Raw genomic sequence first — 56,448 nt, forward strand, 5'->3', positions numbered from 1 at the left:
GGCATCGGGGCCGCCGACCAGCGCCGTGGCTCCTTCTTCGACGCCCTTGCGGATGTAGCCCATTACGCGCTCGCGCTGCTTGTCCGAGATCACCGGACCGCACAACGTTCCGGGGTCCTGCGGGTCACCGCACGTGACGTTATCGTAGATGCTCTTGAGAATCGCCACGCCCTCGTCGTAGCGCGACCGCGGAAGCAACATCCGCGTCGGGTTGGCGCAGCCCTGGCCGGCGTGCATACACGGCGCGATACCGATCGCGCACGCCATCCCGAAATCGGCGTCCTCCAACACAATCGTGGCCGACTTGCCGCCCAGCTCGAGGAACAGCCGCTTCATGGTCGCCGCGCCCTTTTCCATGATCCGCTTGCCGACGACCGTCGAACCGGTAAACGAGATCAGGTCGACCTTCGGCGACAGCGTGAGCTCCTCGCCCACAAAGTGATCCGACGCCGTGACCACGTTGACCACACCCGCGGGAATGTCGGTCTTCTCGGCGATCAGCCGGCCCAGCCGCGTCGCATTGAACGGCGTGTTCGGCGCCGGCTTGAGCACCACGGTGTTGCCGGTGCCCAGTGCCTGGCCGAGTTTGTTGAGTGTCACCTCGAACGGAAAGTTCCAGGGCACAATCGCGCCGACCACACCCACCGGCTCCCGCCACACCTTGATGGACGTGTTCGTGCCGGTCAGGCTGATCACCCGATCCCCCAAATCGGTTTCCCACGCGTACTCGTCGATCAACCTGGCCGGGTACTTCAACCCGTCGGCCAACGGGGCATCCAGCTGAGGACCGAACGTGATCGCCCGCGGCGAGCCGACCTCGAGGATCAGCTCCTCACGCAGCTCCTCCTTCTCCTCCTCGATCGCGTCGTGCAACTGCAGCAGGCAGCGCTTGCGCAACTCGCGGTTGGTCGACCAGTCGGTCTCGTCGAAAGCTCGCCGGGCCGCATCGATGGCGCGATGCATGTCCTCCTTGGACGCGTCCGCCACCTCCCCGAGCGGCTCCTCGGTCGCCGGGTTGATGTTGGTGAAGGTGCCGGCCTGGCCGTCGACGAGCTTGCCGTCGATCAACATCTTCGGCTCGAAACGGACCTTTACAGCCTCGGTCATATCTGTCACTCTCTTCTGAGTTATTTGAGGGGCTACGGAGAGCCTTACTGGAAACTAGCCGATTGGCAAGTTGCAACTTGGTAGCCCCCTACTGGGGATCGAATAACACCGGCACCGACGTCGGCGACCGGAAGACCTGTCCACGGACGTGTGGGTCGTCCCCGTCGGGATCGAGGCGCAGGTTCGGCAGCCGGTCCAGCAGCAGGTTGATGGCAGTGCGCATCTCCAGACGGGCCAGGTGCATGCCCAGGCAGACGTGCACGCCATGCCCCCAACCCAGGTGCGCCCTGGCCTGCCGGTGAATGTCGAACTTGTCCGGATCGGGATAGCGGTCTTCCTGGCGGTTCGCCGAGCCCAGCATCGGCATCACGGTGGCGCCTGCCGGTATCGCCACCCCGCCGAGTTCGGTGTCGCGGGTCGCCACCCGGGTGATGGTGAGCAGCGGTGATTCCCAACGCACGCCCTCTTCGATCGCCTGCGGCAGCAGCGACCGATCCGCCCGAATCGCAGCCAACTGTGCGGGATCCGAGAGCAACGCCAACAGCAGGCTGCCCAGCGACCGGTACGTCGTCTCCACTCCGGCCGGCAGCAGCAGACGTAGGAACGAGAAGATCTCCTCGTCCGCGAGCTTCTCACCGTCAATCTCTGCCGCAGCCAGGGCGCTGATCAGATCGTCTTTCGGCTCGGCGCGTCGAGCATCGAGGATGGGCGCGAAGTACTCACACAACGCCGCCGCGGCCGCGAGCCCTCGTTCCGGGTTCATCAGCCAACTCAACAGCGAAATCGACCACCGCTGGAACTGTGGATAGTCCTCCTCCGGCAGGCCCAACAAGCCCGCGATGACCTGGCTCGGATAGTCGAACGTGAACTCCTTCACCAGATCTGCCTTGCCATTGGGTGCGAACTTGTCGATCAGGCTGTTTGCCACCCGGCCTACCAACTCGTCTTGCCACCGTGCCAAGGACTTCTGCGAGAACGCCTTGGACACCAGCGACCGCAGTCGGCCGTGAATCGGCTCGTCCATCCCGAGCATGACGTGTTCACCCAACACCGGACCGAACGCAGCGATGACCGCCGCCGAGGAGAAGGTTTCGTTGTCCCGCAGCATCTGCTGGATGTCCTCGTGGCGGTACACGATGAACATCGGCAACGATTCCTCGTGCGGAAGCGCGCCCGACGTTTCCAGGCGTTGCACCGGTTCCTCGCGGCGCAACCGCGCCAACTCGGTATACGGATCACGCACGTCGCCGGAGATCGCGTCGTCGAAGGCGCCGAAATCTTCCAGGTCGTCGAAAAGCTGATCCATTAGTGCTCCTTCCCCCGTTTGGCCAAACGCTGCAGCAGTGGCTGCGGAATGACTCGCGCGGCAAACACCATCACCTTCTGGCTGGCCGTCAACGGCCAAGCACCGCCCCGCATCGAGCCCTGTCTCGGTATGCCCAGCACGACCCGCGACATGTGGTGCATGCCCGGCGCCGGCAGAATCCGGTTGGACGCCAAGAGCATTGAAGCATCCGGACCTACCCCGCGCCGGCGAAACGGCGCCTGGTCATCCAGCGCCTTTACCAGGCCGTCGGTGAACCGCTGCGGCGGCCGGGCGAAGCGGATCGCGAACCGGCCGCGGGTGTTCATGGTGTTGTGCAGCCGCGCGTACGGGCCGTCGAAGTTGCGGTCGTCGGTGGTTCCCGCGTCGGTGATGATGTCGGTGTCGTAGGTGCCCGCTACCAAAATGGTGACACCCAGACCGAAGGGGGCGATTTCGCACGCCATCGACTCACCCCACCGCTCCAACGCGCCCTTGGCCGCCGAATACGGCGCGGTACCAGGCTGACCGCGCACGCCGGCAGCACTGGATACCAGCACGATGCGCCCCTTTCCCGCCGCCCGCATCGCCGGCAGCAGCGCCTGGGTGAGGGCGACGGGGCCCAACACGTGAGTGGCGAACATCCGCTGCCACAACGCCATATCGGTTTCCTCCACCATCCCGGCGGCGGAGATCCCGGCGTTGTGCACCAGCGCGTAAGGTGCGCCCACGGCTTCTTCAATTGCCTTGGCCGCCAAGGCGATCGATGCGGCATCCAGCAGGTCGAGCTGCACTGAAATCAACCGGTCGTCATGTTCTCCGGCGCCGGTCGCCTCCCTCAGAAATGGGGCCGCCCGGTCGGGTGTGCGCATGGCGGCGACCACACGCCACCCCTCGCGATACAAGCGCACGGCCGAGGCGAAGCCCAGTCCGCGCGACGCACCCGTGATGACGACGCTGCGCGGCTCAGCCATGCGCGCTCGGTGAAGTCGCGCAGGCTCCTTGGCCCGGCGGCGGCGGATCGACGTGGGGACGTCCGTTCGGCTGGCCGCTCATCCAGGTAGACCAGATGCCGACCGAGTACGGGCCCTCGGCGCCAGCCTTCTCGTAAAACCCTTGCGGGTCATAGACTTTGGCTTCCGGATACGGCCACGGGCAGGCAACGGCAGTCGCCGCTCCACTGGCCTTGATGACGGCGAACCATGCGCCGTAGGCGAAGTAAGAGACGTTGATGATGACAAACATCACCAGGAAGGTGCCCAGCACCGGCCGACTCGGGAGGAGTTTGGCCTTGGCGGCCAGCTTCTCCGCCACCGACTTACCCGTGTCGTCGCGGTAGCACAGGATCGCCGCGGGCACCATCACGAAGGTTACCGAGAAGGACTCCCAGATCAGCGGGAACTGGAATGTCGTACCGGTGAACACCGAACCCCACGGAATGACCTGCGAGTAGATGTACATGCCCATGTGAACCAGCGGCATCTCCAGGCACGCATCGAAGACGAAGCCGATCGCGCACGTCAGCAATCCCAGGCTGACCAGTGGGTGACGCGAGACAAATGCCTGCGGCCCACGCTTGGCCTGCAGTTTGCGCAGAATCCAGACCGCGGGGAAGTACGGGCCGAAATAGAAAAGCACGTAACCGAATACGACGAACGGCTCGACCGTCGGCGACAGCGACACCAACGGCCACGACTCCGGCCAGTGGATGAGGTCGGGGTTGTAGACCGCGAACGGCGACCAGTTCATGATCGGGTCTTGCCAGACGATCAGGGTGGTGCACAGGAACATCAGCATCACCGGACTGCCCGGATTACGGCGCCATCCCCGGATGAATATCACCAGCAGCACAAGCAGCAAGACGATCGTGGCAATGTGCAGGAACGCGATGTAATCCAGGCCGAAGATGAACTTGACCGGGCGGGGCCGGCCTTGCACATTCGGGTTGGCGACGCGCGGGTCGAGGGCGGTGCGGCAGTTGGCGATGAAAAAAAGCGTGAACGCCGCCAGGGCGGCGCCGGCCATCCAACCGCCCCAGCCGCGTTTGTGGCTTCGTTGCGGGGCGGCCGGCTTCTCTTCGGCGGCAAGCGGTATGGATTGCTCAGTACTCATTTCGTCAGCCTCACTCTCCGAAACGATCTACCAAGTGCGAGTTGATGCCGTCGGCATCGAGGGTCCGGGCCACCAGATAGCCGGCACCCATCCAGGCCCGACGGGTCCACTTGCCGAACGACACTCGGGTGCCGGGCGCGCCCGACGCGGCGGGCATCATCTTCACCCGCTCCAGCGCCTCCTTGACCCCGCGCGGGCTGAGCGGGTGCGCATCGGTGAACGCCCGCACAAGTGTGGCGGCGACGTCACGGTTGACAACCGGTACGCAATATTCCGGTCGCCTGCCCCCGTACTTTTGGGCGTAACAATCGAGGAAGTCCTGGCCGATCTGATTCGCCTCGTCGTACTGGTCGACCCCGATCCACCCCATGAACGCGTTCCACATAATCGGGTTGACCCAGGCATTCTGGAAAGCCGTAGTGGTGAATCTCGGTGGGTCCCAGTCGACTGCCTGCAACGCCGGGTTGATGAACACGATCCCGAATCCGAAGCCCAGGTGGACAATTGCTTCGGCCTTCGCTTCGTGCAGAGTGCGTACGGCTTCGTTGATGTCCTGCGCGGTCTGTGCGATGGCCGCTTCGGCGACGATGCGAATGCCCTTGCGGCGACAGGCACTTCGCAGATTCTTGAGATAACTCTCACCGATCAGGTTCTGCTCGACGAGCACTCCGATCTGGTTCAGCCGACGTTTGGCCACCAGGTCAGCGATGAAGATCGGCTCGTCGGTCATCGACCCTTGCGGAAACGAGAACGTCCATTCGCCTAACCAGTCGTCGGTGCCGGTGACGCTGATGGCCGGTACTTTGAACCGCTCTTCGATCGCTTCTCGCGTCGGCACGCAGTTGTCGGTGATGTGCGGCCCGAACACCACCAGGCAACCTTCGTCGACGAGCTCGCCGAACGTGTCGATCACCGCCTTGACCGATCCCTTCGGCAACCCCTCCACTTCGCGGTAAACCATTTGCACGGGCCGGTCCAGCGCCCCGCTTGCAACGGCCTCCTCGAAGACCAGGTCAAAGCACTGGGTGAAATCCGCCTTCATCTCCTCGGGAAACATCGGTGGCAGCGTGAAGTCCATCAGGTAGCCGACCTTGATCGGCTCGGCGCTGCTTTCGTAGGACATCTGACCTCCTGAAAAACCCGCGTGGCGATTCACCGGCATGGATCTACGAACAACCTAATATTTGTTCAGCCGGATGTAATGGCCTGCACTGGCAATCGTCAGTTCCATCCGTCCCCGCCCAAATAGACATCGATCATCTCGTTGAGGGCCCGGCCCACGGCCACGTCGTCGGTGAGCGGTCCGGCGATCGCAGCCCGCGCCGCCTCTCGCGTAGTCAAGCCCTCGGCAATGAGCTGGCCGGCCGCAATGAGCACGCGCGTCGACGCGACCTCACGCAGTCCGCCGGTTTCCAGCCGCCGAATTGCCTGGCCGAAGCGCACCAGCTCGGCCGCGGCCGCACCGTCCACCCCCGCTTCGTGTGCGACGATCTCCTCTTCGATATCGGCTGTGGGAAAACCGAATTCGATAGCGACCATGCGCTGGCGGGTGGAATCCTTGAGATCCTTGAGCACACTTTGATAGCCGGGGTTGTATGACACCACCAAGCCGAACCCGGGTGCGGCGTCCAGGGTGATGCCAAGCCGTTCGATGGGCAGCTGGCGGCGGTGGTCGGCGAGTGGGTGCAGGACCACCGTCGTGTCTTGTCGAGCTTCCACCACTTCGTCCAGGTAGCAGATCGCGCCCTCGCGGACCGCTCGGGTCAGCGGACCGTCCACCCACACCGTCTCGTCACCCTGCAACAAATACCGGCCGACGAGGTCCGCTGTGGTGAGGTCGTCGTGGCAGGCGACGGTGATCAGCTGCCGCCCGAGGTCGTGGGCCATGGCCTCGACGAAGCGGGTCTTGCCGCAACCCGTCGGCCCCTTGAGGACGAGTGCCAAGCCTTGGCGGTAGGCCGCCTTGAATATCGCCTCTTCGCTGCCGACCGCTTTGTAGTAGGGCCGCAAGTCCTCCGCCTCGGGGGTCGCGCCGTTCCGGTGCACCAGCCCGGACTCCTTGGCCATAACTTTCCTTCTGCTAGTTGATCGGAGCCTAACCGGAACAGATGTTTGTTTCAAGGTTGGTTGCTGTCACGACACCCTCCGGCGGACTTCGGCAGAGCGCAGCGCCGACCGGAACAGGGGTCCGATGACACCGGCGAGCTGATCTGGCCGCGCGATGGTCGCATGCGCGGTACTGCCGAACACCCTGCGCAGCGATGGCACGTCGGTTCCCGCGCCGATCGTCAGGCATACACAGCCGGTGCCCCGCCGGCGGGCTTCGGTCAACGCGCGGCGTGCGTCCGCGGCGCCGTAGGCCCGCTCGTAGCCGTGGTCGTATGCGAGGCCGTCGGACAACACCACCAACAACCGCCGCGTCGTGCCGCCGCGAGCCTCGAGAACCGCCGAACCATGGCGAATGGCCGCGCCCAGGCGGGAGTAAGCGCCAGGTTCCAGGCTGTTCAGCCGCCGTATCACCCGGGCGTCGAGAGGATCGTCAAATCTCTTGACCGGCAACATGTTCACCGCTCCCCGGCCCTGGGAGAAATAGGCGTAGAGCGCAACCCGGTCGCCGAGGTCGTGCAGGGCGACGGTGAGGTTGGCGACGGCAGCACACTGTTGTTCGTGCACCGTGCGCCCAACGGTTCCGGGCTCGGCCGCCGAGCCGGACACGTCGAGTAGCAGCAACACCGAGAGGTCGCGGCGGCGGCGCAGGCTGTCGAGATACACCGCTTCGTCGGGCACCGACCTGGCAAGCACCTCGACGCGGGCTTCGACGGCGGCGTCGATGTCGATGTCGTCGCCCTGCGACTGTCGATGCCGTCGATGCAGACCCATTCCCAATCGGGAAAGCGGGCGCCGCAGACCAATGGCCGATTCGATCGCTTGAGTCGCAGTCGGCTTGATCGGCGGCTCGACCTCGCGCACCGTGCACCACGCGGGGCGATACCGCTTGCGCGTTACGTCCCACTCGGGGTACTGCATGCCTCCCGCTTGCACGTCGCTATCTGCGGCGTCTCCGGCGTCTTCGCTCGAGGTCGAAGCCAACGACGTCACGGCGTGCATGCCGCGAATTCCCGACATGGTGCGATGCGTCGGATTGTCCGCACCCGGCGGCCCGCCGCCGCGACCCGCCTTTCGCGCGGACGACAGCATCTTCTTCAACAACTTACCTATGAAGCCGCCGCCGCCGACCGGGCTGGTGAACAAATCGGGATCGTCCGAGGCGTCGACTTCGCCGTCGTCAAGCTCCTCCAGTTGTCGGGTATGGTCCTGCTTTTGGCGGCCGCGCGGGACATGTTGCGGCGTCGCCTGATCCTTAGGTGCGGCCGCGTGAGACGACGCGGCCAGCGCCTTGGCTGCACGGATCATGCCAAACGCCGGCGGCGGATCCTCGATCGCTTCCCGTCCGTCGGCGATCCGCAGCGAAGCAATGGGCGAGTCGCTGCGCCTGGCGATGTCGGGGTTGCCCATCGTCGACACGATGCTGGGTAGCAGGCCCTCATTGGCGACCAGGGCGCGATGAGCCTCGATCGCCAGATAGCGCCTTGCCAGCCGAGGGTGGCGGACCAGTCGACGCACGACCTCTGGATCCAGGCTGCCGGCCGCGATCATCGACGCCTGCACGGCTATGGACTTGAGGGTCTCGAGTTTTCCGTGCGGTCGCACCGATGCATCGACGTAGATGGTGTGGCCGTCCGTCCACGAGGACTCGCCGGGTGGCAGTTCGGCAACGGCCACCGGCCGGCCGGCAAGCGCAGAAGCGAGCATGCCGAGGGCCTGCAATTGCTCGCCACGAGCGTCGTTTCCCGCGCTCAACCTCCCAATGCACCCCGCTTGATCAATTGACCAAATATCTGTTCCAACGTAGAGTCCGGCTTGGTCGCAGTCAATCGCGTGAGGTCGAATAGGAAACGTGGACTTCTCATACCCGGTGGAAGTGGAACATTTCCGGGGTGAGCTGCGTGCGTGGCTGTCGGCGAACCTGACCGACGACTTGATAGCGGCTCGCCGGCCCACCGGTCGCGACGACGCGGCGTTCGAGGCGCTGCGCACCTGGAACCGCGCCATGGCCGATGCCGGATGGGCGGCAGTCTCCTGGCCAACAGAGTACGGCGGCCGGGGCGCGACCGTGCTGGAGCAACTCGTCTACACCGAGGAGACCACTCGTGCGCGGGCTCCCTTGCCGCTCAACGTCATTGGTATGAACAACATCGCCCCGGCCATCATGCAGTACGGCACCGAAGCGCAGAAGAAGACGCTGCTCCCCCGCATGATGCGGGCCGACGACATCTGGTGTCAGGGCATGTCCGAGCCCGAAGCCGGCTCCGATCTGGCCGCGCTGCGTACCCGTGCGGTGCGCAGCGGTGACTCAGGCGACGAGTTCGTGGTCAACGGGCAGAAGATCTGGACTTCGCTCGGGCACCGGGCCGACTGGTGTCAGCTCTATGTGCGCACCGATCCCGACGTGCCGAAACACCAGGGGATCTCCTGCCTGATCGTCGACATGAAGCTGCCGGGCATCGAGGTCCGGCCACTCGTCACGCTCAACGGTGACACCGATTTCGCCGAGGTGTTCTTCCACGACGTGCGGGTGCCGGCGGACGCGTTACTCGGTCCGCTCAACGGCGGCTGGCACGTTGCCACCACCACGCTCAGCCACGAACGTGCCGGGGCGGCAAGGCTGTACGCCGAGCTGCAGGTGCGGCTGGAGGAACTGGTGGCCGACTTCGCCGCGGCGGGCGCCGGAGAAGATCCGGTCACGCTGCGGCGCCTCGGCGAGATCGCGGTGCGCATCAAGTACCTGGAAGTGCTTTGCCAGCGGTCGATTTCGGCCACCCTGCACGGTGGCCCCGACATCACCGCGTTCGGATCCGCGAGCCTGGCCAAGACGGTATGGGGCGAGATCGGGCAAGACCTGGCCGCGCTGGCGTTCGACGTGTTGGGCATGAATGGGCGGTGGGCCGACTATCGGCTGACGTCCCGCTCGCTGACCATCGCCGGGGGCACCACGCAGATCAACAAGAACATCACCGCCCAGCGCGTATTGGGGCTGCCGCGCAAATGAACCTCGAGCTGACCGACGAGCAACTGGCGCTGCGCGACACCGTGCGGCATTTCCTGGCCGAGAAAGCACCGATTTCCGGGCACGTCCGCCCGCTGCTCGACGATCCGTCCGGCACCGACGACGCGGTCTGGCAAGGCCTCGCCGACCTCGGGACCACCGGGGTGCTGGTGCCGGAGGACTACGGCGGCGCCGGCATGACGATGGTCGAGGCCGGCATCGTGGCCGAAGAACTCGGCGCGACCCTGCACCCGGGGCCGTGGCTGTCGAGCGCGGTGGCCGCGACGCGCATGCTGACCCGAGCCGGTGGAAACGCGGCCGCTGAGATTCTGGCAGGCATTGCCGACGGCACCAAGATCGCGACGCTGGCTCCACTGGGCAAGCCGGGGGCACTGTCGACCACGCTAACCGGCGTGCCTGACGCCGCGGCGGCCGATGTATTGCTGGTACTGGCTGAATACCACGACGGCACCGGGCTCTTCGCCGTCGATAAATGCGCAGCAGGTGTTTCGGTGATGCCCGAGCGCGGAATCGACCAGACTCGCAAACAGTTTCGGGTCAGGCTCGATAACGCCGATGCGCATCTGCTCGCCACGGTGTCACCGCAGGACATCACCGCAGTCGTCGACGACGTACTCATCGCCATGGCCGCCGACGCGCTCGGCGCGGCAAGCGCGGTCATGCAGCTCGCAGTCGAATACGCCAAGACGAGAAGGCAATTCGGTCAGGCGATCGGATCATTTCAGGCGGTGCAGCACCTGTGCGTCGACATGTACGAGACGGTCGAGCTGGCCCGCAGCGGAGTCATCCATGCGCTGTGGGCTGCCGACGCAGCTCCAGAGCATCGGCACCTGTCCGCGGTGCGCGCCAAGGCGTTCGCCGGGCGACTGGCCACCGTCGGTGACACCGCGATCCAGGTGTTCGGGGGGATCGGTTACACCTGGGAGCACGATGCTCACCTCTATCTCAAGCGGCTGCTGAGCTGGAGCCAATTCCTCGGCGGCCCCGACCGCTATCTCACCGAACTCGGTGCGCGCCTTACCAATTCCGAGCCGTCGAAGGGTTTTCCATGATCGACTTCACCAGCCGGATCGCGCTCGTCACCGGTGCGGGCCGAGGCCTTGGCCGGCTGTATGCGCTGGAACTGGCTCGGCGCGGTGCCGCCGTGGTCGTCAACGACCTGGGCGGAACGATGCACGGCGAGGGCTCCGATGAGAGCGTCGCCGACCAGGTAGTCGCCGAGATCGAAGCTGCCGGCGGGGTCGCGGTGGCTTCGCACGACTCGGTAGCCAGCCCCGAGGGCGGCGAGGCTATCGTCTCGCTCGCCGTCGAACGGTTCGGCCGCCTCGACGCGGTGGTGAGCAACGCCGGCATCTTCAACAGCGTTCCGTTCGACGAGCTGTCCCCCGAGCAGTGGCGGCGCATGCTCGGCGTGCACCTGGACGGCGGGTTCTATCTGAGCCGGCCCGCATACAAGGTGATGAAGAAGCAACGCTACGGCCGGTTCGTCTTCATCTCCTCGTCGGGCGGCATGTTCGGCCAACCGCTGGAAGCCCACTACGCCGCGGCCAAGGCCGGGCTGGTCGGATTGTCGAACGTGATCGCGATCGAAGGCGCCGAACACGGCATCCTTTCCAACACGGTGCTACCGTTCGGCTTTTCCCGCATGGTGACCGAAACCGTCGGTGATCCGAAAGCCCTTGAGGAGATTGGCTTTCTGAATGTGATCAAGCCCGAGCTGGTGGTTCCCGTCGTCGTCTTCCTGGCGAGTCGGGCCTGCGAATTGACCCACCAGAATTACTCGGCCTGTGCCGGCCGCTTCGCACGGGTCTTCGTCGGTCTCGGTGAGGGCTGGTTGGCGGCGCCCGAGAGCAATCCGACGGCCGACGACATCGCAGCCCATCTTTCCGAGGTGTCGGCAACCGAACCGTTCACCGTGCCCGGCTCGATCTTCGAGGAAGTCTTCGCGGTGGCCGCCCAGCTCGGTGTGACGTCGTGACCACGGACATCCCGTACCTGCTCAGCTCCACCCGTTCGGCACGCAAGTCACTGGATCTCGATGCGCCCGTCGACCTCGCCGAGATTCGCGAGTGCCTGCGGATCGGTTTGCAGGCGGCCAATGGCTCGAATCAGCAGAACTGGCGGTGGCTGGTTGTGGTCGACCCCCGCTTGCGGGTAAAGATCGCCGAGCTGTACCGCGAGGCGTATTTGCTCCGAGTCGGCGGTCAGTTGCTCGCCGACCTGATGCCGGCCGGCACGCCGGAGACCCGGCTGATGTCGTCCACTGAGTGGTTAGTAGAAAACATGGCGAAGGTGCCGGTGCTGGTAATTCCCTGCTATGAGCCGTACCTCCCGCGCATGGACGGCGACGAGTCATTCCACCAGGCGACGCTGTACGGCTCGATCTTCCCGCCGGTGTGGAACTTTCAGCTAGCCTTGCACACCCGCGGCTATGGCACCTGCATCACCACTTTGCACCTGCACCGCGAACGGGAGGTGGGGCAACTGCTCGGGATACCAGAGAGCTACGTGCAGGGCTGCCTGCTGCCGGTGGGCCGCCTACGTGCCGGCCACCGCTTCCGGCCGGCCCGTCGACGCGCCGTCGACGAGGTAACCGCGCTCGACCGTTGGGACGGCGCGCCGCCTTAAGATTGGCCTCTTAGCGCTGTCAGCAGCACATTCATAGAGATGAGTCTGGTAACCTATACCAAAGATTTGGTTCACCGGGAGGACAGGTGCATATGGCCAGAGCCGATGCACTGGAACAAGCCGGCAGCGCCACCGACTCCGGAACCCGCCGGACCGAGATCCTGCAGACCGCCGCGTCACTGATCGCCTCGTCGGGGTTACGGACCTCGCTTCAGGAAATCGCCGATGCGGCAGGCATTCTCCCGGGCAGCCTGTACCACCACTTCGAGTCCAAAGAAGCGATCCTGGTCGAGCTGACGCAGCGTTACCACGAAGACTTGAACCGCATCGGGCAGCAGGCGCAGGCGAGGCTGGATCAACCCGATGCGCGGCCCGCCGACAAGAAAATCACCGAGTTGGGAGTGGCGATCGCCAACTGTGCGGTGGAACATCAGGCCGCCCTGCAGATGTCGTTCTACGAGGGCCCGAACGCGGATGCCGAGCTGCTGCAGCGTGCGCAACAGCCCAGCGCAATCCATGACGCGATGCTGCAGACACTGCGTGCCGGCAGGTGGAGCGGCTACATCAAACCCGACATCGACCTTCCGACCTTGGCCGACCGTATCTGCCAGACCATGCTGCAGGTGGGTCTGGACGTTATCCGTGACAAAGCCTCTGCCGATCAAGTGGCCGGACTCATGTGCCGAATCATCCTGCATGGGTTGGCAGCCCGGCCTCCCACCGATGCCGCGCTGGATCGGTCCAAGGCCTTTGCCGCCGCCAGCGAGGTCACCGAGACCTGGGCCGACGACAGCGTCGCGGACCCTGGCGACAAAGCGGCACATCTGCGCGCGGTGGCAAAGACCGAGTTCGGCCGAAAAGGTTACGAAGTCACCACCATCCGGGACATCGCATCCGCGGCGGGTCTCGGCACCGGCACCGTGTACCGGGTGATCGGATCGAAGGACGAACTGCTCGCCTCGATAATGCGCTCGTTCGGCAAAAAAGTGGAAGCCGGATGGGTCAGCGTGCTGCGCTCGGATGCGTCGACGATCGAGAAGCTCGACGCGCTGAGTTGGGTCAACGTCAACGCGCTGGACCAGTTCTCCGACGAGTTCCGGATTCAGCTGGCGTGGATGCGACAGTCGCCACCGACCACCAACCCGGGCTGGTCGTACACCACGCGGTTGCGGCAGATGAAATCACTCCTCTCCGAGGGGATCCGGTCGGGAGAGATACGCATCGACACGCCGTCAACCGCGATGCTGGCGCGCTGTGTCATCGGCATGCAGTGGATACCGGAGAACATTCTGCGTGCCGTGGGAACTCGCGCGGCGTTGCTGCACGCCCGCGATACCGTCCTGCGCGGGGTCGCGGTTCCCGGAACGTAACCGTCGGAGCCGGACACCAGGTACCCGGTGTTGAACCAAATAACTGTTACCCATACAGTTGGGCAATTAGAACCGGGTTGGCAGTTGCCGAGAAGGGGATTTCCATGACTGTTATCGATCGATTGCGTTATGACGGCAAGCGGGCGCTCGTCGTCGGCGGCGCGACGGGCATGGGCGCGGCGGCGGCCAAGTCAGCGGGCGAGCTCGGCGCCGAAGTAATCGTGCTGGACTACGCGCCGGTGAACTATGACGTCGCCAAGGCGATACAGGTGGACCTGCGCGACCCGGCCTCCATCGACGCGGCGCTGGAGCAGGTCGAGGGGCCGGTGCATGCCGTGTTCTCCGCCGCCGGAGTCGCCGACGGGCCGGATCTGATGAAGATCAACTTCATCGGGCACCGCTATCTCATCGAGAGGCTGCTCGGCAACAATCAACTTCCGTCGGGCTCGGCGATCTGCTTCATCTCCTCAGTCGCCGGGATGGGGTGGGAAAACGACCTGGAACTGCTGAACGAGTTCCTGGCCACGCCGGACTTCGCGGCGGCCGACGCCTGGGTCAAGGCGCACGAGCCAGAAGGCATCATCCACTACGGCTTCAGCAAGAAGGCGGTCAACGCCTACGTCGCAACCCAGGGCTATCCCCTGCTGAAGCGCGGCATCCGCATCAACGCCATCTGCCCGGGTCCCACCGACACCCCGCTGGCCCAGGCCAACGCGGACCTGTGGCTGACCTTCGCGCAGGACTACCGGGACGAAACCGGCTCGAAAGTCCACACCCCGGAGCAAATGGGCGACGTCATGGCGTTCCTCAACAGCGCCGCCGCATTCGGCATCAGCGGGATCACCCTGCTGGTGGACTACGGGCACACGATGGCCTCGCTCACCGGGGCATATCCGCCGGGCAAGCCGATCATCGATCTGATCATGGGCCGGGTGAAGCTGTAAGGAGGCCGGCCGCGTGGCGCGCATCGTCGTGATTGGCGGCCACGGCAAGGTCGCTCTGCACTTGGCCCGCATCCTGACCGAGCGCGGCGACGAGGTGACGTCGGTGTTCCGCAACCCGGACCACGCCGACGACGTCGCCGGAACGGGCGCCAAACCGGTCACCGCCGACATCGAGCGGCTCGACACCGCCGCGCTGGCCCAGCTGGTCGCGGGCCACGACGCCGTGGTGTTCTCCGCCGGGGCCGGTGGGGGCAACCCGGCCCGCACCTACGCCGTCGACCGCGATGCGGCGATCCGGGTGATAGATGCCGCCGCGCAGGCAGGCGTCAAACGGTTCGTGATGGTGTCGTATTTCGGTGCGGGCGCCGATCATGGTGTGTCGCCGGAGAATTCGTTCTTTCCGTACGCCGAGGCCAAGGCCGCCGCTGATGCACATCTGCGAGGCACCAACCTGGACTGGACGATCCTGGGCCCGGGCCACCTCACCCTGGAACCCGCGACGGGACGGATCGCGATTGGTGAGGGAAAGGGTTCGGTCTCGCGGGCGGACGTCGCGCTCGTCGTCGCGGCGGCACTGGCCGACGACTCGACGGTCGGCCGAACCATCGAGTTCAACAACGGTGACGTTGCCATCGCCGAAGCACTGGCACGCTGACCGCCCAGACAGCGCGGAGTACCCTTGGCGACGCAGTTGGTCTGCTGACGCCCGCGTGGCATCGGCATCGAGCGAAGCACGTTGACCGTGCGTCGCGAGAGGGAACCCGGTGAGAATCCGGGACTGTCCCGCAGCGGTATGCAGGAACGACCGCCGTCTCACAAGCACTGGTCTCGCAGATGGGACTGGGAAGCGACGGCCACTAGGAGCACCTCCGGGTGCGCGCCTGTGAGTCCGAAGACCTGCCGGCTGTGCCGGGCGCGCCGCGTCCGGCGGTTCATCGCCTCGCGGAATGGGCGTTTGGCCGTATCCGTTGCGGTGTACGTACCTAAGGTGCGCACCGCCAACCGGATCGGTTGTGCGTCCGCCGGCGGTGACCAGCCCGTCGATTGAAGGACGATTTCGTGACTCAGTTCGTAAGCAGCCAACCGTTTACCGCCACCGTTACCGGCTCCCCACGCATCGGTCCCAACCGTGAACTCAAACGCGCCACCGAGGGCTACTGGGCGGGACGCACCAGCCGAGCCGACCTGGAATCCGTCGCCGCGACATTGCGCCACGACACGTGGTCGGGCCTGGCGGCCGCCGGCCTCGACTCGGTACCGGTGAACACCTTCTCCTACTACGACCAGATGCTCGACACCGCGGTCATGCTCGGCGCCCTGCCGCCCCGGGTCGCGGAGATCCCTGACGAGCTGGACCGTTACTTCGCCGCGGCGCGGGGGAATGATGACGTCGCACCGCTCGAGATGACGAAGTGGTTCGACACCAACTACCACTACCTGGTTCCGGAGATCGAACCGGCCATCCGCTTCGCGCTCAACCCGGACAAGGTGCTCTCCGAGCTGAAAGAGGCTCTTGCGCAAGGAATTCCGGCACGCCCCGTGGTCATCGGACCGATTACCTTCCTGGTCCTGAGCAAGGGCGTCAACAACGCGGGCGCACCCATTGAGCGACTTGAGGAACTGGTCCCGGTCTACTCCGAGCTGCTCTCGCTGCTCGCCGAGAACGGCGCCCGATGGGTGCAGTTTGACGAGCCGGCACTGGTCACCGACATTTCTCCCGACGCGCCCGCACTGGCCGAGGCGGTGTACAACGCGCTGGGCTCGGTGAGCAACCGGCCCGCCATCTACGTCACCACCTACTTCGGCGACCCCGCGGCCTCCCTGGCCGGACTGGCCCGCACCCCGGTCGAGGCGATCGGCGTCGACCTGGTTGCCGGTGCCGACACCGCGGTAGCGGTGGTTCCGGAACTGGCAGGCAAGACGCTGGTGGCCGGCATCGTTGACGGACGCAACATTTGGCGCACCGATCTGGAGGCGGCGCTGGGCAGACTGGCGACTCTGCTGGAGGCAGCGGAGGCGGTAGCAGTCTCCACATCGTGCTCCACCATGCACGTCCCCTACTCGCTGGAACCCGAGACCGGGCTGGACGACGCCCTGCGCAGCTGGCTGGCGTTCGGTGCCGAAAAGGTGCGCGAGGTCGTCGTGCTGGCACGCGCACTGCACGACGGCCGCGACACGGTCGCCGACGAGATCGCGGCCTCCAACGCCGCCGTCGCTTCCCGCAAACGTGACCCTCGCCTGCAGAACGGCCAGGTCCGGGCCCGGATCGACGCGATCGTCGCGTCCGGCGCACACCGCGGCGACGCCGCGCAACGCCGGGCCAGCCAGGAGGCGCGCCTGCACCTGCCGCCGTTGCCGACCACGACCATCGGCTCCTATCCGCAGACATCTGCAATTCGCAAGGCACGCGCGGCTTTTCGTGCTGGTGAGATCGACGAGGCCGAATACGTGAGCAGGATGAAGAAGGAGATCGCCGACGTCATCAAATTGCAGGAAGAACTCGGCCTGGATGTGCTGGTGCATGGTGAGCCGGAGCGCAACGACATGGTCCAGTACTTCGCCGAACAGCTGGAGGGCTTCTTCGCCACGCAGAACGGCTGGGTGCAGTCGTACGGCAGCCGCTGCGTGCGACCGCCGATCCTCTATGGCGACGTGGTTCGCACCCACCCGATGACGGTCGAGTGGATCACCTATGCGCAGTCGCTGACCGACAAGCCGGTGAAGGGCATGCTGACCGGGCCGGTCACCATCTTGGCGTGGTCGTTCGTCCGTGACGACCAGCCGCTGGCCGACACCGCGAACCAGGTAGCGCTCGCCATTCGCGACGAGACCGTAGATCTGCAGTCCGCCGGCATCGCCGTCATCCAGGTCGACGAGCCTGCGCTGCGCGAACTGCTGCCGTTGCGGCGTGTCGATCAGGAAGAATATTTGCGTTGGGCCGTAACAGCTTTCAGGCTGGCCACTTCCGGGGTCGCAGACTCGACGCAGATCCACACTCACCTCTGTTACTCGGAATTCGGTGAGGTCATCGGAGCGATCGCCGACTTGGACGCCGACGTGACGTCCATCGAGGCGGCGCGCTCGCACATGGAGGTGCTGGACGACCTGAACGCGGCCGGGTTCGCCAACAGCGTGGGCCCGGGTGTCTACGACATCCACTCACCACGAGTGCCGAGAACCGGCGAGATGGCCGAGTCGCTGCGCGCGGCATTGCGCGCGGTGCCCGCCGAGCGGCTGTGGGTCAATCCCGACTGCGGGCTCAAGACCCGCAACGTCGACGAGGTCACCGCATCGCTGCGGAACATGGTGGCCGCGGCGCACGAAGTGCGGTCCGGGTAGCTCAAACCGGCCGCGAGCGTGCGCAGTTGGACGGGGACACGCCGTCACACGCGTACATTTGTGCACGCTCGTCCGCGCCTAGTCGGACAGCACCTCGACGGGAACGTCGTCAGCCCAGGGCTGCCGGGTCACCATGTCGGCGACCCGCACTGTCCCACGTTCGAACTCACCGGTGGCCGCGTCGACCAGCCGGTAAGCCTGCGTTCGTTTGTGAATCGGCTGGGCGTCGAGCAGGACCACCCGTACCTCGCCGGGCGCAAACTTACAGCGCTGCTGCATCGCGGCGATCAGTTGCTCGTTGTGCATGTGGCCGTCGCCGAAGTTCCATCCGATGGCGGTGCTGCATATCCGCTCACCGTCGGTGATGACGTAGTCGTCCTCGTTCTGTCCCGCCATGGCGCGGTGCGCCAGGGTGAAAAGCGCCCGCCCGTGCGTGTTCATCGCGCGAAACGCGTATCCAAGGTACATCGGGATCTCGGCGCGGTCCTTGCCGTAGAAGCGCTCCAGCTGAGCCTGCGGCATGCTGGCGATCGCCACGATGCCGCGGCCGATCTTCTCACTCGCCGAGGGCTTGATGCACCAGAGCGTGGTGTCCCAGTTGCCCGCGTAGTACCGCATCCCGGGCAGGAACGAGATCTTGCGCGGAAACATGTTGCCCGCGATGACGATTGCCGCGGTCAAGCCGATCAGGATCGCCACCGGCACCGGGTTTTTCACGTCGGCGAGCCCGACGCGGGCATGGCCGACGAACAACGCCAGCACGCCGAAGATCATGAAGACGTTCCACTCCAGCGGGACCCCCATCGGGATGGCGGTCAGGATGCCGAGGTGGAAGCACACCATCACGATCGCGGCCACCGTCGTCGGCCAGCCGCCGTGCGAGAAGAACAATGCCAGCGGCACGCACATCTCGATGAAGGTGCTGGCGTGGGCGAACAGCCGCGACAACAGCCCCGGCCGCAGGTCGTCGGGGAACTTCTCGAAGAACATCCGCTTGACGAACCGTGGCCGGAACAACGGGTTGTTCGACATCATCGTGGAAATCACGAACGGGAAGTGCTTGTTCAGCTTCGACGTCGCCGCGCCCATCCAGATCACCAGGAACACCAGCTTGGACGCGACGATCATGTCGGTAGCGCCGAACAGGAAGGTGACCGCCAGCGTCGCATAGACCTCGCCGCGGGCGGCCAGAAAGATCACCTTGTCGCGCAGCCCGAGCACGGCCAGCGTCACCAGGATCAGCGCGACCTCCCACACCGGCAACAGCCCGACCTTGGTGCCCAGCTCTGGAATCGGACCGGTGCCGTCGGAAAACAGAGCGCCCAACAGGAACACCAGCAGGAGCCCGTACAGCGCGACGTCGACCGGCTTGCGGGCCGTGCCCTTCGTCAGGGGGACGCGATCCGGCCACGGGGGCAGCCGGATCGTGCCGAACCGCATCCAATACAGAATCGAGCCCATCGGCGGGAAGAACCGGTTGTTCAGCGGCCCGAAACCGCAGCCCAGACCGACCACCTCGAAGAGCATCGTGTACAGCACCACCTTCTGGAACACGATGGGCTCGGCGTACCACGACTTGACGTCGGTGAATCCGTTGATGCCGTTGGTGGTCAACACGATCAGCCACGCGACCAGGATGTAGAGCAGGATCTTCACCACGTAGAACAGGTGCAGCGCGACGGGCGTCCCGAAGCCCACCTCGGCCCAGTGCCGCGCCATCGGGCGGATCTTTTCGCTGCGGGTGCCCTTTCTCCATTCGGCGATGTCGACCTGCGGCAGGTCGGGCTTCAGAAACCCCATGGCGGACAGATTAGAACGCGTTCTAACCAGACGCACGCTAGACCTGAGAGGCCGCGTGGTAGATGCTTACAAGATGTCCATGACAAGCAAACTTCGCGTCGCCGCGCTGGCGACATTCGCCGCCGTCTCATCGGTCGCGTTGGTGACCGGGGCTGCTGCGACGGGTCCCGTGGCGCGGGCCGACGTCCCCGGACCGGGCGATGCGTGCACGACCCTGCACGCAACCGCTCGCGACGTCAACGGCCGGACGATGTGGTGCAATCCGACCATGACCGGCGCCCATAACCTGGTATGGCAGTACGGCGGTCCGGCGTAAGTCACCAAGTGTCCGTTGCGGACACCCTGGGTTGGCACTGAGCGGCCGGATCAACGCGTTGGGCGCACTGTTCCGCGATGTGAGCACTCCAGCCGGTGATTCTGCTCATCACGAAAATCCCTGGGAAACACGGAATGTCGAATCCCATCAGGTGATACGCGCCGCAGCGACCCCGGCCAACGCCTTCACCGGAAGATTCCCGACGAGATCACCGGCGCCTTGTCCAGGACCTGCGGATCGACCAACACGTTCAGTGCACTCACCGCCCCGGCCGGTAGCTCGGCCACCCCTTCGACCGTGGACAGGAACCTTTGTTGCTCAGCCGGTTTCACTACGCCGTCGGCAAGCTCGGCGAACTTCGCGACATATTGCTCGCGCCCGAATGGCCGTGCGCCCAGCGGGTGGGCATCGGCCACTGCCAGTTCGTCGAAGATCACCTCACCACTTTTCAAAGTCACCTCCGCACGCGCGCCGAATGCCTTCTCGGCCGGATCGTTTGAGTGATAGCGACGGGTCCACTCCGGGTCCTCGACGGTGGAGATCTTGCGCCACAGCTCGACCGTGTCGGGTCGATGTGCCCGCTCGGGAGCGTAAGAGCGCTCGTGGTGCCAGGTGCCGTCCTGCAGCGCAACGGCGAAGATGTACGGCAGTGAATGGTCGAGGGTTTCGCGCGACGCATCCGGATCGAACTTCTGCGGGTCACCGGAGCCGGTGCCGATCACCACGTGGGTGTGATGGCTGGTGTGCAAGACGATGCGGGCAATCTGGTCCAGGTCGCCGATACGCTGACGCAACCGGCGGGCCAGGTCGATTGGCGCCTGACTCTGGTACTCCGCGGAATGCTGCTTGGTGTAGCTGTCCAGGATGGCCCGTTTGGGTTCGCCGGGCGCGGGCAACGGCACCTGGTATTCGCACTCGGGTCCACCGAGCAGCGAGGCGATCACGCCGTCTTCGCCTTCCCAGATAGGCGCGGGTGATGCTTCGCCGCGCATTGCGCGGTCGATGGCCTCGATGGCGATCTTTCCGGCATGCGCCGGAGCAAACGCCTTCCAGCTGGAGATGGCGCCTTTGCGCGATTGGCGGGTGCTGGTGGTCAGGTGCAGCGCCTGTCCGATCGCCTGATAAATGGTCTCGGTGTCCAGCCGCAACATGGTCCCGATTCCGGCTGCGACAGATGGTCCCAGATGAGCGACGTGGTCAATCTTGTGCTCGTGCAAGCAGATTCCGCGGACCAAATCGATCTGGACCTCGTAAGCGGTTGCCAGCCCGCGGATCAGGTCGGCGCCGCGCACACCGAGTTGCTGGGCGACGGCGACGAGCGGCGGAATGTTGTCTGCCGGGTGCGAGTAGTCGGCAGCCAAAAACGTGTCGTGGAAGTCGAGTTCGCGGACCGCGACGCCATTGGCCCAGGCTGCCCACTCGGCCGAGTAAGTCCCGTCGACGCCGAAAACTCTGGCCCCTTGCCGGGCCCGGTGCGCCAACGCCTGCTGCCGGGCCACCGTCACCGGTCGGCGCAGCACCGCCGCGGCGCTGACGGCGGCGTTGTCGATAATCCGGTTCAGCACCATTTCTGCGGTCTCCGGCTCGACCACGACGGGATCGGCGGCGACCTCGGCGATCTTGGTGGCCAGGTGTTCGCTTCGGGGGAAGTCGTCGGCACTGCGCCGGACCCGGACCGAATGTGTCCGCATATCCGCACCCTGTGCAGCCCGTGGGCGAGTAGCGCGAGCAGACGGCAAACTAGCGGTCAGACGAATTGTTCTCGCTTCTGAAGAACTTGGTGATTCGGCGGACAACTCGGCCGACGGGGCTTGAGGCTCGTTGGGAATCCTTGATCCTGTCGAACGTTTGCTTGCCTTCTGCGGCGTAGTCGTCGACCGTTTCGTCGCCTTCTTCAGCGCGCATGTCGAATCTCTCCTTCTGCTGGCGTTTGACGCTGGGGCGGTTCCGCGGGCGTCAATCGCTCTGGCGGTTCTGCCGGCGTCAACCGTTCGGGCGGTTCTGCCGGCGTCAAGCGTTCGGGCGTTTCGGCCGGCGTTCCACGTTCCGGTGACTGTGGATCGGACGCCTCAGGCCTGGTCGCCTCAGGTCTGGTCGCCGTAGACAGTTCTACGGCCCTGTCAATCATGGCTTCTCCTTTGATTGGCTCAGGGTTGGCTACCCGTCGAGGCGGTGCATCAAAACGGCGGATGCGTGACCAGACGCAAAGTCGTCCTTTTGGGCTCGAATTGGGCGATTTTGCGTCTGCTCGCGGAGGTTTTAATCGCTTGTGCGAGTACGCGAAAGAACGCCGACTGGCCTGACACGTCGATCTTCGGCACCGCGCGCACCAAGCCGGGCAGAGCCGGACAAGCGTGCAGACGTTTCCAGCGTCGGCCACAAAAGGTACGTGCGTGCCAAAAATTTGCACAACCGGTATTGAATCGCTTAACTTATGCAACCGAGGGATCCAGGTCACACGGGCGGGCACGATGTGACGTGGATCGCAGCATCAGGGGAGCGGCCGCAAACCCGCGGCCGGGACGAAGGGATAGCTCGTTGCCAGGAATGGGAACGGCCTCGCGGCCGCTCAGTCTTGTGCCCGCTAACAGCACTCCGCGCGCAGTGGCAGCGGACAATCGCGCGTGGGTCTCCAAGGCACTGTGCAAGGAATCAGATCCGGATGCGCTGTTTGTGCGGGGTGCCGCGCAACGTAAGGCTGCGATTATCTGCCGGCACTGCCCCGTCATGCAGGAATGCGGCGCGGAGGCGCTCGACAACAGAGTCGAGTTCGGAATCTGGGGTGGCATGACCGAGCGCCAGCGCAGGGCTCTGCTCAGACAACACCCTGAGATCGTGTCGTGGACGGATTTCTTCGACAAACGCAACAGCCGCTCCGTCGGGTAGCCGCCCACGGCCGTCGCGACAGGCGAGGAGGCTACCCCGCCTGCTTGACCGGCGGCCGGTAGAAGATCACCAGCTGACCAACGGCTCCGGCCAGACCGAGTCCTACCGCGAGCAGCAAACCCTTCCAGCCGGTGAGCCAGAGATTGTCGCCGAAGATGAGATGGTCCAGGCTCAGCCTTCCCGGCCCCAGGGTGGCGACGACGACCGCGCTGGCGGCCAGCACCAGGTTGTACTCCCAGCCCTCCTTGACGATGAAGAAGCCGTTGGGCCGATGCACGGTCCAGGCCGCGACCAGCATGAGCGAGACGAAACCCGCGGCCGGAATCGGCGTGAGTAGCCCCGCCGCCAGGCCCAATCCGGCAGCCGTTTCCGTGCTGGCGGCAACGACGGCGTGAAACTTGCCGGGCTTCATGCCGATGCTTTCGAACCAGCGCGCGGTACCCGGTATCCGGCCCCCGCCGAAGAACTTGTTCAGGCCGTGCGCGGCGAGTGTCAGGCCCAGCACCAGCCGCAGGATCAGTAATCCAACGTCGTAGGCAGTCATACGTGCAAACCTAGATCATCACTGTCGGAGCGTGAGCGCCGAATCCAGCAGCCGCACGTAGGCGTCGACGTCCGGAACGGCCGACTGTGCCGCGTGCACGCTGATCGCGACCGTGTCGCCGATGCCGTGCACGCCGTGAGTCAGGCCCATCGACGGCGACAGTGCCGGATATCCGGCCGTCAAAACTACCGGGGCTCCCCCGAAGCTCAGGTCGGCCGCTCCACGGTGAACGCTGGACACCACCGTGTTGCCACTCACCCGCACCGGCCGGGGGTCAGGGTCGAACCGGGATACACCCCAACGCAGCAACGGCGCGGGCGTCGCCGCGAAGGCCCGGTCGGCGCTGCGGGTAGCGGGATGCTCGAAGCGGCGGCGGCCGTTAGCCAAGTCGTCCGCGATACGCGCGGCGCGAGCATCGCGGCCCAGCTCGGGATAGAGCCCGACGACGACATTTCCGAAGTGGTTATGCGCATGGCGCACACCGGGTTTGGCCATTGGCACCTCAGCGCCCAGCGAATTGCCCGATTCCCCAAGCAGATCGGACAACGCCCTGGACACGGCGGCCAGCACGCCGACGGTCACCGTCGGACCGGGCAATTGCGAGCGGTGCCGCACGAGCGTGTGCACCGAGCGGGCGCCGTGCGGCCGGGCGTTGGTAGCCAGCGGCGGCCGCGAGCCCGCACCGGGCGCCAACAACCCGGCCTGCACATCGCGAACCAGCTGGTGATGCGTGCGTGCCGCCTCTGTTGCCCGGCACGGCAGGAACCCGGCGGGAAGCGGTGCCGCGCCGGGCACCGGGTGGTCGCGACCGAACAACCAGGCCGCCATCGCCGAAGCACGAGTGCCGTCGGCCAGCGCATGCGGAACCTGCATGACCGCAACGGCACCCGGGCCGGCGGTGCCCGGTATGTCACGCACCGGCGTGAAAACGTGTAGAAGCCAAGGCATCCGGCGGACGTCGAGCTGATCGCGGGCGAGGCCGACGACCGCGGCCAGGCAGCCTTGCCAGCTGTCGCCGGCCAGTTCGTGGCGCACCACCTGCTCGGATTCGACGGCTGCCTGGACCCACTGCGGATAGGTGAGCGCACATCCATCTTCGAGTCGCATACTCAGGTCCGCACAAGCTGCAGCCCGTCCGCGGACCGCGTCGATGGCGCCGTCCCGGTCGTCCGGCAAGCCGTCGAATGCATACAGCAGAAACTGGTCGTTGGGGATCTTGGCCGACATCCAATAGAACTGCGCGTCAACGGCCGCCATCCGGTGTGCCGCCATGGGTTCAGCCGGGCGAGCCGACAGAGCCGACGAAGGCCAGAATCAGTTTGGCAACCTTGTCCGGCTGTTCGAGTTGCAGGAAATGCCCGGCGTGTTCGACGATGGCCATTTCGCTGCCGGGCGGCAGCACTCTTTCCGTCCAGTATGCGAAAGCCGATGTCATGCAACCGTCGTCGCGACCATGCAGGTAGAGACTGGGCAGGATGGGTGGCTGGGTCCACAGCCGGTTCAATTCGGCGTACCGCGCCGGCGGGCGGGGACTGCGAATCGTGGCGCGGTAGGGCCCGAGTGCCGCCCGCCAGCTCTCCGGCGTCCCGATCGCGGCGTCGACGTGGCGCAGGTCCTCGTGGGCGTCGCGATAGCCTGGCGACCATCGCCGCCACAGCAGCGGTAGTATCCAGGACGCGGAACGCTCAGGCAGCCAAGGCAATTGAAAATAGAAGATGTACCAGCTGCGCATTAGTTGGCGCGCCAGCTGCAGCGCCAGCCGCCCGCGCTCGGCCGCCCGGGCCGGGGCACGAAACGCTACCGAGGGTGGCACCGACATGATCACCGCTCGGGCGAACGGGGTGTCCGGCATTGCGGCCAGGCCGGTGGCGGCGATGGCACCCCAGTCGTGGCCGATCACCACGTCCTGCTCGGTGCCCCCCGCCGCGGAGCGCACCCGCAGCGCGTCGTCCATCAGCGCGCCGACGTGAAAAGAACCGTCGACCGGAATCGACGACGGCGCGTAGCCGCGCATGAATGGTGCGACCACTCGCCAGCCCGACTCCACAAGCCGCGGGGCAACTTTGCGCCACCCGTAGGCGGTATCGGGGAAACCGTGCAGGCACAATGCGATTGGCCCGTCGGGCGGCCCCCAGGTTAGTGCCTTCAAGTTGCCGCTCGGGCCCTCGACGTCGATCCAGCGTGGCTCGGTCATGTGGAGTCGCCCCTTGCCGCGAGCTGGGGGCACCACCCGCTTGCGGGGGAACGCAGAATCGCACCGCCCGGGCCTTCCGCGTGCGATTCTGCGTCTGCTCGCATGAGTGACAGGTTACCGACAGCAGCCGGCGCACCCGTTAACGTCTTAGGCATGACGACCTCGGCGCAGGCTCGTCGCTGGGCCAAGACCGACGCCACCCAGCGGCGAATACTCGACGCCGCGACCGAGGTTTTCGCCACGCGAGGATTCACCGCCGCGACGATGGCCGACGTGGTGGCGGCGTCCGGCGCCAGCATCGGCAGCATCTACCACCACTTCGGCGGCAAGAGCGAACTCTTCTTGGCGATCTTCGAGCAGATGGCCGACGCGATCGACCGCCGCATCGACGCGGCGATGCGGCAAGCCGGGCCGGCCGGAGCACAAAGCCGCCGGCAGGTGTTCGAGTTACACGTACGGGCCTATCTCGAGGCGATGTGGGAGAACCGGCGCCGGGCCCGGGTGTTGTCGTCGGGCGACACACCGGCCGGATTCGAGACCTCCCGTCGTGACCGCATGCAAGCCGCGTTCCGCAGCTGGATGGCTGTCCTGGAACTGGACAAGTCGGTTCGCGGACAACTGCTGAGCCGGGTCCTGATCGCGACCATGGCGGAATCATCGCTGATGGTCGCGGGCTGCGACGACCCCGCCGACGTGCCGGCGATCATCGAGGCCACGATCGAGTGGATCGACCGCCTTATCGGGTGAGCTGGCCTACCGCCGTTTCCAACTCGGCGATGACGATCTTGCGCATGCCGTACATCGCTTGGGTGGCCGCAGCCGCCCGGTCCCGGTCGGGGTCTTGAATCAACTCGTAGAGCCGATCCGGGACGATCTGCCAGCTCAAGCCGTAACGGTCCTTGCACCACCCGCACTGCGACTCCTCGCCGCCGTCGGTCAGCCGGTCCCAGTAGTAGTCGACCTCGTCCTGGTCCTGGCAATGCACCGTGAACGACACCGCCTCGGTGAACTGGAACACCGGTCCGCCGTTGATGCCGATGAATCGGGTCCCGTCCAGCACGAAGCTTCCGCTGAGCACCGTGCCCGGCTCGCCCGGTCCCGCCTCCGTCGTTCTGTTGAAACCTTCGATCCGCGAGTTGGGGAACACCGAGGTGTAGAACTCCGCAGCCTCCTCCAAGTCGTGGTCGAACCACAGCGAGGGGGTGATCGATGGCATGGGTGCCTCCTTGTAGTCAGATCTTCGTCATACAGACAGACCGAAGGGGCGCGCAGAACTCACCGGCCGAAGAACACCTAAATCGTTGACAGTTTTAGAATGCAATTCTAATATTCCTGCATGACTGCCACCCTCGCGCAGCAGCCAGTCAAGCTGTGGGCCAATTCCGGCGACTCGCACGTCATCGAGCCCGCTGACCTGTGGCGGTCGCGCCTGCCAAAGCGGCTGGCCGAGTTGGCACCGCGCAGCGAGAAGGATCCTGACGGCGGATGGGAGTCCATCTACGTCGACGGCCAAGTGTTCCGCCGCAGGCTGCCGGGCATCGCCCAAGAGGAGTTCATCCGGGCCACTGTTGCCGCGGCGGGCTGCCGTGACGTCACCCGGCGGCTGGCCGACCTCGACGAGGAAGGCATCTGGGCCGAAGTCGTCTTCCCCTCGCTTGGCATGTGGTGCAGTGCGTTTCGCACACCGGAGCTGTTGCGCGAGGCGATGCGGGCCTCCAACGACTGGTGCAAAGACACCATCATGGACTACTCGCCGCGCCTGATCGCGACAGCGCAGGTGTCAACGCTGGACATCGGTGACGCCATCGCCGAGCTGAAGCGTTGCCGCACAATGGGATTCAAGGCCGTGTTTCTTCCCGTCGCGCCACATCCCGCGCAGCGGGACTATCACTACGACGAATGGGAACCGTTCTGGGCCGTCGCCGAGGACCTCGGCATGGTGATCGCCTTCCATATCGGAACCGAGCCAATCGATTTCGCCGCCGGCGGCTCGATCGGCACCACTTACCACGGGCCCGGCGGAGCGGTGCTCAACTACACCGAGACGTCGTTCGGCGGCCAGCGGGCGGTGGTGAAGCTCGTCGCGTCGGGCGCGCTGGACCGGCACCCGAACCTCAAAGTGCTGGTCGCCGAGGGCGGCGCGACCTGGGTGCCGTTCATCGTCGATCGGATGGAAGAGGGCTATCGCCAGCACGCGATGGCGGTGCGGCCGAAGCTGAAGCGCAGCCCGCGCGAGATCGTCGACTCGCAGGTGTATGCGTCGTTCCAGCATGACTCGTCGGCGATCGCGGCGGTGACGGCGCTAGGCTTCAACAACGTGCTGTGGGGCAGCGATTACCCACACCTCGAGGGCACCTTCGGCCACACCCAGGCCACGCTGCACCAGTTGTTCGACGACGTCGATCCAGCGACCAGGGACCGTATCCTGCTCGGCAGCTTCGCGGAGCTGTTCCCCGACACGCCCCCGCCGCCACCCCACGGGACCGATGCTTAAACGACCTATGTAACGTCAAACCATGAGCGCCGTGAGCAGCAGCCCCCAGACGGTTGAGTTTTCCGGCGTCGGTGGGATCACTCTGGTCGGCGACGAATGGAATCGCGATGCCGCCGACGCCGACCGGCCGACGATCCTGATGCTGCACGGTGGCGGACAGAACCGGTTCTCCTGGAAAAGCACCGGCCAGGTCCTGGCCGACGAGGGGTACCACGTCGTTGCACTCGACAGCCGCGGGCACGGCGACAGCGACCGCGCGCCGAACGCCGACTATGCCGTCGAGACGCTGAGGGCCGACGTGTTGCATGTGCTGGATGCGATCGGCCGCCAGGTGGTGCTGATCGGGGCCAGCATGGGTGGACTCACCGGCATTCTGGTCGCCGACAGCGCCGGGCCCGCCCGGGTGACCGGCCTGGTTCTGGTCGACGTGGTGCCGCGTTACGAGAAGACCGGCAGTGCCCGGATCCGGGATTTCATGCTCACCAACATCGATGGCTTCGCCTCGCTCGACGAAGCTGCGGATGCCGTCGCCGCCTACCTGCCGTACCGGGAGAAGCCGCGCAGTCCCGAGGGCCTGAAGAAGAATCTGAGGCTGCGGGACGGACGGTGGTACTGGCACTGGGATCCGGCGTTCATGACCGCGCCGGGCGACGACCCGGAGCTGCGAACCGAAAGTTTCGAAGAGGCCGCGGTCAACCTGAAGATTCCCACCCTGCTGATCCGCGGCAAGCTCTCCGATGTGGTCAGCCCGGACGGTGTCCGGCATTTCCTGGAGACTGTGCCGCGCGCCGAGTTCGTCGAACTGTCCAATGCCGGGCATACGGCCGCCGGCGACGACAACGACGCCTTCAGCGACGTCGTGGTGGACTTCGTCAGGCGGCACACGCACGCCTGATTGCCGGCAATCCGGTCAGTCCGACTTTTCCGCGTGTCCGCCGAACTGCTTGCGCATGGCCGACAACGCCTTGTCGGCGAATTCGTCGAGGCGACGAGATGCGAAGCGCGAGTACAGTGCCGACGTCAACACCGGCGCGGGGACCCCCTCGTCGATCGCGGCGATGGCGGTCCACCGGCCCTCCCCGGAATCGGAGACCCGTCCGGAAAACTCGGTGAGGGTCGGCGATTCGTGCAACGCAATTGCGGTCAGGTCCAACAGCCAGGACTCGATCACGCTGCCGCGCCGCCATAGCTCGGTGACCTCGGGAATGTCGATATCGTATTGGTAATACTCGGGATTCGTCAGCGGCGCCGTTTCGGCGTCACCCTTTTCGATGATGCGCTTGCCGATGTCCGCGTTGCGCAAGATGTTCAGGCCCTCGGCGAGCGCGGCCATCATCCCGTACTCGATGCCGTTGTGCACCATCTTGACGAAGTGGCCCGCTCCGCACGGCCCACAATGCAGATAGCCCTGCTCCGATTGCGCGACCTCGCCGTCGCGGCCCGGTGTCCGCGACGCCGCATCGACACCCGGGGCGACGCTGGCGAAGATCGGCTCGGCCTTCTCGAACGCTTCCTTGTCGCCGCCGATCATCAGACAGTAACCACGCTCGCGGCCCCATACACCGCCGCTGGTTCCGCAATCGAGCAAGTGGATTCCCTTGACGGACAACGCTTTCGAATGCCGCACGTCGTCGCGGTAGTAGGAGTTGCCGCCGTCGATCACGATGTCGCCGTCATCGAGCGTGTTCGCCAGCTCCTCGATCACCCCGGTGGTGATGTCCCCCGCCGGTACCATCACCCACACCACGCGCGGAGCGTCGAGCTTGTCGCGCAGCTCTTGCACCGAGGAAACCCCCGTGGTCCGGTCCTCCCCCGCCATGGCCTTGACCGCGTCGGCGCTGTGGTCGTACACCACGCATTCGTGTCCGTCTTTGACCACACGGCGGACGATGTTCGCACCCATCCGGCCCAGGCCAATCATCCCTAGCTGCATATACTTTCGTCTCCTTACTTCCCTGTTTCGGCGTTGCGGGGCAGCCACGGCTCTTTCCAGCCGTGGTGACCACTCAGCAGCGACGAGGCGGCCTGTGGACCCCAGGTTCCGAGGTCGTATTCGTGGATCTCGCTCGGTTCGTCCAACAGTGGCTGCACGATGCGCCAGGTCTGTTCGATGCTGTCTTCGCGGGCGAACAGCTGGTGATCGCCGGTCATGGCGGCGTGCAACAGCAACTCGTACGGACGCACCGGCTCGCCGAGATCCTCGGAGAACAACGAGTCGAGATGGACGGGACGCCAGTCGTCGCCCACCTGGGCGGCGATCCGCAGCCGCATGCCGGGGTCGGGGTCGATGCGCAGCACGATCTGATTGGGCTCGGCCGGTCGGCAGTCCGGCAGGAAGGTCAACGCCGGGACCCGGCGCAGAAACAGCCGCACCTCGGTGACCTTGTGCGGCAAGCCCTTACCGGCGCGCAGGAAGATCGGCACTCCGGCCCAGCGCCAGTTGTCGATTTCGGTCCGCAGCGCCACAAAAGTCTCGGTCCGCGAATCCTTGGCCACGCCATCGATGTCCGTGTAGCCGCGATACTGGCCGCGCACGCAACGCTCGGGCTGCAAGGCCGGCATCGCGCGCAGGACTTCGTCTTTCTTGTCGTTCAGGTCGTCGGCGCTGGGCCCGACCGGAGGCTCCATCGTGACCAGTGCGAGCACCTGCAGCAAATGGTTCTGCACCACATCGCGCAACGCGCCCACCTTGTCGTAGAACTTGCCTCGATCCTCGACGCCGAAGTCCTCGGCCATGGTGATCTGGATTTCGGAAACGCTGCGGCGGTCCCACAACTCGGCCAGCGCGGTATTGCCGAACCGCAGACACTCCAACTCGACGACGGGTTGCTTGCCCAGGAAGTGATCCACCCGCAGGATTTGGTCTTCGTCGAGCACCGCGTGAAGCCGGTCGTTGAGTTCGCGCGCGGACTCCAGGTCGTGGCCGAACGGCTTTTCCACGGCGACGCGTGCCCGCTCCAGCAGTCCTACATGGCCGAGGTTCTCGACGATCGGCGCGAACAGTGCCGGTGGCATCTCCAGGTAGAACAGCGGACGGTAGTCCGAACCGATGAGCTCGGCCAGCGAGTCGTAAAGCTCGCTGTCGGTGACGTCGCCGTGTATGTAGTCCAGCCGGCCGGCCAGCCGGTCGAACACCGCGTCGTCAATCTGCTCGCCGGCGTCGCTGATGGATTTCCGGGCCCGCTCGATCAATTGGTCGACTTTCATCTCGTCACTGGCCACACCCAGGATCGGGCAGTCCAGCATTTCCCGGGATTCCAGCCGGTACAGGGCCCGGAACGTCATCTTGCGCGCGAGGTCGCCGGTGATGCCGAAGATCACCAGCAGGTTTGAGGAACTATCGTCGTCGTCGGCCACAACCGCACCTCCCGAATGTCAGTCCGTATAGCCGAAGGCTATAGGCCCGAAACGCTCCGCCCAATCGGCCCTGGAAGGATGGGCCGACGTGGGTGACGCGCAGCAGATCGCGGTCTACGTCCTGGCCGCGGTGGCCGCGATCGAGGCCGGCGGGCTCGTCGTGCTGTGGCGGCTGCTCACCCGCAGTCGTCAAGAGGTCGAGAAATTGCGGCAACGGGCCGATGCGCGCACCCGGCTGTTGACCGGTGGGCGCGAAGCCGTCAAGACCGTGTGGCAAACCGCCAACCTGATGCGCACCGAAGGCTTCGGCGCAGTCGTGCGCAGCTCGATCGAAGATCTCGCCGATTGGGCCGAGGTCGAGCGGCCCGACCTGGCCCGAATCACTCCCGACGGCCGGGTGGTGATTCTGTTCTCCGACATCGAGGAGTCCACCGCGCTGAACGAACGGATCGGCGACCGGGCGTTTGTCAAGCTGATCGCCGCGCACGACAAGCTTGTTCACGAACTCGTAGAAGACCGGGGCGGACATGTGGTGAAGAGCCAGGGTGACGGGTTCATGGTCGCCTTTGCCCGCGCCGAGGACGCCGTGCGATGCGGAATTGACGTCCAGCAGGCGCTGCTCAATGGTGCAAAACGCAGGCGCCACAAGGATATTCAGGATATTCGGGTGCGGATAGGTATCCACATGGGCCGCTCGGTGCGCCGCGGTGACGACCTGTTCGGGCGCAACGTCGCAATGGCGGCACGGGTGGCGGCGCATGCCGCCGGCGGAGAGATCTTAGTGAGCCAACCGGTGCGAGACGCCGTCAACAAGTGCGAGGACATCTATTTCGACGAAGGCCGCGATGTCGAGTTGAAAGGATTCTCCGGCAGCTACCGCTTGTTCGCGGTGGAAGCAGACGCCGAGCCGGAGTCGGACTGACCGGCCCTATTTGGATGGAGGGCTCTCCTGTTCGGACTCGGCCAACCTCTGGTGCAGCCTGGCCCGAACCTCGTCGGGCGTATATGCCCGACGCTTACGCTGATCACGCGCTACCAACACGCCACCGGCGACGACGCCTGCGACACCCGCCAGTCCGATCCACTTCCAAATGCTGCGCATGGTTGACAGGCTATTCTGCGGCACGTAGCTCACGGTGCCGACATTGCGAGAGGCTGACCTTTTGAACTCCCCGCGCACCCTTCGCGAAAAGTTCGCCGTCGTCACCGGAGCATGGGCTGAAGCTGCATTTGCACGCAAAGTTCTCACCGTCCAAAATGACGAAAACCGAAGCGAGGAACGGGCTTAGCCGAACATGCTGACTCTCGATCAGGCGCTCGAAGAAACCCGCACCGGCGACTTGTGGCTGTTCCGCGGCGGCTCACGACCCGACCGCGCCATCCAGACGTTGACGAACGCCCCCGTAAATCACGTCGGCATGACCGTCGCCATCGACGACTTGCCGCCGCTGATCTGGCACGCCGAGCTGGGCGACAAGCTCGTCGACATATGGACCGGCACCAATCACCGTGGCGTTCAGCTCAATGATCTTCGACACGCCGTGGTGCAGTGGACCGACCGCTACCACCAGCGGTGCTGGTTGCGTCAGTTGACGCCATATGCCACTCGCCAACAGGAGAACGAACTGCTGCGCGTCATCGCGCGGATGGACGGCACGCCGTTCCCGACCGCGGCCCGGCTAACTGGTCGTTGGTTCCGCGGCCGGCTGCCGACGATCAACGACTGGGTGAGAGGAATCCCGGTGGTGGACAAGAAGGTTCGCGAGCAGACGAAGCGACGCAGGCAAGAGCGCAAGATGAGCGTGGAGACAGCCTACTGTGCGGAGACAGTGGCGATCACCTACGAGGAGATGGGACTGCTCGCCACGGACAAGGACACGAACTGGTTCGATCCGGGCAAGTTCTGGAGCGGAGACACGCTGCCGCTGGCGCCGGGCTATCGGCTGGGCAATGAAATCGCCGTCGCCGTCAGTGGCGATCGCGAGCGCGGCGTAGCCGGGCGCGGCGGGTCGCCACCATCGAGCTAGTGGCGATCGCGAGCGCGGCGTAGCCGGGCGCGGCGGGTCGCCACCATCGAGCTAGTGGCTAATCGACCGTCATCTCCCCCATGGCCGACCAGCCCGTCGCGTCGACCGTCTGACTGATGATCTTGGGCGTGGACTTCAGCGCCTTCGGCAACTCCTGCATCGCCTGCTTGAAGTGATCGCTGTTGACGTGCGCGCCGCCGGCGTCACCGTCGCGGAAGGCTTCGACCAGAACGTACTCGGCGGGGTTGTCCAGGCTGCGCGACCACTCGAACCACAGATTGCCCTCTTCGGCGCGAGTCGCCGCAGTGAACGACGCGACCAGATCCGGCCAGCGCTCGGTCCATTCGGGTTTGGTTTCGAACTTGACGACGATGAAGATCATGGCCGCTCAGATTACGTGGTTCGGGCGATCTCCACGCGCGTGGTTACCGGAGTGATGTTTCGGGTCAGATCCAGGACCGGACAGTGCGCGTCGACCGCCTCTTGCAGTTCGCGGTATCGCTCCGGCGTCTCGGGCCCGGTCACCTTCACCACCACCCGCACTTCGTGGAATCCGGAGCGGACGGCGTCATCAAAACCGAAAAAGCCCTGCACATCGAGGTCGCCCTCGGCATGCGCGGTGAGCTCGTCGACCGCGATCCCCAGCTTTTCGGCCCAGAACCGCCAGGTCACGATCTGACAGGACAGCAGAGATGCCAGGTAGTACTCCACCGGGTTGGGCGCCTTGCCTTCCCCGCCGAGCACCGGCGGCTCGTCGACTTCGACGCGGTACTCGCCCAGGGTGACCGTGCTGGCCACGGCGTCGTGCGCGGTGGCCGAAGCCTGAAAGACGACCTGAGCCTTCGACTTGTCGGCGGTGACGAGTGCATCGGTGGCGGCGATGAGGGTGCCCAGATGAGTGGTCGATGCTGTCACGGCAGTACTCCTTCTGTCGTGGCGATGATAAGGAGCGCCGCCAGGTGATGCGACCCTCCCGATCGACGTGAACCGAATCTCGGCCCGGTGAGGCCGTGTCGCCGAGACTGCGGCCATGGCGCGCATGCGACTCCTGACCACGCACTGGCCGCAGGATGGGCGCCATCACCGCAGTATCGCGTGGCGTTCGGCGTTGATGCCTGGTGTGAGCCGACCGCGACAATTGCCGGATTCGCCGTCACCGCAGGAATGAGATTGCCCGTAATTCCCCATCACCGCTACGCAGCATCGGAATTAGTGGTGGCTAAAACCGGTTAAGCCGCCCCTTGGGAGAATATGGTGATATTCCCCACAAGCGGCGGCTCCGGCCTAATTCGGTAACTATGGCCGACGAATGTGATCTGTATCGCAAAGTGCTCTCGGATAGAGCATTACATCCGTCGGCGATTTGTTTACGTATTTGCGATGTCAGGGTCACCCATCGGCGCGGGTTCGCCCGCCGGAGGCGGCATTGCCGCATCTACCAAAACGGGGGGTTCCGGCGGCGCGGGCGGTGCGTCAGGCGCGGGGGCCTCCTCAGGTGCGGGGGCCGGCATTGCGACATCGACCAGTACGGGCGCCGGTGGCTCGTCGACCGGCGGCAGGCCTTCGACGTCGTCCATCGGCAAGAACATGTGGTGGGTGAATCCGCGCTGGTAGGCGCCGGCACCACCGATGTGGACGCCACCGCGTTCACCGCTGGACACCGGCGTGCCGTCGGGCAGGGTCACCGCGGTGTGGCCACCGTTCCAGCCGATCACCAACGCGTTGGGAGCGGTTCCATATTGGAAGCCGCGCGACAACAGAGCCGCTTCTTCGTTCCCGGTGTTGAACCTGTTTCCGAAAACCGGCCTGTCGGTCGCCGCATTCGATATCCACGAAGCAAGCCCTGAACAGTCGGTCCCGGCGGGAGAATCTCCACCCGGAATATACGGAGTGCCGGACACTTGATTGACAAGCGCCAACAGCGTAGCAACAGCAATCATGGAAAGGGACGCTACCAATAACATGTATAGGTAACCAAAGTTTGTGGCACTAATCACGTTTGAATTTGACAATGGCGTGCGTCGTATACAGCAAACTTATCGCGGTTGAATGTAGCGTTTGAAACAGAAATGAAACCACCAGTCGTAGCAAAATGCGCTGGATAGCGGAGCCACGAAGATTTAGGACGCTTGACCGGGTAGAAGCAAGCGTGGCAGACGAGTCATGGATTCCTGCTGGCAAACGCTGCAATTCCGCATCAGGTCTATTCAGGCGAACGGCTGGCTTTGACCGGCTTTCCGCGAGCTCCGGTGCAACCGTGCCGTGACCGCCGTTGGGGCCGTCCGGAATGGCTCGTCACACCTGTCACTCCAGTACCGACGATGGAGCCGCATGACGATTCTGGAATGTGATATCGCGGGTGATAGCAACTTCGGGATCAATTGGTCGAACCTTTTGGGGACTGACGAGGCTGATGTAACTGACGAGGCTGGTGTGACTCGCCTTCTCGGCGCGGGGCGTGGCGGCGCCGTCACGGACGATGAGCGCGCCATTGCGAGAGCGGACTTCAGATCAGATCGGAGTCCATATCCTGTTGTTCCAGAACCCCCAGCCGTTGGCGGTCGGGTTCCACATCAGCTGAGCGCCGGGCGCCCACGACGGTGGAGGTGGCTGCGGTGTCGCCCACGGCGGCGGGGGACCCCAGGGCCCCCAGCCCGACGGACCGAAAGGGCCTCCCGCGCGTTGCCACTCGTGGCACTGGTTCCAGTCCCAATCCGATACGGTGCCCCAGCCCGGGTCCCAGGGATCACCTGGGCACCAGCGATAGCTCGGGGCAGGGGGCGGAGCCCCCTGGGCCCGGGGTGCGGGGCCGCCGGCCAGTGCAAAAGCGGACAGCGCCACCCCGCCGGCCACCAGCATGTTCGCAAACCGCCTCACCCACGGTCTCGTTTGCCTCGACGTCGCCATCTCCAAAGAATTTCCTTTAGAAAGACTTCAAGCAAGTGGGCATTTCATTTCACCTCGTGTCGTCGCTCCTTCGTCGACGCGAGTGCCGTCCGTCGAGCGCCCGGCTCATCGCCTCTGCCTCTATCGGCCGGCGGCCCTCCAGGTGCAAAAGTTCGAGTGACTCGCGCCGTCAACGCACAGTCAACGCACTGACGCTAGACGTTGAACCGGAACTCGACCACGTCGCCGTCAGCCATCACGTAGTCCTTTCCCTCCATCCGGACCTTGCCGGCCGCCTTGGCCGCGGCCATGGAACCCGCGGCAATCAGGTCGTCGTAGGACACGATCTCGGCCTTGATGAAGCCCTTCTCGAAGTCGCTGTGGATCACCCCGGCAGCCTTGGGGGCGGTGTCGCCCTGGTGAATTGTCCACGCCCGCGCCTCTTTTGGGCCCGCGGTCAAAAACGTCTGCAGCTTCAAGGTGTGAAAACCCGCCCGTGCCAACGCATCTAGGCCCCGCTCGGTCTGGCCAATCGACTCGAGCAGCTCAGCCGCCGACTCGTCGTCGAGTTCGGAAAGCTCCGATTCGATCGCTGCGTCCAAAAACACCGCATCCGCGGGTGCGATCAGCTGACGCAGTTCGGCGACGCGCGCGGCGTCGGTAAGCACCGCCTCGTCGGCGTTGAAGACGTACAGGAACGGCTTGGTGGTCAACAGGTTCAGCTCCCGCAGCACCGATGCGTCCATATTCGCCGCGAACAGCGTCGTCCCGCCGTCCAGCACCTGTTGTGCGGCGAGCGCCGCGTCGTACAGCGGCCTGCGCTCCTTGTTGTTGCGGGCTTCCTTCTCCAGCCTGGGCAGCGCCCGCTCCAAGGTCTGCAGGTCGGCCAGGATCAACTCGGTGTGGATCACCTCGATATCCGATTTGGGATCCACCTGCCCGGCGACATGCGTCACGTCGTCATCCGAGAACACCCGGACCACCTGACAGATGGCGTCGCATTCGCGAATATGGGCCAGGAATTTGTTGCCCAACCCGGCGCCCTCGGAGGCGCCCTTGACCAGGCCGGCGATATCCACGAACGTCACCGGCGCCGGAACGATGCGCTCTGAATGAAATAGCTCCGCGAGCTTGTCCAGCCGCGGATCGGGCAGCGACACCACTCCCTCGTTGGGCTCGATCGTGGCGAACGGATAGTTGGCCGCCACAACATTGTTGCGGGTCAGCGCGTTGAACAGCGTCGACTTACCAACGTTGGGCAAACCCACGATTCCCAGGCTCAAGCTCACGAAGAACCAAGTGTAGGGCTCGACGGCGAAACCCCCCGACGCCGTGCAGCAGTGCTGCCACATGCCACACCCTGGTCTTGACAAGGTATTTACGAGTCTTTGGGCCTATTGCCGGTACGGTCAACGTGTGTCACCGCAGCGGGAAAGGTCGGCAGTAGAGGCTGCCCACCGCTCAATCCTCCCCAATGTGGCAGGTGTGCCGTGGTGGGGGGCACTGTTGATTGCCGTTTGCGCGACCGTCATCGGGTACGGCATCGACGCCGGCCACAAGGAGCTCACCCACGTCTTCGCAGCCTGCTATATAGCCGGCTGCGTGATCGCCGTTCTGGCGGTGCGGCAGTCGGGCGTGTTCACCGCGGTCATCCAGCCTCCGCTGATTCTGTTCTGCGCGGTGCCCGGCGCTTACTGGCTGTTCCACGGCGCCAAGATCGACAAGCTCAAAGACCTTTTGATCAACTGCGGCTATCCGCTCATCGAGCGGTTTCCCTTGATGTTGGGCACCGCCGGCGTCGTGCTGCTGATCGGCCTGGCCAGGTGGTACTTCGGCATGACACACCGGCCCGCTGCTGCCGACACTGACGGCAAAGCCGGCACCACTACCCGCACCGAGCCGAAGTCCGTGCTCAGCGGTTTCGCCGCGAAGTTCGCATCGATGCTCAGCAGCTCAGACGACGACGAAGACGAGACTTCCTCGACCCGGCCACGCACCGCCCGACGTAGCTCCAGAACCACTCAGAAACCCGCCCGAGCGGCGCGCGGTACTCGTTCCGCCCAGCGCCCGGACCGCACCCGGTCCCGGCATTCTCGCGCCGGAGAAGAACAGCACGACCCGGCGGTCGAGCGGCGGCAACGTCGCCGTGCCCAGCAGCGTCCGCGAGACTTCGACGCTGCCGACCCGCCCCGCCGGTCCCGGCGTCCCCGGCCGCAAGCGGAGCCAGATCCATTAGACCGACGAAGCCAGCCGCCGCGCGAAGGCCGTCGGGACTCTTACGGACGCCGCGGTTCCTACGAGCGACCGCCGAGCCGCCGCTTGGATCCTTACGAGAGCTACGAGCCACCCCCAGAGCAGTTCTCTCGCTACGAGTCCTATGAGCAGCCGCGGCGTCGCGCCGCACCGGGTGGGTCGCAGGGCGCCAACCCGACGCACCACCCGATATCGCAGGTCCGCTACCGCGGATCGCGGGACGAGCGTCCGGACGACCCACGGGCCGAGCGTCGGGGCCGGCCCCGCGCGCCACGCCGCCACCAGGCTGAATCCTGGGAGTACGACTTCTAAGCCGGCTCAGAGAACTTTCCGGATTTCCCGGGGCAGGGCGAACACCAACGTCTCGTTGGCCGTCGTCACCGGCTGCACCACGTCGAAACCGCAGTCGGCCAGCCGTTCCAGCACGCCGCGCACCAGCACCTCGGGAACCGACGCACCCGAGGTGACGCCCACCGTGGTGACGCCCTCCAACCACGCCGGGTCGATATCGTCGGCCCAGTCGACCAGATGGGCGGCGCGCGATCCGCCACCCAGCGCCACCTCGACCAGGCGCACCGAGTTCGACGAATTGCGCGAGCCGACCACGATCACCAGCTCACACTCAGGGGCCATCGCCTTGACCGCGACCTGACGGTTCTGGGTCGCGTAGCAGATGTCGTCGCTGGGCGGGTCCTGCAACTTGGGGAAGCGCTGGCGCAGGCGCTCGACGATCTCCATTGTCTCGTCGACGGACAGCGTGGTCTGCGACAACCAGACGACCTTGTCCTCGTCGCGCACCGTCACGTCGGCCACGGCGTCGACACCGTCGACGAGCTGCACGTGATCGGGTGCCTCACCCGCGGTACCGACGACCTCCTCGTGGCCCTCATGGCCGATCAGCAGGATGTCGTAGTCGTCGCGGGCGAAGCGCCTGGCCTCGTTGTGCACCTTGGTGACCAGCGGGCAGGTGGCATCGATGGTCTGCAGGTTGCGTTCGGCGGCGGCCGCGTAGACCGTCGGCGCGACACCGTGGGCGGAGAAGACCACGATGGCGCCCTCGGGAACCTGGTCGGTCTCTTCGACGAACACCGCACCGGCTTTGGCCAGCGTGTCGACCACGTGCCGGTTGTGCACTATCTCGTGGCGCACATAGACCGGCGGCCCGTACTTCTCCAGCGCACGCTCGACGGTCTCGACAGCCCGATCCACACCGGCGCAGTAGCCGCGCGGCTCGGCCAGCAACACCCGTTTACGGACTGGGCCGTCGACAACGGAGCTGCTCGCACCGGGAATCCCCATGTCGACAGTGGGTGGCATGACATTCAGGGTACTTACTGCCGACGCGGCCCGGCCAGTTCACGGCCCTCAGCTTGGCGTTAGCGGCCGCTTGAGGCAGGCTTGGGGCCATGGCTACTGCACCGTATGGGCTTCGGCTATTGGTCGGCGCGGCGACAGTCGCCGTCGAGGAGACGAAGAAACTGCCGCGAACCATCCTGATGTACCCGATGACGTTGGCCAGCCAGGCCGCGCACCTGGTGATGCGTTTTCAGCAAAACTTGGCTGACCTGGTGATCAAGGGCGACAGCACCCTCGAGGCGATTTTCCCGCCCAAGGACGAGCAGCCGGAGTGGGCGACGTTCGACGAAGATCTGCTCGAAGGCGACAGGACTGTCACTGCGCTGCCCGACGCCGGCGAAGGAGATCGCCGCGCGGAGGGCCGGTTCGCCTTGTACTCGGTTTCCGATACGTCCGACCCGCCGACCGAGCCCTTATCCAAGCAGTCGAAGAGGTCGGGGCCGAAGCCGGCGGTTGAGGTGCCGGCGGTGGCGACCGAGCTCGACTACCCGGCGCTGACGCTGGCTCAGTTGCGGGCCAGGCTGCAATCGCTGCATGTCGACGAACTCGAAGCCCTCCTGGCCTACGAACAGGCCACCAAGGCCCGCGCACCGTTCCAGACGCTGCTCGCCAACAGGATCACCCGCGCGAACGCGAAGTGACGCGATTGGATTCGGTGCCGAATTCCGCCGAGAATCCGTTCCCGGTTCGCGCAGTGGCCATTCGGGTCGCAGGTTGGATCGACAAGCTGGGCATCGTGTGGGTCGAGGGTCAGTTGGCTCAGATCACGATGCGGCCCAACAGCAATACGGTGTTCATGGTGCTGCGCGATCCGGCTGCCGACATGTCACTGACCGTGACCTGCTCGCGCGATTTGGTGCTGGGCGCACCGGTGAAGTTGGCCGAAGGCACCCAGGTGGTGGTCTGCGGCAAGCCGTCCTTCTACACCGGGCGAGGAACATTTTCGTTGCGGCTCAGCGAAATTCGGGCCGTAGGGGTGGGCGAGCTGCTGGCCCGCATCGATCGGCTGCGCCGGCTGCTGGACGCCGAAGGCCTGTTCGACCCACGGCTCAAGCGGCCAATTCCGTTCCTGCCCAACATGATCGGTCTGATCACCGGACGCGCGAGCGCTGCCGAGCGCGACGTGACCACGGTGGCCACCGCCCGCTGGCCGGCGGTACGTTTCGCCGTCCGCAACACCGCCGTGCAGGGCCCTAACGCCGTTGCCCAGATCGTCGAGGCGCTGCGTGAACTCGATCAGGACCAGCACGTCGACGTGATCGTGCTGGCTCGTGGCGGCGGCAGCGTGGAGGATTTGCTGCCGTTTTCCGACGAGACGCTGTGCCGCGCGATCGCGGCCTGCCGGACCCCGGTGATCAGCGCGGTCGGTCACGAGCCCGACAATCCGCTGTGCGATCTGGTCGCCGACTTGCGCGCCGCCACCCCGACCGACGCCGCCAAGCGGGTCGTCCCGGATACCGCCGCCGAGCAACAGCTCGTCGACGAGCTGCGCCGGCGCAGTGCTCAGGCGCTGCGCAACTGGGTGTCCCGGGAGCAACGCACGCTGGCCCAATTGCGCAGCCGCCCGGTGTTGGCGGCGCCACTGACCGCGATCACCACCCGCGCCGACGAGATCCACCGGGCCCGGTCGGCGATTCGCCGCGACATCAACAGGTTGGTCGCCGCAGAGACGGAACGCGTCGGTCATCTGTCCGCGCGGCTGGCCACGCTGGGTCCGGCGGCCACCTTGGCCCGCGGATATGCCGTGGTGCAGACGGTTGCGGCCGGTGTTGACGGGCCGACGCGAGTGTTGCGGTCGGTGGACGATGCCCCGGCAGGTACTCGCCTGCGGGTTCGGGTCGCCGACGGCGCGGTGTCGGCGGTAAGCGAAGGGCGCACCGATGGTTCCTGAGGGAGAAAGCGTTGAGTCCGCTTCGGTTACGCCTATTAGTCAGCTTGGCTATGAAGATTGCCGGGACGAGCTGATCGAAGTCGTACGCCTGCTTGAACAGGGTGGGCTAGATCTCGATGCGTCGCTCAAACTGTGGGAAAGAGGCGAGCAGCTGGCCAAAAGGTGCGAAGAGCACCTGGCCGGCGCACGTCAGCGAATAGCCGACGCGCTGGGCGGCAGCCAGCCCGAGGAACGGTGATCCGGGCCGGCGAGCCAGAGAATTTTCCGGCCAAACTGGAACACGTTTCAGTTATTTTCGACTATGCTTCGCGACACTATGGGTGATGCATCGCTGACAACCGACCTCGGCAAAGTCCTGGTCACCGGCGGCTCCGGCTTCGTCGGGGCCAACCTGGTGACCACGCTGCTCGACCGCGGGCACCAGGTACGTTCCTTTGACCGCGCGCCGTCGCCCTTGCCACAGCATCCAAAGCTCGAGGTGCTGCAAGGCGACATCACCGACGCAGCCGTTTGCGCCGCGGCGGTGGACGGCATCGACACGATCTTCCACACCGCGGCGATCATCGAGCTCATGGGTGGGTCGTCGGTGAGCGAGGAATACCGCAATCGCAGTTACTCGGTGAATGTCGGCGGTACCAAGAACCTGGTGCACGAAGCGCAAAAGGCCGGTGTGAAACGGTTCGTCTACACGGCATCGAACAGCGTGGTGATGGGCGGCAAGCGGATCTCCGGCGGTGACGAGACAATGCCCTACACCGACCGGTTCGCCGACCTCTATACCGAAACCAAAGTGGTCGCCGAGAAGTTCGTACTGTCCCAGAACGGCGTCGACGGCTTGCTCACCTGTTCCATCCGGCCCAGCGGCATCTGGGGCCGCGGGGATCAGACCATGTTCCGCAAGTTGTTCGAAAGCGTGGTGGCCGGCCATGTCAAGGTTCTGGTCGGTGGCAAGAACGCCAAGCTGGATAACTCTTACGTGCACAACCTGATTCACGGTTTCATCCTGGCCGGCGAGCATCTGGTGGAGGGCGGCACCGCGCCCGGGCAGGCCTACTTCATCAACGACGGTGAGCCGATCAACATGTTCGAGTTTGCGCGGCCGGTCGTCACGGCGTGCGGGCAGCCGTGGCCGAAGATGCGGGTGTCGGGCCGGCTGGTGCGCGATGTGATGAAGGTGTGGCAGTGGCTGCACTTCAAGTTCGGGCTACCTAAGCCGCCTTTGGAACCTCTTGCGGTGGAACGGCTTTACCTCGACAACTACTTCTCCATCGCGAAGGCCCAGCGCGATCTGGGCTACCGTCCGCTGTTCACCACCAAGCAGGCCATGGACGAGTGCCTGCCCTATTACGTCGACCTTTTCGAGCAGGTGAGGGCGGCATCCAAGCCCCACCTGGCGTCGGTCGTCACCGCGCCCCCGCCGGAGTAGCGGACGCCCCTGCGGCTCGGCCGCGAAAGTGCAACTGGCGACGCATTCTGCAAGTCAGGGCGTCGATGATTGCACTCTGGCGAGAAACGAAACCAGGCGCGAGAACCTAGCCAAGCCGCTGAGTCAGGAACTCGACGACACGTTTGCGGGCCTCGTAGGCCGCTTGGCCCTCGACCTCGCGGACCTCGTCGGTCAGCACCGAGTGCGCCATCTTCCCGAAACCGCCTTCGTTGCCGGGGCCGGAATCGATCTCGATCACCTCGAAAGCATCACCGAGCCGCTCCTTGAGCACCGTGAACCGCTCTTTCGGTGCCATCCTGTCCGCGCTGAACCGCAAACCCATGGCGCACAATCCGTCGCTGGCGCACCGGTCGGCGACGGTGGTCAGCTCGGATTCGCTCAGCCCGGGGTCGCGGCGATGCGCCGCGGCCAGCGCAATCGGGACCGACGGCTGACTGAGCACCGGAGCCAGCACGCTGTCGTCGACGGCGGCGGCCAGCGCGAAGCCGCCGGTGAAGCATTGGCCGATCACCCCGACGCCCTTGCCGGGTGTCGAGGCGTTCAGGTCGCGAGCCAGCGCGCGCAGGAACGACGACACCGGCCGCTGCTTGTTCAGCGCGAACGCCGCGAATTCCCTTGCCACACAAGCCCGGGCGATGGTGGCGATGGTATAGCCGACCGTCTTCGGCTTGCCCGGCTGACCGAACAGCGACGGGATCGCGACGGTGAATCCGTTGTCCACCAGGTGATTACCGAGGCCCAGCACTCCGGGATGGATTCCCGGTATCTCCGGAATCAGCACCACCCCTGGCCCGGCGCCTTTGCGATACACATCGTGGGTGTAGCCGCCACCGGTGAACGGTGCGGCCGACCATCCGGACAAATCTGCTTCGGGTGCAGTCACTCGGGTCTCCTCCTAGAGGCGCTATCGGGCCGGTAACGGCGGCTGCGATTGCGTCGCGGACGCCAGCGTACGGAACTGGTCGGTGCTGCCGGCACCGGTGATCGCGACCTGAGCGCGACCGCCGGGACTGGTGAGCGCGGTGGTCCACACCGGCTCGGAGTCGACTCCTTGGCCGCTGCCCTGATAGACCACCCAGTTGGTGCCGCCGACGTCGACGGCACCGGTCGGATACGCGGACCGGTGAATCGAGCCGACCAGCTTGTCCTCGTCGGCGTTGCTCTGCGTCAGGCTCAGATACCGTCCGCTCGGGGTGATGTACCCGACCGTCGAGGTCGCCGCGTTCAGCCGCTGACCGGTCGACGGGTCGGTTCGCCCGTTCTCGATACCGCCGCGGCTGCCGGAGTTGGACCGCCAGTCCGCCGGCAGCTGCGGCAGCCGGATCGGGAAGCCCAGCGTGGCGGCGTCGGCCCGCAGAGCCGCCGCCGCGTCGTAGGACGGGATGCGCCCCTCGTGGGTGCGGCCCGGCTGGAACGAGCACATCCCGACCAGCGCGGCCAGCAGGATGCAACCAATCACCAGCGGCGCGAGCGACCAGAACATGTCTCGGCCGTCCTGCAGCAGCCGCGGTTTGGCCGGCCTCGCAACGGGCCCTTGCGCGGGGCCGGGCGCCGCGGCCGGCTGACCGGTGGCATCCGGGGCGTTCGGCGTCGGGTCCGCGGTCACGCGGTCGAGTATCCCAGCCGAGCGGCCACAGCCCAGCTCCAGGCGACCGATCTGCTTCTGGGACAATCGGCAACCATGACAGCTGAGGGCGACCGCTCGTCTGGACCTGGTTCGCAAGTAGCCCAGTCGACCGCCGTTACCGGACCGTCGCAGCCTCGGCCGCGCGGCGAAGCCCCCGATCGCAACCTGGCCCTGGAGCTGGTGCGGGTCACCGAGGCCGGGGCCATGGCCGCCGGCCGCTGGGTGGGGCGGGGCGACAAGGAGGGCGGCGACGGCGCAGCCGTCGACGCGATACGTGAACTGGTGAACACGGTGTCCATGCGGGGGGTGGTGGTCATTGGCGAGGGCGAGAAAGACGAAGCGCCGATGCTCTACAACGGCGAAGACGTCGGCAACGGGGACGGCCCGGAATGCGACTTCGCCGTCGACCCGATCGACGGCACCACGCTGATGAGCAAAGGCATGCCCAACGCCATCTCGGTCCTTGCGGTGGCCGATCGCGGCGCGATGTTCGACCCATCAGCCGTGTTCTACATGAACAAGATCGCCGTCGGGCCCGACGCCGCCCACGTACTGGACATCACCGCGCCGGTCGCCGAGAACGTCCGAGCCGTCGCCAGAGTCAAGGAACTGTCGGTGCGGGACATGACCGTGTGCATCCTGGACCGGCCGCGGCACGCGCAGCTAATTGAAGACGTCCGCGCCACCGGTGCCCGGATCCGGCTGATCACCGATGGCGACGTCGCCGGCGCGATCTCCGCGTGCCGGCCGGGCTCGGGCACCGACATGCTGGCCGGCATCGGGGGTACCCCGGAGGGCATCATCACCGCGGCCGCCATCCGCTGCATGGGTGGCGCGATCCAGGCGCAGCTGGCCCCCAAGGACGACGCCGAACGCCGCAAGGCGCTCGACGCCGGCTACAACCTGGATCAGGTGCTGACCACCGAGGATCTCGTTTCGGGCGAGAACGTCTTCTTCTGCGCCACCGGCGTCACCGATGGCGACCTGCTCAAGGGTGTGCGCTACTACCCCGGCGGGTGCACCACTCAGTCGATCGTGATGCGTTCCAAGTCGGGAACCGTCCGGATGATCGAGGCCTATCACCGGCTTTCGAAGCTGAACGAATACTCCGCCATCGACTTCACCGGCGACAGCAGCGCCGCATATCCCCTGCCGTAATCCACCCCTACCCGACGAACAGGATCTGATTCATGGCCGACGACGGCGAGTACCGCATCGAGCACGACACCATGGGCGAGGTGCGGGTGCCGGCCAAAGCGTTGTGGCGCGCCCAAACGCAGCGTGCGGTGGAGAACTTTCCGATCTCGGGCCGCGGCTTGGAGCGCACCCAGATCCGCGCGTTGGGCCTGCTTAAAGGTGCTTGCGCGCAAGTGAACAAAGAGCTCGGGCTGCTGGCACCGGAGAAGGCCGACGCGATCATCGCCGCGGCCGCTGAGATCGCCGACGGTCAACACGACGACCAGTTCCCGATCGACGTCTTCCAAACCGGTTCGGGCACCAGCTCGAACATGAACACCAACGAGGTGATCGCGTCCATCGCGGCCGCCAACGGCGTCACGGTGCATCCGAATGACGACGTGAACATGTCGCAGTCGTCCAACGACACCTTCCCCACCGCCACCCACATCGCGGCCACCGAAGCCGCCGTGCGCCACCTCATTCCGGCGCTCGAGGAACTGCACGAGGCGCTGGCGGCCAAGGCCCGCGAGTGGCACACCGTGGTCAAGTCGGGCCGCACCCACCTGATGGACGCGGTGCCGGTGACGCTTGGTCAGGAGTTCAGCGGGTATGCCCGCCAGATCCAGGCCGGCGCCGAGCGGGTGCGGGCCACGCTGCCTCGGCTGGGTGAACTGGCGATCGGTGGCACCGCGGTGGGTACCGGCCTCAATGCGCCGGAGGGCTTCGGAGCCAAGGTGGTGCAGACGCTGGTCTCCGAGACTGGTCTGACCGAATTGCGCACGGCGGAAAACTCTTTCGAGGCCCAAGCCGCCCGCGACGGGTTGGTGGAGGCGTCGGGCGCGCTGCGCACGATCGCGGTGTCATTGACCAAGATCGCCAACGACATTCGCTGGATGGGTTCCGGGCCGCTGACCGGCCTGGCCGAAATCCAGTTGCCAGACCTGCAGCCGGGTAGCTCGATCATGCCGGGCAAGGTGAACCCCGTTCTGCCGGAAGCGGTGACACAAGTCGCCGCCCAAGTGATCGGCAACGATGCCGCGGTCGCCTGGGGCGGGGCGAACGGCGCGTTCGAGCTCAACGTCTACATCCCGATGATGGCCCGCAACATCCTGGAGTCGTTCAAGCTGCTGACCAATGTGTCGAGGCTGTTCGCGCAGCGCTGCATCACCGGGCTGAAAGCCAATGTCGAGCATCTGCGCGAGCTGGCCGAGTCCTCGCCGTCCATCGTGACGCCGTTGAATTCCGCGATCGGCTACGAGGAGGCCGCCGCGGTGGCCAAACAGGCGCTCAAGGAACGCAAAACCATCCGCCAGACCGTCATCGACCGCGGCCTGATCGGCGACAAGCTGTCGATCGAGGAATTGGACCGCCGGCTGGACGTGCTGGCGATGGCTAAGGTGGCCCAGGACTAGAAGTAAGCAGGTCCGATGAGCGCGACGGCAAGGTTGCGCACATAATTGCGTGACGCGGATGCGTGACCACCTCGAGGGAGGTGGTCTTGAGAGCGAGGGTGAGTGAGGGTGATTCGGCGATGACGGCTCCTCCGGGCGGTCCCTACGGTCAGGATCCCTACGGAACGAATCCGTATGGGCAGGACCCGCAGTGGGGAGGTCAGCCGCAGGGCTACCCGCACCCACAGGGCGACCCGTACCAGCAGGGCGACCCGTACCAGCAGGGCGGGACTTATCCGTATCCGCAGGGTGGTGCTAACCCGCCGGGCGCGCCCGGGTACTCACCTCAGCAGTACCCGCAACCCGGTCAGCAGGCTCCTCCGGGCTGGTCCACCGGGTCTTATCCGCCCGGTCCCCCGCCGAATCGCTCGAAGCTGCCGTGGTTGATCATCGCCGGCATCGCGGTGGTGGGCGTCATCGCGCTGGTGTTGATCCTCGTGTTCGCCGACGGCAAGGACAACAAGTCGACCAACGCCGCGACGACGACTGCCGGGCCAAGCCCCGCGACGTCGGAGCCGCCCAACACCGAGCAGACCGCAACGGACTGCACGCCGAATGTCTCCCCCGGCGACAAGCCCACCGGCGACATGATCAGCGCGGGCAAGCTGTCGTTCCCGGCCAGTGCCGCCCCCGGCTGGGAACCGTTCACGGACGACCAGACCCCGAATCTCATTGGCGCAGTGGGCCTTAGCGCGGAGGTGCCGGGGGCCAGCCAGTGGATCATGCAGGCCGAGGTCGGCGTCACCAACTTCGTGCCCAGCATGAACGTTTCAGCACAGGCGTCGAAGTTGATGCAGTGCATTGCCGCCGGCCCGGGCTATGCGAACGCGTCGCCGAGCCTGGGCCCGACGAAGTCGTCGTCCATCAAGGTCGACGGGGTCACGGCGGAACGACTCGAGGCCGACATCTCGATCGGTGACACCGCTCGCAACGTCAAGGGGGACACCGTCACCATCGTCGCGGTCGCCACCAAGCCGGTGACCATTTTCATGGGCGCCACACCGATCGGCGATGCGGCCTCGGCCGGGATCATCAACGGCGTCATCGCGGCGCTGAAGGTCGCCAAGAGCTGATACAGCCCTACGCTGGCCCCGCGGGCGTCGAGACCTGAGTGGCTTCGGAACGGCCGCGCAGCACGGTGGAATAGCACTCCGTCCAGCGTTCGCGCTCGCCGTCGTCGGCTCGTTCGATGGCGGCGGCGGCGCACAGGATCCGCCGGTCCGAGGTTTTGGCGAGATCGGCCAGCCGCGCGGCCTCGTTGACTGCGTCACCGATAACCGTGTATTCGTAACGGTTTTCGGCTCCGATGTTGCCCGCGAATACCCGACCGGCCGACACGCCGATGCCGAAGTCGACCACGGGCAGCCGGCGCAGTTCGGTGGCCAACGTGCGGGCGGTGGCCAACGCTGCCGACGCCGGATCGCGCATCTTAAGCGGCGCCCCGAAGATGGCCAGTGCGGCGTCGCCTTCGAATTTGTTGATCAGCCCGCTGTGTTCGTCGACGGCATCGACCACTATCCGGAAGAAGTCGTTGAGCACCTCGGCAACCTCTTGCGGCGGACGGCTTTCCGCCAACGTCGTCGAGCCCACCAAGTCGATGAACAGCACGGCCGCCTCGACCACGTCGCCCGACAACGAGGCACCCTCTTCGAGGGCGCGCTGAACGACGTCCGCGCCGACGTGGCGCCCGAAAAGGTCGCGCAGCCGGTCGCGTTCGGCGAGGCCGGTAACCATCCGGTTGAAACCCGTTTGCAGACGCCCGATTTGGGACCGTTCGTAAGCGCCGACGGACGTCTCGATGTTGCCGTGTTCGACTTCGGCCATCGCGTCGACGACCTCGCTGACCGGATCGGCGATGGATCGGGAGGTCAGGATCATGATCGGTAGTCCCAGCACCACCGCGGCCAGCACCACGACCAGGACGGGCACATCCACCGATGCGTCTTTCGGAATGATCCAGCCGTTCGAACGAAGAATTATCAGGGTCGCGATGATCGCGACGGGAAGCGCGGTGCACAGGAACCACATCAGGACCAGGCGCGCGAACACGCCCGGTGTCGACAGACGAGGTTCGCAGCCGCGCGTGGCCGCGACCATGATCGGACGCAGGGTGCGTTGTGCCAGCAACAATCCCGTGCCCGCGGCAGCTATGCCGCCGAGCACCACACCCAGCAGAATGGGCAGCAGCAGCGATGCCCCGCCGTTGTGGTTCACCAGCATCAGCACTGCCCCGCATACAGCCCAGGTCGCCAGCAGGATCGCCGACTGCCGACCGGCCAGTTTCATGGCGGTGTCCCGTTGGCGCGAGTCCGGCTGATCGCCGCTGACGTACCACCGCAGGGTGGGTGCCAAGTTCACCATTCCGGCTATCGCCACGGTGATGAGCCCGAGCACGATCAGCACCACCACCAATGGCGTGTTGTTGCGCGCGAAGTCGGCGTTCAACGCGCCCGAGGTGTGACTTCTCAGCGGGACCATGATCGCCGCGGCGCCCGTGACTGCACACACATAGGACAGCGCAAGATCCCCGGCGTATTGAATCAACAACTGGCGGGCGCGCTTTCGGAATTCCCCATCGGCGGGCGCCGGATCACGCGATCGTCGCGCGCCCCAAATTTGGAGCCAGCCCGCTTTCGCCACCCCATTAAGGTAGCGGGCTGCGCTTCTAGGCACCGTTGTTCGGACCGCCGGAGTTCTGCCCCGGAATGTCGGTGATCGGGAAGTTGGGCATCGGCTTGGGCGACGGCGTGTTGGGCAGCGCCGGAATTTCGCTGGCCGGAATGTCGTGAAGTTCGTTGACAGGGGGGCCGTTTTCGCGGCCGCCGTAGCTGCTGCCCGGGGCGCGCGGCCCGAGCAGTTCGCTGACCGTCACCAGGTGGTAGCCGTTGGCCTTGAGCACCGGGATGAACTGGTACACCAGGTCGACGGTGCTCGAATAGGTGTCATGGAACAGCACTACCGAGCCCGGCTTGATCTGGCGCATCAGGATGGACCGCGTTGCTGCCGTGTTCGAGTCGTTGGCCCAATCGAAAGGGATGACGTCCCAAAGTATTTCGGCCAAACCGAAGCGGCCCGCGGTCTGGCGCACCGCATCGTTGGACAGCCCGCCGGCGGGCCGATACAGCGCGGGCGTGCGACCGGTCGCGGCGGTTATCGCGTCGTTGGCCTTGGAGAACTGGGCGGCGACGTCGTCGGCAGGGATGGTCGTCATGTTGGGGTGTTCCCAGGTGTGGCTGCCGATTTCCATTCCGGCGTCCGCGATGCGCTTGGCTCCTCCCGGGTTGGCGGCAACTTTGTTGCCGATCAGGAAGAAGGTGGCCTTGGAGTCGCTGTTCTTCAGCACTTGCAGCAGCCGGTCGGTGTACGGGCTGGGCCCGTCGTCGAACGTCAGCGCAACGCACTTCATCACCGCGCAATTCAGGTTGTCTGCGCGCGTCACGTGTCCGGTAAGACCGCCGATGACCAGCACTGCCCCGGCCGCTACGACGCCGATGACGGTCCGCCAGTAGCGCCAGGCCTGGGTGTCAGGTCTTTTCGGCACGATGGCAGCCTACCGGGCGCCGGATGTGAAGCCTGGGCGTCGAGTGTGAATCCTGGGCTTCGCGGGTGAATCCTGGGCGGAAAAATCGCCGAATTTCCGCCGTGGCTACACAGCCAACGCCCACGATTCACAATGAAAACCCTGGCTACACAGCCAACGCCGACGATGCACACTCATTTCCGCTCAGCGCACACAGCAGGACTCTCAGTGCGGACCGGTGATCTCCTCGAGCATCTCAGTGACCAGGGCGGCAATCGGCGACCGTTCGCTGCGCAGCAGCGTGATGTGGGCGAAGAGCGGGTGACCTTTGAGCTTCTCGATCACCGCTGCCACGCCGTCGTGGCGGCCGACACGCAAGTTGTCCCGCTGGGCGATGTCATGCGTCAACACCACTCGAGAACCCGTACCGAGCCTGGACAACACGGTGAGCAGCACGTTGCGCTCGAGCGACTGTGCCTCGTCGACGATGACGAACGAGTCGTGTAAGGAGCGTCCGCGGATGTGGGTGAGCGGCAGCACCTCGAGCATGCCCCGCGAGAGCACCTCGTCGAGCACCGCAGGGCTGGCCAGGCCTTCGAGTGTGTCGAACACCGCCTGGGCCCACGGGCCCATCTTGTCGCTCTCGCTGCCGGGTAGATAGCCGAGCTCCTGGCCACCCACCGCATACAGCGGGCGGAACACCACCACCTTGCGGTGGGTGCGTCGCTCCAGCACCGCCTCCAGCCCGGCGCACAGCGCCAGCGCCGACTTGCCGGTGCCGGCTTTACCGCCCAGCGACACGATGCCCACCGACTCGTCGAGCAGCAGATCCAGCGCCACCCGCTGCTCGGCCGAACGCCCGCGCAGCCCGAACACCTCGCGGTCGCCGCGCACCAGCTGGACCCGCTTGGCAGCCGTCACCCGGCCAAGCGCATGCGAACTGCCGCCCAGCAATCGAATCCCGGTGTGGCAGGGCAGGTCCCGGGCCTCGGCCAGGTCGATCTCGCCGTCGGCGAACAGTGCGTCGATGTCCTGGGGCGCAGTCTCGATTTCACGCATCCCAGACCACCCGGAGACAACGACGTCCTGGGCGTGGTATTCGTCGGCGGCCAGGCCGACGGCGGCGGCCTTCACCCGAAGCGGAATGTCCTTGCTGACCAAGGTGACTCGCTGACCCTCCGCGGCGAGGTTGGCCGCGCAGCACAGGATCCGGGAGTCGTTGCTGTCGGTCCGGAAGCCGGCGGGCAGCACCGCCGGATCGGTGTGATTGAGTTCGACGCGCAGCGAACCGCCTTGTGTGCCAACCGGAATAGGCTGATCAAGCCTGCCGTGTTCGAGTCGAAGGTCGTCGAACAAGCGCAACGCCTGGCGAGCGAACCAGCCGAGTTCGTGATGGTGGCGTTTGGCCTCCAGCTCGCTGATCACCACCAGGGGGACCACTACGTCGTGTTCGGCGAACCGGCTGCACGCCCACGGATCGGACAGCAGCACGGAAGTGTCGAGCACGTACGTCCGGGTATCGGTCACGGAGCGCTCCTATGGCTTATGGGCGTCAAAGGGCCCAGTCGCCCGCGCGGACCCACACGGGCATGTCGGCGGGGGCCGCGGCACCAGGACCGGGGCCGGTCCTGCCTTCACGAAAACCGGAGCAGAAACCGGGAGTGCCGCCCTGGCAGCTGGGAATGTCGCTGGCCATCGGATGCGACGCTACTCCGGTGGCGACATGCCTGCAGGGCAGGCGCGCCGACGTCGGGAATTCTCCTTAGCCGGTGACGAATTGCTTCAATTGCGGCTCGTCGGCCACGCCCCATTCGGTGATGCGGTCGGAGATCGCCTGGCGCAACTGCGCATCGTCGAAAATGCCGGCCTGGGCGACGTTGCGCACCTTGTCTTGATAGGCATCGATGTCAGCGCCGAGCACCTGCAGGTCGGCCGCACGGGAGGCAATCGCGGCGATGGTCTCGTGGCGGGTGTACTCGAGGCAGTGCGCGACGAGCTTGGCGAACAACTGCTCGTGCCGCTGCTCGTCGCGGGCGATCCGGTCGATGAGCCCGGCCAAGATCGGCTCCTCGAGCTGCGCGGCCAAGTTGCGGCAGAAGACGGCGTAGCAGCGCTCTGACAGCGCCATCTGAACCAGGAGTTCGACCTGGGAGAGCGTGTCGGCGCGATAGCCCTTCATCACGTACTGGACCCGAACCTCCTCGTTGGCGGTCGGGTCGACCTCACGGGTCACCACCAGGTATTCCCGTAGTGCGATGGCATGCAGATGCTCCTCGGCGGTCCACCTGCCGAGCCAGCGGCCCCACCACTCCTCGAGAATGAAGTGCTCGACGAGCTCACGGTGATGGCTGGCCAGGTTGTCCTTGAGGATCAGCAGGATCTCGCAGGCGTCCGTGAGAGTTCGGGGCAGTGTCGCCTGAGAAGGATCCCAATCGCGGCCGCCGAGGAAGGCGAAGTTCTCGCCCCGGTCGAACGGCACGTAGTCGTGCGCGAACCAGAGCTCCTCGGTGTTGAGGTGGCGATCCATTTCGGCTTCCACGACGGGCTCCAGCTCGAGGATCAGCGCGTTAGGGACAGGTTTCTGTGCCATGCGGTAACTGTAACCCGCGTACACAGGTGCCCTCAAATTGCCGACGTGGCGTGTCGGGAGCGCGATACCGGCTCGCGTGGGCCGGTCAGCTGCCGGCCAGGCTCCAGTCTTCGAGGCCTTCGTACAGGGGAAACTCCCTGGCCAGCCGGGTCGCTCGTTGCCGCAGGCCGGCAATATCGGCGCCGCTGCCACCGGCAAGGGCCGTCGCAATGATGTCGGCGACCTCGGCGAACTCGGCGTCACCGAAGCCGCGGGTGGCCAGCGCCGGGGTCCCTACCCGCAAGCCTGAAGTCACCATCGGCGGCCGGGGGTCGTTGGGTACCGCGTTGCGGTTGACCGTGATGCCGACCTCGTGCAGCAGGTCCTCGGCGGCCTGGCCGTCGAGCGGGGAGTTCCGCAGGTCCACCAGCACCAGGTGGACGTCAGTGCCACCGCTGACCACCGACACGCCGGCCTTGGCGACGTCGTCGGCCAGCAGCCGATCGGCGAGGATGCGCGCGCCGGACAGGGTGCGCTGCTGCCGTTCGGCGAATTCGGGGGTGGCGGCGATCTTCAGCGCAACCGCCTTGCCCGCGATGACATGCATCAGCGGCCCGCCCTGCTGGCCGGGGAACACCGCGGAGTTGACGGCCTTGGCGTATTCCTGCTTGCCCAGGATCATCCCGGAACGTCCGCCGCCGAGGGTCTTGTGGATGGTGGTGGACACCACGTCGGCGTGCGGCACGGGCGACGGATGCAATCCCGCGGCGACCAGCCCTGCGAAATGGGCCATGTCGACCCACAGCTTGGCGCCGACCTCGTCGGCAATCGACCGGAAGGCGGCAAAGTCGAGGATCCGCGGATAGGCCGACCATCCGGCGATGATCACCTTCGGGCGGAACTCGAGCGCCTGAGCCCGCAGCGCATCCATGTCGATCAGGTGCGTGGTCGGGTCGACGCCGTAGAAGCCGTTTTCATACAGCTTGCCGGAGAAGTTCAGCCGCATGCCGTGGGTGAGGTGCCCGCCGTTTGCCAGGTCGAGGCCCAGCAGCCGCTCACCCGGTGACATCAGCGCGGCCAGCACGGCGGCGTTGGCCTGGGCACCGGAATGCGGCTGCACATTGGCGAAATCCGCGCCGAACAACGCCTTGGCGCGGTCACGCGCGATGTTTTCGACGACGTCGACGTGCTCGCATCCGCCGTAGTAGCGCCGGCCGGGCAGGCCCTCGGCGTACTTGTTGGTCAGCACACTGCCCTGGGCCTGCAGCACCGCACGCGGCACGAAGTTCTCCGAGGCGATCATCTCCAGGGTGTCGCGTTGGCGGCCTAATTCTTTGCCCAGCAGCTCGGCGATGTCCGGATCGACCTCGGTGAGCGGGGCAGACATCACAGACGCGTTTCGAGCAGTAGCAGTGCGGGCGTCAGGTGCGGCAGTCACGGGCGCCAGTCTATCCAGCGGGACCTGCGGCAGCGCCAGGCGCCGAGTGTGGGGTTCGAGCCCCGTAGATTCGTCCCGCCCACCCCAGCCCCGCTAAGGCCAGCCCAGCCGTCGAGCACGTGCCCAGCCCTGCAACACTGAGACTTATGCCGCGGCTTAGCGAGCCGAGCCCCTACGTGGAGTTCGACCGAAAGCAGTGGCGTGCGCTCCGCATGTCGACGCCACTGGCCCTCACCGAAGAAGAATTGATCGGCCTGCGCGGTTTGGGTGAGCAGATCGACCTGCTGGAGGTCGAAGAGGTCTATCTGCCGCTGGCCCGGTTGATTCACCTGCAGGTCGCCGCCCGCCAGCGGTTGTTCGCGGCCACCGCGGAGTTCCTTGGCGAGCCGCAGCAGAACCCGGACCGGCCGGTGCCGTTCATCATCGGCGTAGCCGGCAGCGTGGCGGTCGGCAAATCGACCACCGCCCGTGTGCTGCAAGCGCTGCTGGCCCGCTGGGATCACCACCCTCGGGTGGACTTGGTGACCACCGACGGCTTTCTGTATCCCAACGCCGAGCTGGATCGGCGAAACCTGATGCACCGCAAGGGTTTTCCGGAGAGTTACAACCGCCGGGCCCTGCTGCGGTTCGTGACCTCCGTGAAATCCGGGTCCGACTATGCGTGCGCGCCGGTGTACTCACATCTGAAATACGACATCATTCCGGGGGCCAAGCATGTGGTCCGCCATCCCGACATCCTCATCCTGGAGGGCCTCAACGTATTGCAGACCGGGCCGACCCTGATGGTGTCGGACCTATTCGACTTCTCGCTTTACGTGGACGCCCGGATCGAAGACATCGAGCAGTGGTACGTGTCGCGATTCCTGGCCATGCGCGGCACCGCGTTCGCCGACCCGGAATCGCACTTCCATCACTACGCGGCGTTGTCCGACCCGCAGGCCGTCGTGGCGGCGCGCGAGATTTGGCGGTCGATCAACCGGCCCAACCTGGTCGAGAACATTTTGCCGACCCGTCCGCGTGCAACCCTGGTGCTGCGCAAGGACGCCGACCACTCGATCAACCGGCTTCGTCTGCGCAAACTCTGAACCAGCCCGCTGACACCGGAACGGGGCAGCGCACCGCACGGGCAGCGCTGGCGCCCCGCACCGGCGGGCGGGAGTCACGCCGCGAGTCGGCGCACTCCCAGGTACTGCAGCGCTGCGAATATCGCGGTGTACACACCGCTGGCCAGCGTCAAGGTGACGCCGATGCCCGTCATGGGCACCAACTCAGCGGCAACTAC

Annotated in this window: 55 protein-coding genes, 1 pseudogene and 1 riboswitch (1 of these 57 only partly in view); of the genes and pseudogenes, 24 read left to right on the forward strand and 32 right to left on the reverse strand. The window is 65.6% G+C overall.

Going from position 1 to position 56,448, the window contains the following annotated elements; all coding sequences use genetic code 11:
• The 7 genes from A5791_RS17730 to A5791_RS17760 all read right to left on the reverse strand — a co-directional run.
• The coding region (locus A5791_RS17730; RefSeq protein ID WP_067239601.1) for an aldehyde dehydrogenase family protein at positions 1 to 1,107 on the reverse strand (1,107 nt) is incomplete at its 3' end.
• An 88-nt stretch (positions 1,108 to 1,195) separates the two neighbouring features.
• Positions 1,196 to 2,413 carry a cytochrome P450 gene (locus A5791_RS17735; protein ID WP_067239604.1) on the reverse strand — a complete coding sequence of 406 codons (1,218 nt, stop codon included), beginning with the start codon at positions 2,411 to 2,413 and terminating at the stop codon, positions 1,196 to 1,198.
• A complete protein-coding gene (locus tag A5791_RS17740; RefSeq protein WP_067239607.1) occupies positions 2,413 to 3,384 on the reverse strand; it encodes an SDR family oxidoreductase in 972 nt (323 codons plus the stop codon). The genes A5791_RS17735 and A5791_RS17740 overlap by 1 nt, the downstream gene beginning before the upstream one ends.
• Positions 3,377 to 4,522 (reverse strand): spirocyclase AveC family protein, encoded by a 1,146-nt coding sequence (locus A5791_RS17745; protein WP_067239610.1) that lies wholly within the window; start codon positions 4,520 to 4,522, stop codon positions 3,377 to 3,379. The genes A5791_RS17740 and A5791_RS17745 overlap by 8 nt, the downstream gene beginning before the upstream one ends.
• Positions 4,523 to 4,532: 10 nt before the next feature.
• Positions 4,533 to 5,645 (reverse strand): ABC transporter substrate-binding protein, encoded by a 1,113-nt coding sequence (locus A5791_RS17750; protein WP_067239612.1) that lies wholly within the window; start codon positions 5,643 to 5,645, stop codon positions 4,533 to 4,535.
• Positions 5,646 to 5,743: 98 nt separating this feature from the next.
• A complete protein-coding gene (locus tag A5791_RS17755; protein ID WP_067239614.1) occupies positions 5,744 to 6,589 on the reverse strand; it encodes a CbbQ/NirQ/NorQ/GpvN family protein in 846 nt (281 codons plus the stop codon).
• A gap of 66 nt (positions 6,590 to 6,655) precedes the next feature.
• The gene (locus A5791_RS17760) at positions 6,656 to 8,335 is read right to left on the reverse strand and encodes a nitric oxide reductase activation protein NorD (RefSeq protein WP_082967000.1); all 1,680 of its coding nucleotides are present in this window, start codon (positions 8,333 to 8,335) and stop codon (positions 6,656 to 6,658) included.
• Positions 8,336 to 8,480: 145 nt separating this feature from the next.
• Between A5791_RS17760 and A5791_RS17765 the strand changes: the two genes are divergently transcribed.
• The 8 genes from A5791_RS17765 to metE all read left to right on the forward strand — a co-directional run bounded on the left by A5791_RS17765 (position 8,481) and on the right by metE (position 17,931).
• Entirely contained in the window at positions 8,481 to 9,632 is a 1,152-nt protein-coding gene (locus A5791_RS17765) for an acyl-CoA dehydrogenase family protein (protein WP_067239619.1), read from the forward strand.
• Complete coding sequence (locus tag A5791_RS17770) at positions 9,629 to 10,702, forward strand: acyl-CoA dehydrogenase family protein (protein WP_067239622.1); 1,074 nt, start codon at positions 9,629 to 9,631, stop codon at positions 10,700 to 10,702. Before A5791_RS17765 ends, A5791_RS17770 begins: the two co-directional genes overlap by 4 nt.
• Positions 10,699 to 11,628: an SDR family NAD(P)-dependent oxidoreductase gene (locus A5791_RS17775; RefSeq protein ID WP_067239624.1), complete on the forward strand. Its 930-nt coding sequence runs from the start codon at positions 10,699 to 10,701 to the stop codon at positions 11,626 to 11,628. The genes A5791_RS17770 and A5791_RS17775 overlap by 4 nt, the downstream gene beginning before the upstream one ends.
• Complete coding sequence (locus A5791_RS17780; RefSeq protein ID WP_067239626.1) at positions 11,625 to 12,278, forward strand: nitroreductase family protein; 654 nt, start codon at positions 11,625 to 11,627, stop codon at positions 12,276 to 12,278. The genes A5791_RS17775 and A5791_RS17780 overlap by 4 nt, the downstream gene beginning before the upstream one ends.
• Positions 12,279 to 12,370: 92 nt before the next feature.
• Positions 12,371 to 13,648 (forward strand): TetR/AcrR family transcriptional regulator, encoded by a 1,278-nt coding sequence (locus tag A5791_RS17785; RefSeq protein WP_067239629.1) that lies wholly within the window; start codon positions 12,371 to 12,373, stop codon positions 13,646 to 13,648.
• A gap of 104 nt (positions 13,649 to 13,752) precedes the next feature.
• Positions 13,753 to 14,592, forward strand: coding sequence for an SDR family oxidoreductase (locus A5791_RS17790; RefSeq protein ID WP_067239632.1), 840 nt, complete (start codon positions 13,753 to 13,755; stop codon positions 14,590 to 14,592).
• Positions 14,593 to 14,605: 13 nt separating this feature from the next.
• Positions 14,606 to 15,247, forward strand: a complete 642-nt coding sequence (locus tag A5791_RS17795) for an SDR family oxidoreductase (protein ID WP_067239635.1) — start codon at positions 14,606 to 14,608, stop codon at positions 15,245 to 15,247.
• Positions 15,248 to 15,308: 61 nt separating this feature from the next.
• Positions 15,309 to 15,512, forward strand: a riboswitch (cobalamin riboswitch).
• A gap of 139 nt (positions 15,513 to 15,651) precedes the next feature.
• Positions 15,652 to 17,931 (forward strand): 5-methyltetrahydropteroyltriglutamate--homocysteine S-methyltransferase, encoded by a 2,280-nt coding sequence (metE, locus tag A5791_RS17800; protein WP_067239764.1) that lies wholly within the window; start codon positions 15,652 to 15,654, stop codon positions 17,929 to 17,931.
• A 78-nt stretch (positions 17,932 to 18,009) separates the two neighbouring features.
• Here the strand turns inward: metE and A5791_RS17805 are convergent, their stop codons facing one another.
• Positions 18,010 to 19,731, reverse strand: coding sequence for a DUF3556 domain-containing protein (locus tag A5791_RS17805; RefSeq protein WP_067239638.1), 1,722 nt, complete (start codon positions 19,729 to 19,731; stop codon positions 18,010 to 18,012).
• A gap of 79 nt (positions 19,732 to 19,810) precedes the next feature.
• Here A5791_RS17805 and A5791_RS17810 point away from each other — a divergent pair, with 79 nt between their 5' ends.
• Positions 19,811 to 20,047 carry a hypothetical protein gene (locus tag A5791_RS17810; RefSeq protein WP_067239767.1) on the forward strand — a complete coding sequence of 79 codons (237 nt, stop codon included), beginning with the start codon at positions 19,811 to 19,813 and terminating at the stop codon, positions 20,045 to 20,047.
• 6 nt (positions 20,048 to 20,053) lie between these two features.
• On the opposite strand, the pseudogene A5791_RS26550 reads toward A5791_RS17810, so the two are convergent.
• The 3 genes and pseudogenes from A5791_RS26550 to A5791_RS26860 form a co-directional block, all read right to left on the reverse strand.
• Positions 20,054 to 20,207, reverse strand: a pseudogene (locus A5791_RS26550) (citrate/2-methylcitrate synthase); the annotation flags it as partial.
• A gap of 25 nt (positions 20,208 to 20,232) precedes the next feature.
• Positions 20,233 to 21,738: a 2-methylcitrate dehydratase PrpD gene (prpD, locus tag A5791_RS17815; protein WP_067239640.1), complete on the reverse strand. Its 1,506-nt coding sequence runs from the start codon at positions 21,736 to 21,738 to the stop codon at positions 20,233 to 20,235.
• Positions 21,739 to 21,787: 49 nt separating this feature from the next.
• Positions 21,788 to 21,952 (reverse strand): hypothetical protein, encoded by a 165-nt coding sequence (locus A5791_RS26860; protein WP_197504722.1) that lies wholly within the window; start codon positions 21,950 to 21,952, stop codon positions 21,788 to 21,790.
• A 642-nt stretch (positions 21,953 to 22,594) separates the two neighbouring features.
• Between A5791_RS26860 and A5791_RS17820 the strand changes: the two genes are divergently transcribed.
• The gene (locus A5791_RS17820) at positions 22,595 to 22,933 is read left to right on the forward strand and encodes a WhiB family transcriptional regulator (protein WP_067239642.1); all 339 of its coding nucleotides are present in this window, start codon (positions 22,595 to 22,597) and stop codon (positions 22,931 to 22,933) included.
• Positions 22,934 to 22,964: 31 nt separating this feature from the next.
• On the opposite strand, the gene A5791_RS17825 is transcribed toward A5791_RS17820, so the two are convergent.
• The 3 genes from A5791_RS17825 to A5791_RS17835 are packed head-to-tail and all read right to left on the reverse strand — an operon-like array spanning position 22,965 to position 25,671.
• Positions 22,965 to 23,477, reverse strand: coding sequence for a DoxX family protein (locus tag A5791_RS17825; protein ID WP_067239644.1), 513 nt, complete (start codon positions 23,475 to 23,477; stop codon positions 22,965 to 22,967).
• Between the two features lie 18 nt (positions 23,478 to 23,495).
• Complete coding sequence (locus A5791_RS17830) at positions 23,496 to 24,749, reverse strand: WS/DGAT domain-containing protein (protein WP_067239647.1); 1,254 nt, start codon at positions 24,747 to 24,749, stop codon at positions 23,496 to 23,498.
• Between the two features lie 4 nt (positions 24,750 to 24,753).
• Positions 24,754 to 25,671: an alpha/beta fold hydrolase gene (locus tag A5791_RS17835; protein WP_067239649.1), complete on the reverse strand. Its 918-nt coding sequence runs from the start codon at positions 25,669 to 25,671 to the stop codon at positions 24,754 to 24,756.
• 153 nt (positions 25,672 to 25,824) lie between these two features.
• Here A5791_RS17835 and A5791_RS17840 point away from each other — a divergent pair, with 153 nt between their 5' ends.
• On the forward strand, positions 25,825 to 26,418 hold the full coding sequence (locus tag A5791_RS17840; RefSeq protein WP_067239651.1) for a TetR/AcrR family transcriptional regulator: 594 nt from the start codon (positions 25,825 to 25,827) through the stop codon (positions 26,416 to 26,418).
• Here the strand turns inward: A5791_RS17840 and A5791_RS17845 are convergent.
• A complete protein-coding gene (locus A5791_RS17845; RefSeq protein WP_067239653.1) occupies positions 26,408 to 26,887 on the reverse strand; it encodes a VOC family protein in 480 nt (159 codons plus the stop codon). The genes A5791_RS17840 and A5791_RS17845 overlap by 11 nt on opposite strands.
• Positions 26,888 to 27,007: 120 nt before the next feature.
• Between A5791_RS17845 and A5791_RS17850 the strand changes: the two genes are divergently transcribed.
• Positions 27,008 to 28,165 carry an amidohydrolase family protein gene (locus A5791_RS17850; protein ID WP_067239655.1) on the forward strand — a complete coding sequence of 386 codons (1,158 nt, stop codon included), beginning with the start codon at positions 27,008 to 27,010 and terminating at the stop codon, positions 28,163 to 28,165.
• Positions 28,166 to 28,187: 22 nt separating this feature from the next.
• Complete coding sequence (locus A5791_RS17855; protein WP_067239657.1) at positions 28,188 to 29,060, forward strand: alpha/beta fold hydrolase; 873 nt, start codon at positions 28,188 to 28,190, stop codon at positions 29,058 to 29,060.
• Between the two features lie 15 nt (positions 29,061 to 29,075).
• Here A5791_RS17855 and gnd read toward each other — a convergent pair whose 3' ends face one another.
• Both gnd and A5791_RS17865 read right to left on the reverse strand, forming a co-directional pair.
• Positions 29,076 to 30,098: a phosphogluconate dehydrogenase (NAD(+)-dependent, decarboxylating) gene (gnd, locus tag A5791_RS17860; protein ID WP_067239659.1), complete on the reverse strand. Its 1,023-nt coding sequence runs from the start codon at positions 30,096 to 30,098 to the stop codon at positions 29,076 to 29,078.
• Between the two features lie 14 nt (positions 30,099 to 30,112).
• The gene (locus A5791_RS17865; protein ID WP_067239661.1) at positions 30,113 to 31,522 is read right to left on the reverse strand and encodes a glucose-6-phosphate dehydrogenase; all 1,410 of its coding nucleotides are present in this window, start codon (positions 31,520 to 31,522) and stop codon (positions 30,113 to 30,115) included.
• Between the two features lie 88 nt (positions 31,523 to 31,610).
• Between A5791_RS17865 and A5791_RS17870 the strand changes: the two genes are divergently transcribed.
• Entirely contained in the window at positions 31,611 to 32,444 is an 834-nt protein-coding gene (locus A5791_RS17870) for an adenylate/guanylate cyclase domain-containing protein (RefSeq protein ID WP_067239663.1), read from the forward strand.
• 6 nt (positions 32,445 to 32,450) lie between these two features.
• Here the strand turns inward: A5791_RS17870 and A5791_RS26095 are convergent, their stop codons facing one another.
• Positions 32,451 to 32,624, reverse strand: coding sequence for a hypothetical protein (locus tag A5791_RS26095; RefSeq protein WP_156661440.1), 174 nt, complete (start codon positions 32,622 to 32,624; stop codon positions 32,451 to 32,453).
• 193 nt (positions 32,625 to 32,817) lie between these two features.
• On the opposite strand from A5791_RS26095, the gene A5791_RS17875 reads away from it, so the two are divergent.
• Complete coding sequence (locus A5791_RS17875) at positions 32,818 to 33,549, forward strand: guanylate cyclase (RefSeq protein ID WP_067239665.1); 732 nt, start codon at positions 32,818 to 32,820, stop codon at positions 33,547 to 33,549.
• A gap of 58 nt (positions 33,550 to 33,607) precedes the next feature.
• On the opposite strand, the gene A5791_RS17880 is transcribed toward A5791_RS17875, so the two are convergent.
• From A5791_RS17880 to ychF, 5 genes are all read right to left on the reverse strand, one after another.
• Positions 33,608 to 33,931, reverse strand: coding sequence for a putative quinol monooxygenase (locus A5791_RS17880; RefSeq protein ID WP_067239668.1), 324 nt, complete (start codon positions 33,929 to 33,931; stop codon positions 33,608 to 33,610).
• An 11-nt stretch (positions 33,932 to 33,942) separates the two neighbouring features.
• Positions 33,943 to 34,464, reverse strand: coding sequence for an OsmC family protein (locus A5791_RS17885; protein WP_067239670.1), 522 nt, complete (start codon positions 34,462 to 34,464; stop codon positions 33,943 to 33,945).
• A gap of 452 nt (positions 34,465 to 34,916) precedes the next feature.
• Entirely contained in the window at positions 34,917 to 35,489 is a 573-nt protein-coding gene (locus A5791_RS17890; RefSeq protein WP_067239672.1) for a glycoside hydrolase, read from the reverse strand.
• A gap of 571 nt (positions 35,490 to 36,060) precedes the next feature.
• Positions 36,061 to 36,408, reverse strand: coding sequence for a hypothetical protein (locus A5791_RS26100; protein ID WP_082966998.1), 348 nt, complete (start codon positions 36,406 to 36,408; stop codon positions 36,061 to 36,063).
• A 242-nt stretch (positions 36,409 to 36,650) separates the two neighbouring features.
• Positions 36,651 to 37,724 carry a redox-regulated ATPase YchF gene (ychF, locus tag A5791_RS17900; RefSeq protein WP_067239769.1) on the reverse strand — a complete coding sequence of 358 codons (1,074 nt, stop codon included), beginning with the start codon at positions 37,722 to 37,724 and terminating at the stop codon, positions 36,651 to 36,653.
• A 127-nt stretch (positions 37,725 to 37,851) separates the two neighbouring features.
• On the opposite strand from ychF, the gene A5791_RS17905 reads away from it, so the two are divergent.
• Positions 37,852 to 39,000, forward strand: coding sequence for a DUF6542 domain-containing protein (locus A5791_RS17905; RefSeq protein WP_067239676.1), 1,149 nt, complete (start codon positions 37,852 to 37,854; stop codon positions 38,998 to 39,000).
• 6 nt (positions 39,001 to 39,006) lie between these two features.
• On the opposite strand, the gene A5791_RS17910 is transcribed toward A5791_RS17905, so the two are convergent.
• Positions 39,007 to 40,005, reverse strand: coding sequence for a 4-hydroxy-3-methylbut-2-enyl diphosphate reductase (locus A5791_RS17910; RefSeq protein ID WP_067239678.1), 999 nt, complete (start codon positions 40,003 to 40,005; stop codon positions 39,007 to 39,009).
• 89 nt (positions 40,006 to 40,094) lie between these two features.
• Here A5791_RS17910 and A5791_RS17915 point away from each other — a divergent pair, with 89 nt between their 5' ends.
• The 4 genes from A5791_RS17915 (at position 40,095) to A5791_RS17930 (ending at position 43,361) form a co-directional block, all read left to right on the forward strand.
• Positions 40,095 to 40,685: a lipid droplet-associated protein gene (locus A5791_RS17915; protein ID WP_067239680.1), complete on the forward strand. Its 591-nt coding sequence runs from the start codon at positions 40,095 to 40,097 to the stop codon at positions 40,683 to 40,685.
• Positions 40,682 to 41,935: an exodeoxyribonuclease VII large subunit gene (gene xseA / locus A5791_RS17920; RefSeq protein WP_067239682.1), complete on the forward strand. Its 1,254-nt coding sequence runs from the start codon at positions 40,682 to 40,684 to the stop codon at positions 41,933 to 41,935. The genes A5791_RS17915 and xseA overlap by 4 nt, the downstream gene beginning before the upstream one ends.
• Positions 41,925 to 42,173, forward strand: a complete 249-nt coding sequence (locus A5791_RS17925; protein WP_067239684.1) for an exodeoxyribonuclease VII small subunit — start codon at positions 41,925 to 41,927, stop codon at positions 42,171 to 42,173. Before xseA ends, A5791_RS17925 begins: the two co-directional genes overlap by 11 nt.
• A 63-nt stretch (positions 42,174 to 42,236) precedes the next feature.
• Positions 42,237 to 43,361 (forward strand): NAD-dependent epimerase/dehydratase family protein, encoded by a 1,125-nt coding sequence (locus A5791_RS17930; RefSeq protein WP_067239686.1) that lies wholly within the window; start codon positions 42,237 to 42,239, stop codon positions 43,359 to 43,361.
• Positions 43,362 to 43,467: 106 nt separating this feature from the next.
• Here A5791_RS17930 and A5791_RS17935 read toward each other — a convergent pair whose 3' ends face one another.
• Positions 43,468 to 44,265 carry a dienelactone hydrolase family protein gene (locus A5791_RS17935; protein ID WP_067239688.1) on the reverse strand — a complete coding sequence of 266 codons (798 nt, stop codon included), beginning with the start codon at positions 44,263 to 44,265 and terminating at the stop codon, positions 43,468 to 43,470.
• Positions 44,266 to 44,286: 21 nt separating this feature from the next.
• Positions 44,287 to 44,988 (reverse strand): DUF4245 domain-containing protein, encoded by a 702-nt coding sequence (locus A5791_RS17940; RefSeq protein ID WP_067239771.1) that lies wholly within the window; start codon positions 44,986 to 44,988, stop codon positions 44,287 to 44,289.
• A gap of 75 nt (positions 44,989 to 45,063) precedes the next feature.
• Here A5791_RS17940 and glpX point away from each other — a divergent pair, with 75 nt between their 5' ends.
• From glpX to A5791_RS17955, 3 genes are all read left to right on the forward strand, one after another.
• The gene (gene glpX / locus A5791_RS17945; protein WP_067239690.1) at positions 45,064 to 46,167 is read left to right on the forward strand and encodes a class II fructose-bisphosphatase; all 1,104 of its coding nucleotides are present in this window, start codon (positions 45,064 to 45,066) and stop codon (positions 46,165 to 46,167) included.
• A 32-nt stretch (positions 46,168 to 46,199) separates the two neighbouring features.
• Complete coding sequence (locus tag A5791_RS17950) at positions 46,200 to 47,600, forward strand: class II fumarate hydratase (RefSeq protein WP_067239692.1); 1,401 nt, start codon at positions 46,200 to 46,202, stop codon at positions 47,598 to 47,600.
• 119 nt (positions 47,601 to 47,719) lie between these two features.
• Positions 47,720 to 48,712, forward strand: coding sequence for a hypothetical protein (locus tag A5791_RS17955; RefSeq protein ID WP_067239694.1), 993 nt, complete (start codon positions 47,720 to 47,722; stop codon positions 48,710 to 48,712).
• 7 nt (positions 48,713 to 48,719) lie between these two features.
• Here A5791_RS17955 and A5791_RS17960 read toward each other — a convergent pair whose 3' ends face one another.
• From A5791_RS17960 to glyA, 5 genes are all read right to left on the reverse strand, one after another.
• Positions 48,720 to 50,117 (reverse strand): adenylate/guanylate cyclase domain-containing protein, encoded by a 1,398-nt coding sequence (locus A5791_RS17960; protein ID WP_082967002.1) that lies wholly within the window; start codon positions 50,115 to 50,117, stop codon positions 48,720 to 48,722.
• Positions 50,118 to 50,304: 187 nt separating this feature from the next.
• Positions 50,305 to 51,180 (reverse strand): polysaccharide deacetylase family protein, encoded by an 876-nt coding sequence (locus tag A5791_RS17965; protein ID WP_067239696.1) that lies wholly within the window; start codon positions 51,178 to 51,180, stop codon positions 50,305 to 50,307.
• A gap of 204 nt (positions 51,181 to 51,384) precedes the next feature.
• Entirely contained in the window at positions 51,385 to 52,686 is a 1,302-nt protein-coding gene (locus tag A5791_RS17970) for a PhoH family protein (protein ID WP_067239698.1), read from the reverse strand.
• Positions 52,687 to 52,921: 235 nt separating this feature from the next.
• A complete protein-coding gene (locus tag A5791_RS17975) occupies positions 52,922 to 53,749 on the reverse strand; it encodes an acyl-ACP desaturase (protein WP_067239700.1) in 828 nt (275 codons plus the stop codon).
• 85 nt (positions 53,750 to 53,834) lie between these two features.
• Positions 53,835 to 55,115 carry a serine hydroxymethyltransferase gene (gene glyA / locus A5791_RS17980; protein WP_067239702.1) on the reverse strand — a complete coding sequence of 427 codons (1,281 nt, stop codon included), beginning with the start codon at positions 55,113 to 55,115 and terminating at the stop codon, positions 53,835 to 53,837.
• Between the two features lie 197 nt (positions 55,116 to 55,312).
• Between glyA and coaA the strand changes: the two genes are divergently transcribed.
• The gene (gene coaA / locus A5791_RS17985; protein WP_067239704.1) at positions 55,313 to 56,251 is read left to right on the forward strand and encodes a type I pantothenate kinase; all 939 of its coding nucleotides are present in this window, start codon (positions 55,313 to 55,315) and stop codon (positions 56,249 to 56,251) included.
• Between the two features lie 74 nt (positions 56,252 to 56,325).
• On the opposite strand, the gene A5791_RS17990 is transcribed toward coaA, so the two are convergent.
• On the reverse strand, positions 56,326 to 56,448 hold the end of the coding sequence (locus A5791_RS17990) for a hypothetical protein (RefSeq protein WP_067239707.1). 291 nt of this gene lie beyond the right edge of the window; the window shows 123 of its 414 coding nt (coding positions 292-414); the start codon falls outside the window, past its right edge — the gene reads right to left on this strand; the stop codon is at positions 56,326 to 56,328.

This window comes from Mycobacterium sp. 852002-51163_SCH5372311, assembly GCF_001667115.1.
In the GTDB taxonomy this organism is placed as follows: Bacteria; Actinomycetota; Actinomycetes; order Mycobacteriales; family Mycobacteriaceae; genus Mycobacterium.

Excerpts from the sequence above, each read along its gene's own strand:
- A5791_RS17770 (WP_067239622.1), top strand. The coding sequence starts at position 9,629 with ATGAACCTCGAGCTGACCGACGAGCAACTGGCGCTGCGCGACACCGTG.
- A5791_RS17915 (WP_067239680.1), top strand. The coding sequence starts at position 40,095 with ATGGCTACTGCACCGTATGGGCTTCGGCTATTGGTCGGCGCGGCGACA.
- A5791_RS17760 (WP_082967000.1), bottom strand. The coding sequence starts at position 8,335 with ATGCTCGCTTCTGCGCTTGCCGGCCGGCCGGTGGCCGTTGCCGAACTG.
- A5791_RS17840 (WP_067239651.1), top strand. The coding sequence starts at position 25,825 with ATGACGACCTCGGCGCAGGCTCGTCGCTGGGCCAAGACCGACGCCACC.
- A5791_RS17825 (WP_067239644.1), bottom strand. The coding sequence starts at position 23,477 with ATGACTGCCTACGACGTTGGATTACTGATCCTGCGGCTGGTGCTGGGC.
- A5791_RS17845 (WP_067239653.1), bottom strand. The coding sequence starts at position 26,887 with ATGCCATCGATCACCCCCTCGCTGTGGTTCGACCACGACTTGGAGGAG.
- prpD (WP_067239640.1), bottom strand. The coding sequence starts at position 21,738 with ATGCGGACACATTCGGTCCGGGTCCGGCGCAGTGCCGACGACTTCCCC.
- A5791_RS17785 (WP_067239629.1), top strand. The coding sequence starts at position 12,371 with ATGGCCAGAGCCGATGCACTGGAACAAGCCGGCAGCGCCACCGACTCC.
- glyA (WP_067239702.1), bottom strand. The coding sequence starts at position 55,115 with ATGTCTGCCCCGCTCACCGAGGTCGATCCGGACATCGCCGAGCTGCTG.
- A5791_RS26100 (WP_082966998.1), bottom strand. The coding sequence starts at position 36,408 with ATGCTGGTGGCCGGCGGGGTGGCGCTGTCCGCTTTTGCACTGGCCGGC.
- A5791_RS17745 (WP_067239610.1), bottom strand. The coding sequence starts at position 4,522 with ATGAGTACTGAGCAATCCATACCGCTTGCCGCCGAAGAGAAGCCGGCC.
- A5791_RS17805 (WP_067239638.1), bottom strand. The coding sequence starts at position 19,731 with ATGGGGTTTCTGAAGCCCGACCTGCCGCAGGTCGACATCGCCGAATGG.
- A5791_RS17925 (WP_067239684.1), top strand. The coding sequence starts at position 41,925 with ATGGTTCCTGAGGGAGAAAGCGTTGAGTCCGCTTCGGTTACGCCTATT.
- A5791_RS17875 (WP_067239665.1), top strand. The coding sequence starts at position 32,818 with ATGCTGACTCTCGATCAGGCGCTCGAAGAAACCCGCACCGGCGACTTG.
- coaA (WP_067239704.1), top strand. The coding sequence starts at position 55,313 with ATGCCGCGGCTTAGCGAGCCGAGCCCCTACGTGGAGTTCGACCGAAAG.
- A5791_RS17790 (WP_067239632.1), top strand. The coding sequence starts at position 13,753 with ATGACTGTTATCGATCGATTGCGTTATGACGGCAAGCGGGCGCTCGTC.
- A5791_RS17855 (WP_067239657.1), top strand. The coding sequence starts at position 28,188 with ATGAGCGCCGTGAGCAGCAGCCCCCAGACGGTTGAGTTTTCCGGCGTC.
- A5791_RS26095 (WP_156661440.1), bottom strand. The coding sequence starts at position 32,624 with ATGCGCAGCATTTGGAAGTGGATCGGACTGGCGGGTGTCGCAGGCGTC.
- A5791_RS17750 (WP_067239612.1), bottom strand. The coding sequence starts at position 5,645 with ATGTCCTACGAAAGCAGCGCCGAGCCGATCAAGGTCGGCTACCTGATG.
- A5791_RS17830 (WP_067239647.1), bottom strand. The coding sequence starts at position 24,749 with ATGGCGGCACACCGGATGGCGGCCGTTGACGCGCAGTTCTATTGGATG.
- A5791_RS17880 (WP_067239668.1), bottom strand. The coding sequence starts at position 33,931 with ATGATCTTCATCGTCGTCAAGTTCGAAACCAAACCCGAATGGACCGAG.
- A5791_RS17735 (WP_067239604.1), bottom strand. The coding sequence starts at position 2,413 with ATGGATCAGCTTTTCGACGACCTGGAAGATTTCGGCGCCTTCGACGAC.
- A5791_RS17950 (WP_067239692.1), top strand. The coding sequence starts at position 46,200 with ATGGCCGACGACGGCGAGTACCGCATCGAGCACGACACCATGGGCGAG.
- A5791_RS17820 (WP_067239642.1), top strand. The coding sequence starts at position 22,595 with ATGGGAACGGCCTCGCGGCCGCTCAGTCTTGTGCCCGCTAACAGCACT.
- gnd (WP_067239659.1), bottom strand. The coding sequence starts at position 30,098 with ATGCAGCTAGGGATGATTGGCCTGGGCCGGATGGGTGCGAACATCGTC.
- glpX (WP_067239690.1), top strand. The coding sequence starts at position 45,064 with ATGACAGCTGAGGGCGACCGCTCGTCTGGACCTGGTTCGCAAGTAGCC.
- A5791_RS17850 (WP_067239655.1), top strand. The coding sequence starts at position 27,008 with ATGACTGCCACCCTCGCGCAGCAGCCAGTCAAGCTGTGGGCCAATTCC.
- A5791_RS17810 (WP_067239767.1), top strand. The coding sequence starts at position 19,811 with ATGACAAGCAAACTTCGCGTCGCCGCGCTGGCGACATTCGCCGCCGTC.
- A5791_RS17740 (WP_067239607.1), bottom strand. The coding sequence starts at position 3,384 with ATGGCTGAGCCGCGCAGCGTCGTCATCACGGGTGCGTCGCGCGGACTG.
- A5791_RS17975 (WP_067239700.1), bottom strand. The coding sequence starts at position 53,749 with ATGGCACAGAAACCTGTCCCTAACGCGCTGATCCTCGAGCTGGAGCCC.
- A5791_RS17930 (WP_067239686.1), top strand. The coding sequence starts at position 42,237 with ATGCTTCGCGACACTATGGGTGATGCATCGCTGACAACCGACCTCGGC.
- A5791_RS26860 (WP_197504722.1), bottom strand. The coding sequence starts at position 21,952 with ATGCGCGCTGAAGAAGGCGACGAAACGGTCGACGACTACGCCGCAGAA.
- A5791_RS17775 (WP_067239624.1), top strand. The coding sequence starts at position 10,699 with ATGATCGACTTCACCAGCCGGATCGCGCTCGTCACCGGTGCGGGCCGA.
- A5791_RS17960 (WP_082967002.1), bottom strand. The coding sequence starts at position 50,117 with ATGGTCCCGCTGAGAAGTCACACCTCGGGCGCGTTGAACGCCGACTTC.
- A5791_RS17955 (WP_067239694.1), top strand. The coding sequence starts at position 47,720 with ATGACGGCTCCTCCGGGCGGTCCCTACGGTCAGGATCCCTACGGAACG.
- A5791_RS17755 (WP_067239614.1), bottom strand. The coding sequence starts at position 6,589 with ATGGCCAAGGAGTCCGGGCTGGTGCACCGGAACGGCGCGACCCCCGAG.
- A5791_RS17890 (WP_067239672.1), bottom strand. The coding sequence starts at position 35,489 with ATGATTGCTGTTGCTACGCTGTTGGCGCTTGTCAATCAAGTGTCCGGC.
- A5791_RS17835 (WP_067239649.1), bottom strand. The coding sequence starts at position 25,671 with ATGACCGAGCCACGCTGGATCGACGTCGAGGGCCCGAGCGGCAACTTG.
- A5791_RS17910 (WP_067239678.1), bottom strand. The coding sequence starts at position 40,005 with ATGCCACCCACTGTCGACATGGGGATTCCCGGTGCGAGCAGCTCCGTT.